Consider the following 41,608-nt stretch of genomic DNA (forward strand, 5'->3'; position numbering starts at 1 on the left):
ACGCTCGGCTGGGAAACCCCAGCCGAGCGCCTGCATAAACTGCTCGCGGCCTGATCAACACGACCACGTGTTGCGACGACCCCTAGAAACCGCCGTGGCGCAACCGGGCCCTGCTGCTCTTCGACCGGGTGTCGGTACCGGTCGCGGTGTGCGACGTGTACGGCCTGGTGGCACTGGCCAATCCCGCGATGGCGGCCGAGTGCGGTACGACTCCCGGGCGGCTGCGCGGCCGGGACGTGCTGGACCTGTTCCGCCCGCAGGAGGCCGGCCAGGTCGAGCGGATCGCCCAGGCGCTGCGGCTGCGGCACCGCTCGCGCTACCGGGTGTCGGTACGCTGGCGGGCTCCCGGCGGGACCGAGCGGTTCGGGGAGCTGACGGCGGACCCGGTCAGCGACAGTGTGGACGAGACACCGGCGCTGCTGGTGATGCTGCGGGTGCGGGGCGAGTGCGCGCCGCCCGAGCCCGGGCCGGCGCGGGTCACGGCGGTGGAGAGCCGGGTGCTGGCCCTGCTGGCCGGCGGCGCCACCACGGCAGGCGCCGCCCGCGAACTCGGCCTCAGCAAGGACGGCGTCACCTACCACCTGCGCCGTCTGTCGGCCCGCTGGAACGCCTCGAACCGCACCGAACTGGTCGCCCGCGCGTACGCCTTGGGAGTCCTGGTTCCCGGAGCGTGGCCACCGGAGCCGAGGACGGCGCAGGCGGGCTGAGCCGTACCGGCCGTCTCGCGGGCGGCCGGGCCGGCAGGAGCCGTACGCGCGCGGGAAGCACCGGACCGAGCCGCTGGGCCCGGTCCGCTCCGCGGGTTGCTCGGGCTGCGCCTTCGCCGGATCGTGGCGCAGGCGAATTCATCGGCCCGGGCTTCCTCCGGCCGTGTCGGCGGCGAAGGGACCGCCGGAGGAGACCCGGGGCGAGTACGCCGTCCCCGCGCACTCCGGGGGGCAGAAGCGGGCCAGGGTGTGCCGGACCGTCTTCAGATCCTGGAGCTCGTACCGGCCGGTGCGGACCGCGTCTGCGACCACGGGGGTGCCGGGCCCGCCGCCCTGCGGGCACGCGGCGGCCGCTTCTGCCGGAAATCCATTGGCCCACCCCTCCCCCGGCTACTTAGGCTAGTTGCGAACCTAGACCTATTAGGTTCACGGCAACGAATCCGGAAGGACTCCCCTCCCATGAGGTCGCTCACCGAGCAGGACATCCGCAACTCGTTCATCAACTGCTCCAAGGGGGAGGCCAAGCGGCTGACGGTGCCGCGGGACCTAGGTGAACGCCCGTGGGATGACCTGGACTTCCTCGGCTGGCGGGATCCGCGGGCGCCCGACCGCAGCTACCTGGTCGCCGAACGGGACGGCCGGCCCGTCGGCGTCGCCCTGCGCTTCCAGTCCGCGCAGCGCGGATTTCTGCACCGCAGCATGTGCTCGGTGTGTCTGACCACGCATCCCGGCGGCGGGGTGACCCTCATGGCGGCGCGGAAGGCGGGGGCGGCGGGCCGCGAGGGGAACTCGGTCGGCCTGTACATGTGCACCGACCTGGCGTGTTCGCTGTACGTGCGGGGCAGGAAGGTGCCGGAGTCCGGTGCCCGGTTCGAGGAGAGCCTGACGCTGGAGGAACAGATCGCCCGCACGACGGGCAATCTGTTCGCGTTCATCGCCAGCCTGTACGCCTGACGGCCCGTGTCCGGCCGGTGAGCCGGAAGCCGGGGATCGCGATGTTCGTGGGGCAGAGGCCGCGGGTTTCGGCGGTGCTCGGTTCCAGGGCCATGCCGGCGAGGGAGACGACCCGGCCACCGTGCGCGGTCTCGTGCACGCTCCGCGCGAGTGCCCGGCCGCCCTGGGTGTCGAGCACGACATCGGCGCCGCGCCCGCCGGTCAGTCGCAGCACTTGTCAGGGCACCGCCCCGGGCCCCGTCCGACGCGAGGGCGGACGCGAACGCGCCGTACACGCGCAGCCGCGGCACCAGCTGGTCGGCGGCCGGCCGCAGACCGCGGCCCCGCACCGGTGCGAATGGCCGATTCCGGCCGGTGGCGACCGCGACGTCCCAGGCGTGCACGCCGTGCACGCCGGCGTCCGGTGCGTCCATGCCGGAGGCGAGTGGCAGCTGCAGCGGCAACGGGCTCAACGGCGCCGGCCCGGACCCGGTCCGGGCGGCCGCCGCGCGCAGGCCCCGGCGACGGCCTGCAGACCTTCTCCAGCTCGGCGACCGGATCGTCGTGCAGGGCGTCGGCCGTACCGTCCACTCGGCGCAGGGCGGCGGCCTGCCCCAGGCCTCCTCGAGAACCGCTGCGACCACCTCGCGCACCCGGCGGCTTCTTCGGCCGGTGGCCCTCCCACCGCCGGGACGGACAGTACGGCCCCTCTCCGCCTTGCGGACAGCCACCGTCCGCGATCGGGTACGTTCGTCCTGCCCGAGGAACGGGAACAGGCCAAGGGATGCACGACGTACGAAAGTGGAACTCGGGACTGCTGGGCCTGGTGAAGCGCCGCCGGGAGCCAGTGGTCGTCCAGACGCTGCGGTCGGCGACGGCGGCCACGATCGCCTATGTCATCGCGCTCCGGCTGAGCCCCGAGCCGGCGCCACTCACCGCGCCGCTGACCGCGCTGCTCGTGGTCCAGGTGACCTTCTACGCCACCCTCACCAACGGTATCCGCCGGGTGAACTCGGTGGTGGCCGGTGTGCTGGTCGCCATCGCGTTCAGTGTGCTGGTGGGACTGACCTGGTGGAGCCTCGCGCTGCTGATCGTGGCCTCGCTGGCCGTCGGGCACCTGGTGCGGGTCGACGAGTACGTGGCCGAGGTGGCGATCAGCGCCATGCTGGTCCTCGGGGTCACCACCGTCGGATTCACGGCCTGGGCGCGCATCGTGGAGACGCTGATCGGCGCGGTCGTCGGGACGGCCTGCAATCTGCTGCTCCCGCCCCCGGTGTGGGTGGACGAGGCGGGCCGCTCTATCGAGGACCAGGCGCGCCGGGTGCGGCAGTTGATGCTGCGGATGGGTGAGGAGGCCGCCGGCCGGATCCCCTGGGAGCGGGCGGCCGAGCGGCTGCACGAGGCGCGTGGACTGGATCAGCACATCGCCCGGGTGGACGCGTCGCTGCGGCAGGCCGAGGACAGTCTGCGGCTCAATCCGCGGGTCAAGGAGGGGCTGCTGCACCGGGTGGTGCTGCGCTCCGGTCTGGACACGCTGGAGATCTGCACCGTGGTCCTGCGGGTGCTGGCCCGCACCTTCACGGATCTGGCGAAGGCCCGCGGGTCGGAGGACCTGTTCCCGCCCAGGGTCGGGGCGACCGTGGAGCAGCTGCTGTCGGAGATCGCCGACGCGGTGGTCAGCTTCGCAGTCCTGGTCACCACCCATCTGAGCGAGAACGCCGAGTCGGCGGAGGCCCGCCTGTCCGCCGAGCTGCACACGGCGGCCGGCACCCGCGACCGGCTGGCCGAGCTGCTCCAGGAGGAGATCGGCAAGGACTGGGCGAACTGGCAGCTGTTCGGTGCCGTGCTGACCGAGACCACCCGGATCATCGACGAGATGAACACCGAGCACCGCACGCGCCGGCTGCTGGAGGAGCTGGACCGCGTCTCCCGCGAGCAGCGGGCGAAGCTGCCCCGGACGACCCGGCTGAGGGAGCGGATCGGCGTCCAGGACGAGCTGTGGCGGAACCGTACGGGGTTCGGCGAGCGTTCTCGCTGAGGAAGACGCCGGGCGGGGCCCGGCGTGCAAGGCGTGCCGGTGGCCGGCACGAAGGGCGAGGGGGCGAGCGGATGACCGGTTCCGGGGTGCGGATCGACGGGAACACACTGCGGTTGCCGGGCGGGGTGGCGGTGCGGTTCGTCCGCACCCTGCGGCTGCCGGAGACGGGCACGCATCCGCTGCCGCCCGGGCTGGGCGAGTTCCCGGTGCGGCGGGTGGCGGACTACGCGGACACCGTGCCGGAGGCGTGGCGGGCGCGCGGTGGCGTGATGCTGCCGGTGTATCTGCGCGAGGCGATGTGGCTGAGCTTCTCCGGCTCGCGCGAGCCGGCGGCGCTCCAGGTCGGGGTCGGCAAGGTGTGCGCGGTGTCCGGCCGGCCCTGGAGCGACCGTCTCGACCGTGATCCGCAGAACTACGTGGTGCTCCCCCGCCAGCCCTGGCTGGACGGCATCAATTCCGGCAAGGGGACGGTCCGCCAGTTCGTCGCGGTACCGCTCGGCCTCGGCGCGACGGTGGAGGGGCAGGTCACCGGAGAGGAAGTGTGGGGCGGGGTGCAGCTGCAGTCGTTCCCGCTGCGGGAACCGCTCCTCACCGAGTGGCGGCGCCGAGAGCGGGAGCGCGAGGAGGCGCGGCGCAGGGCCCTGGCCGCCGGGCCGGCGGGCGGGTACGGCGCGCCGATGATGGCGTCCGCGCCGGGCGGTCCCCCGCCGGCGATGCCCGCCGCCCCCGGCGGTGCCGTGCCGCCGGGCGCCGGCGCCGTGCCGCGGCGTGCCGCGGCCATGGGGCTGGGCGTCGGCGGCTCGATGCGCCAGGAGGTGTACCGGGACGACCGGCCCCTGAGGGACTGGTCCGAGGAGCCCGCCGGGCGCGTGTTCGTGCACCTGGTCACGCCGCCGGAGTGGCGGCGCATCACGGGTGAGGCACCGCCGCCGTCGCCGGTGGACCGGGCGGCGTACACGCGCGCCGGTCTGCCCTGGTACGAGTACTACGACGCCGATGCCGAGGACGTGGCGCCCGCGGACGCGCTGGAGGCCGTGAAGCCGGTCGGCGAGTGGCTCGGGGAGGACCTGGATCCGTGGCAGGCCCCGTCCGCCGGCCAGGTCGGCCGGCTGAAGGACGCGCCGGGCAAGCCGGTGGAGGACGGGGACTGGTAGTGCCCGGAGTGTCCGGACAGCCGGTTGCACCTGGCGCAACGCCCGTTGCCGGGCTTGCCCTCGACGGCGGGTTCGGGCCAAGGTGGCTGCCACGACCGGGGCGACCGACGACCTGAGGTGTGGGATGGACAGGCAGGCACGGGCGGCAGGCGAGGACTCCGCCCCGCCGGACCGGGGGCCCCGGGGCGGGTGGAGCCGCCGCCGGCTCCTGGGGGCCGTGGCGGGCGCGGCGGCCGTGGTGGCGGTGCCGTCCCCGGCCGCCCCGCCGGCCGGTTCCCCGGCCACGGCGGCCGGGCCTCGCGCCGTCTCCGGGCCCGGCAGGTCCCCCGGCCCCCGTCCGCTGTACGTGGGGACCTACACCTCGGTGGACGGCGGTGGCACCGGTGTCGGGCTGGCCTCCTACGACCCGGTGACCGGCCGGATCACCGGCACCGGCACGATCACCGGCGTCCCCGACCCGTCGTACCTCGCCGTGCACCCAAACGGCCGCACCCTGTACGCGGTGGACGAGCGCCAGGACGGAGGTGTGACGGCGGTACGCCTCGCCGACCGGCGGGTCCTCGGCACCCGGGACGCGGGCGGCGCGGGCCCCTGTCATCTGTCGGTGCACCCCTCAGGACGCTGGCTGCTCAGCGCCGATTACGGGTCGGGCAGCGTCGCCGTGCATCGGATCGACGCCTCGGGGGCCCTCGGCGAGCGCACCGACCTGGTCACGCACAGCTCCCCGGCGCCGGGACCCGGTCAACAGGGGCCGCACGCGCATCAGTTCCTCACCGCTCCGGACGGCGGCCATGTCCTCGCGGTCGACCTCGGCACCGACACCGTCTACAGCTACCGCCTGGATCCGGTGAAGGGCGCCCTGACCGAGGTGGCGCAGGCGCACACCCGGCCCGGTGCGGGCCCGCGCCATCTGACCTTCCATCCGGGCGGCCGGTACGCCTATCTGGCCAACGAGGTGGACGACACCGTCGCCGTGTGCGGCTACGACCCGGCATCCGGCCGGCTCGCGATCGGGGAACCGCAGTCCACGGGCTCGGGCGGCGGCACCAACTACCCGGCGCAGTTCCTGGTGACGGCGGACGGCGGGTACGCGTTCCTGGCCAACCGGGGCGACAACAGCCTGGCGCGGTACGCCATCGAGGCCGGCGGCGCCCGGCTGCGGCTGCTCGGCACGGTGCCGGTGGGCGGGGACTTCCCCCGGCAGATCGCCTTCTCGCCGGACGGCGGGCTGCTGTTCGCGGCGAACCAGCGCTCGGGCACGGTCACCGTCTTCCATGTCTTTGCGGACAGCGGTGAACTCCGGTCGGCCGACGCGCCGTTCTCCTCACCCGTCGCCGTCTGTGTGCTGCCGCTGTAGCGCACGGGGGTAGGTGGCGGCACCGGCCTGGGCCAGCAGGGCGTGCATGCGCTCGGTGAGCTGGGCGAGGTCGTCGGCGGGCGCGTGGAAGGGCAGCCGTACGTCGCCGTGGGCGCGGGTGCGCTCGATGCGCAGGGTCAGTCCGTGCCGGTCGACGGCGAGGGGCACCACGCGGGTGGCGGCGTGCAGGCTCTCCGGCCGTACCAGGCGGGTCAGCCGCTCGACGGCGTCCGGGTGGGCGCGGGCGAGATGGGTGAGCAGCCGGGCCTCGGCCCCGGCGAGCGGGTCGGGTCGGGCGTCGGCGTAGTCGTCGAGGTCGACGGCCACGGGTCCGCAGGACTGCCGCAGCACCACGCGCGCGGGCCTCAGCAGCAGGGTGCCGCGGTCGGGGACGAGCGGGCCGGAGAGGTACAGCCGGGCCCGGATCCGGCCGCGTACGGGTACGGGGGCCACGTCGGCGAACTCCAGCACGGCGGAGGGCTCCTGACGGGGGGCGCGGACGGCCGCCGTCAGCAGGGCGCTGTCGTCGGGCACCGTGAGCCGTACGGCGCCGTCGCCGGTCATGGTGTGCGCGCCGACGTACTCCTCGCGGGCGCCGTCCGCGGTCACCGCACACGACCAGGCGGCAGCCGGCACCGACCGTGCCCGCTCCGCCGCGCCGGATGCGGCCGTCCAGTCCTGCGTGTCACCCATCCAAGCCCTCCTTAGGTAAGCCTTGCCTAACTTATCGGAGATCGAGGTGCGCGCCAACCGCACCCCACCGACCGGGAGGGACCGGACGAAGATCAGGCGATGACACCCAGCAGCGCCCGCGCGCACAGGTCACGCACCTGCTCGCGGGTCAACTCGCCGTCGCGCAGCCACTCCAGGCACACGGCCGTGGTGAACGCGAGCCAGCCGCGCACCGCGAGGCGGACGGCCGGGGGACTCTCGAAGGCGGGCCCGAACTCGGGATCGACGGCGAGCGCGGCGAGGATCTGCTCCTCCTGGGCCGCCAGGGCCCGCCGGTAGACCCGGCGCACGGCCTGGTCCCCGGCGGCGTCGGCGCGATGGAAGGCGCGGAAGCCGTGCGCGTGGGCCTGGACGTACCCGAGGTAGGTGTCGAGGCCGGCGGTGAGCTGCTCGCGCGCCGGCACACCGGGGACGGCCGCCGTCATGCGCAGCATCCGCTCGCTCTCGCGCTCGACGACCGCGGCGAAGAAGTCCCGTTTGGTCGGGAAGTAGTGGTACAGCAGCCCCCGGGAGACCCCGGCGATCTCGGCGACCTGCTCGATCCGCACGTCGTCGTAGGGGTTCTCCGAGAAGAGCTTCGCGCCGACGGACAGCAGTTGCTCACGGCGCTCCTCCGTGCTGAGTCTGCGTCGCGCGCGCTCCCCCTGGTTCGCGGACATGACGTCACTCTACTTGACGCGAGTTCAACAAGGGGACCACACTGGAACGCGCTATTGAACCCACGTACAACACGCGCGTCACGGATACACGTCACAGGGTCAGCGGTCCGCTGGATCAAGGGAGATCGGCGTCATGGCGGAGACGGCGCAACAGCTGCGGACGACGGGGACGGGGCTCCCGAAAGGCTTCCGGGGCGCCGAGCAGGGCTGGCCCGAGCTGCACCGCATCCCGCATCCGCCGCGCCGGCTGCCGCTGCTCGGGGACGTACTCGGCGTGGACCGGCGCAGGCCGCTGCAGGACTCCATGCGCTTCGGGCGCGACCTGGGACCGATCTTCCGGCGGCGGGCCTTCGGCAAGGAATTCGTGTTCGTGTGGGGCGCGCGGCTGGTCGCGGACCTGGCGGACGAGTCACGGTTCGCCAAGCACGTGGGGCTCGGGGTGGCCAATCTCCGCCCCGTCGCCGGGGACGGCCTGTTCACCGCCTACAACCACGAGCCCAACTGGCAGTTGGCCCACGACGTCCTCGCGCCCGGTTTCAGCCGGGAGGCCATGGAGGGCTACCACGGGATGATGCTGGCGGTGGCCGGCCGGCTGACCGATCACTGGGACCGTGAGGCGGCGGCCGGGCGCACGGTGGACGTGCCCGGGGACATGACCAAACTGACGCTGGAGACGATCGCACGGACCGGGTTCGGGCACGACTTCGGCTCGTTCGAGCGGGCGCGGCCGCACCCGTTCGTCACCGCCATGGTCGGCACGCTCACCTACGCCCAGCGCCTCAACAGCGTGCCGGCGCCGCTGGCCCCGCTGCTGCTGCGCGCCGCGTCCCGGCGCAACGCGGCCGACATGGCCCACCTGAACCGCACGGTCGACGGCCTGGTCGCGGACCGGCAGCGCTCGGGCCGCGGGGACGGTGACCTGCTGGACCGTATGCTGGAGACGGCGCATCCGGAGACCGGCGAGCGGCTGTCGGCGCGGAACGTCCGCAACCAGGTGATCACGTTCCTGGTCGCGGGCCACGAGACCACCTCGGGTGCGCTCTCCTTCGCCCTGTACTACCTCGCCCGGCATCCCGAGATCGCGGCCCGCGCCCGCGCCGAGGTGGACCGGGTCTGGGGCGCCACCGAGCGGCCCGCCTACGACCGGGTCGCCAAGCTGCGCTACGTCCGCCGGGTGCTGGACGAGTCCCTGCGCCTGTGGCCGACCGCCCCCGCCTTCGCCCGCGAGGCCCGGCAGGACACTGTGCTCGCCGACGACCACCCGATGCGCCGGGGCGCGTGGGCCCTGGTGCTCACCCCGATGCTGCACCGCGACCCGGAGGTGTGGGGCGAGGACGCCGAGCGCTTCGACCCGGACCGCTTCGACGCCCGGGCCGTACGGGGCAGGCCGCCGCACACCTTCCAGCCGTTCGGCACCGGGGCGCGGGCCTGCATCGGCCGCCAGTTCGCCCTGCACGAGGCGACCCTGGTCCTCGGCCTGCTGCTGCGCCGCTACGACCTGGTGACCGACCCGGCCTACCGGCTGAGCGTCACCGAGCGGCTGACGGTGATGCCGGAGGGGCTGCGGCTGGGGCTGGTGCCCCGAAGGGCCGCGGGGACCTCTGCGGCCGGCGACGACGGTACGGCGGCCGAACGGCTGCCCAGGGCGGCACTACCGACCGGATGTCCAGTGCACCGGTCGGGTGACTGACGCCGGCAGCCGCGTTCCGGTGCTCCCCCGCGCCGAGTTCACCTGCGGCTGGGTGAGGAAGAACGCGCCGGTGAGGTCGGCGTCGGACAGGTCGGCGTCGCGCAGATCCGCGCCGATCATGTCCGCGTCGCGAAGGTCGGCGCCGGTGAGGTCGGCGGCGATCAGACAGGCGCCGCGCAGGCTCGCGCCGCGCAGCTGGGCGCCCCGGAGCCGGGCCCCGACGAGGTCCGCGCCCCGGCGGTCCTTCCCCGCTGCCTTCTTGCCGCCCTTGCCGCCCTTGCCGCCGCCGGCCCCCGCCCGGGCCAGCTCGCTGGTCCGCAGCAGCAGCACATTGACCTGCTGCCGGTGCGCCGCCACGTCCAGCGCGGCCAGTTCCTCGGGGCTCTGCAGGGTGAGCCGCTCGGTCTCCTCCAGCGCACTGCGCAGCTGAGGGTGGACGGGCCGGGCGGCGGGCAGGCCGAGCGCCTCGGTCAGGTACCACAGCAGCTCGTGCAGCTGCCGTACGACCGGGAAGACGTCGGACATCCGGCGGGCGCGCTCCTTCGGCCCGGTGCGCCAGTCCTGTCCGCCGAAGGTGACCTGCGAGACCTTCTGCCCGGCGCCGAAGCAGTCGTAGACCGTACAGCCGGTGAAACCCTTCTGCCGCAGGTCGGCGTGGATGCCGCAGCGGTGGTCGCCCTGCAGGTTCGGGCACGGCTTCCCGGCCGGCTTGTTCAGCGCGAAGTCGGCGGAACGTGCGAAGGGCAAAGCGACGCAGCACAGCCCGAAACAGCGCGCGCAGTCCCCGCGCAGCTCCGGAAGGCCTGCTATCTCATCTGGCATGAGTAACAGCCTAATGGGGTCCCGCATCCTGATTCGCCCAGGTCAGCGGCTGAGGACCGCGAAGGCGACCGTCCTCGGTCACGGGCGGCACCCCGGGTGCTGCGGGGGAAGAGCCCGGCCCGGCGCCTCACACCTCGTCGCGCACCAGGGCCAGCAGGCGGTCCAGCACCCGCGGGGCGCCCGCTCGGAGGCCGTCGTGTTCGAACTCGTCGGTGACCCAGGTCCGCAGGCCCCGGATCGTGCGGGCGGTCTCCAGCGAGTGCGTGGTGTCCACGTACATGTCGTCGTGGTAGACGGCCGCCACGACCGGGACCTCGTTGGCCGCGAGGCGGGCGGGGTCGTACAGGGGCTGCCAGTCGGTACGGGCGGCCAGCAGGTCGGCCGTCTCGCGCAGCGGGCGCAGCGCCGGGTCGGTCTCGAACATCCAGGGGTGGACCGTCTCTCCGGTGAAGAGGACCGGGGTGTCCCCCGCGAGCGCCTTGGCCGCGTCGAACTGCGGGAACTCGGCGCGGATCCGCTCGGCGGCCCAGGCGGTGGGACGCACGTCCTGGCCGTAGATCGTCTCGTGGACGAGGGCGTAGAGGGGGTGGCCCGCGTACGACAGCAGGGACTGGGCCTGTTCCTGGAAGGCGTCGGACAGCTCGAGGCCGCCGGGCGTGCGGACGAAGGCGTCCTCCAGGAGGTGGTGCAGGCGGTGGCTGCCGTCGCTCGTGCCGAGCATCAGGCCAAGGGACTGGAACGCCTCGACCGTGAACCGGTAGCCGTTGGGCAGGACCACGTCGTGGGTCAGGAGGTGGTCGGCGATCCGGCGGGCCCGTTCCACGTCCTGCGGGTAGCGGGCGTAGTGGGCGGCGACCTTCCGTTCGATGCGCGGGTAGGCGGCCCGGTAGACGTCGTCGGCGTGGGCGGTGAGGGAGGGCAGGCCGCCGGTGATCAGGCCCGTGTCCAGCCCCTCGGGGGCGAGGGAGAGGTAAGACACCGCACAGAAGCCGCCGAAGCTCTGGCCGAGCAGGGTCCACGGGGCGCCGCCGGTCACCTCGGGGCGGATGGCCTCGCAGTCGCGGACGATGGAGTCGGCCCGGAAGTGGGTGAGGTAGCCGGCCTGTTCGGCGGGGCCGCCGCGCAGCGGGAGCGTCTGCCGGGTGGCGGGCGTGGAGCTGCCGGTGCCGCGCTGGTCCAGGAGCAGCACGCGGTAGTCCTTCAGGGCCCGGTCCAGCCAGGCCTGACGGCCGACGAAACGATTCGCCCCGAAGCCGGGACCGCCCTGGAGATACAGCAGCCAGGGCAGCTCCTGCCCGGCCCTGTCGCTCGCGACCACCTCACGGGCGTACAGCTCGATCGTCTCGCCGTCCGGGGCGGCGTGGTCGAGGGGCACGGTGAAGCGGCGGTCGGTGAGGATGACGCCGGGCTGGCGGTAGCTGAGGCTCAACGGGTCTCCCGGGACGGATGAGTCGGACGCGTCCCAGTTCAGCACATGACCAGGGGCGGGCCGACCCCCGGGATCATGGATTGTTACTGAACTTCCGGTCAGCGCGGGGCCGAGCACCCGCTGTACGGCGGTTCAGCGTGCGACGAGGCTGGAGCGGCGCACCACCAGCTCCGGCTGGAGCACCACCCGGCGGTGCTCGTGCGTCCGCCCGCCCTCGCCCTCCTCGGTCTCCTCCAGCAGCAGTTCGGCGGCGAGGGCACCCATCGTGACGGCCGGCTGCCGAACCGAGGTGAGGGGCACGGCGGCAGCGGCGGCGAACTCGATGTCGTCGTAGCCGACGATCGCGAGGTCGTCCGGGACCGCGACGCCGGCCGCGTACATGGCCTGCAGGAGGCCGAGGGCGAGCAGGTCGTTGGCGCAGAACACGGCGGTGGGGCGGCCGGCGAGGCCGAGCAGGCGGGCGCCGGCGTCGCGGCCCGCGGCCACGTCGAGGCGCTCGGTCGGCAGCTCGCGCAGCGCCTCGGGGCCGAGCCCGGCCTCGGCCAGGGCGTTCAGGGCGCCGGTGCGGCGGTCCCGGACCTGGTTGAGGCCGGGCGGTCCGCTGACGTAGGCGATGGACCGGTGCCCGGCCTCCACCAGATGACGCACCGCGAGCGCGCCGCCGGCGACGTCGTCGACGGAGACCGAGCACTCGGTGGTGCCCTCGGCGACCCGGTCGACCAGCACGAACGGAATGTTGTGCCGGCGGAAGGCGTCGATGTTGCGGCCGGTGGCGTCGGCCGGGGTCAGCAGCACGCCCCGCACCCGCTGCTCGGCGAAGAGCGCCAGGTAGTCGGCCTCCTCGGCGGCGTTCTGCGCGCTGTTGCACACCATCACGCCGAGCCCCGCCCCGCGGGCCGCCCGCTCGGCACCGCGCGCCACGTCGACGAAGAACGGGTTGCCCATGTCGAGTACCAGCAGGCCCATGATCCGGCTGCGACCCGCGCGCAGTTGCCGCGCGGACTCGCTGCGGACGTAGCCGAGCCGGTCGATCGCGGACAGCACCCGCGCCCGGGTCTCGCCGGCGACGGTGTCCGGGCGGTTGATGACGTTCGACACCGTGCCCACCGACACTCCGGCGGCACGGGCGACGTCCTTGATACCCACCGACTGGGCCATCGGGCGAAGACCTCCAGGGGACGAGGGGCGGCGGGACGACCTTCACATTACCGTCATGACGGCAGCGCGAAGTCGGCCGCTGATGGGCGAGGGCGCGGTGCGGTGAACTTCTCCTGGTACAGGTCGATCCGGGGCCCGCATCGAACAGGGCGCGGCCGAGCTGGGTGATCCGTGGGGCCACGCGCCCGCTTCCGGCGACGGTCATGGCAGGTGGAGCACCTCCGTGGCCGGTTCCATGGCCTCGTCGGGCCAGGTGCTGTCGAGCGACTCGGGGAACGGCGCCCTCTCCGCCTGCCGCGGGCGTTGACCTCGGTCACCTCCCTGGCGGCTGGGGCGGCGCCGAAGTCCTCGGCCGCCAGGTGACCGACGAGCGGGCCGTCCTCCCGCAGGAACAGCGAGCAGGCGTGCCGGCGGGCCGCCTTCAGGGCATCCAGCGTGTCCGGAAACGTCGTTTGCTCCCTAGAAGCTGAACTGGTCGATGTTGCTCGCGTCGAACACGGTCGGCTTGCCGAGGGTGATCACACCGTCCTTGCCGATCGTGTACGTCGTCCCGCCGGCCTTGAAGGTCTCGCCCTCCTTGCCGGTGATCTGCCCGGAGCCGAGGGCGACGGCGGTGCGGGCGGCCAGGTCGCCGAGCTTGGCCGGGTCCCACAGTTCGAAGGCCTTCACGGTGCCGTTCTTGACGTACTTGCGCATGTCGTTCGGCGTGCCCAGACCGGTCAGCCGGACCTCGCCCTTGTACTTGGAGCCGGACAGGTACTGGGCAGCCGCCTTGATGCCGACCGTGGTCGGGGAGATGATCCCCTTCAGGTCCGGATACTCCTGGAGCAGGCCCTGGGTCTGCTGGAAGGACTGCTGGGCGTCGTCGTTCCCGTAGGCGATCTTGACGAGCTTGATGTCCTTGTACCTGGGGTCCTTCAGCTCGTCCTTCATGTAGCCGATCCACGTGTTCTGGTTCGTCGCGGTCTGCGCGGCCGACAGGATCGCGATCTCGCCCTTGTACCCGACCTGCTGCGCGAGCAGCTGTACCTCGGTACGGCCCAGGTCCTCGGCGGACGCCTGCGAGACGAAGGCGTTGCGGCAGGCGGGGCTGGTGTCGGAGTCGTAGGTGACGACCTTGATGCCGTTGCTCATGGCCTGCTTGAGCGCGGTGCACAGGGCGCCGGGGTCCTGCGCGGAGACGGCGATGCCGTTCACCTGCTGCTGGGTGAGCGTGTTGACGTAGCTGACCTGGCCGCTGGTGTCGGTCGCGCTGGAGGGGCCCACCTCCTTGTACGCCGAGCCGAGTTCGGCGAGCGCCTTCCGGCCGCCCTTGTCCGCGGTGGTGAAGTAGGGGTTGTTCACCTGCTTCGGCAGGAAGCCGACGGTGAGCCCCTTCTTGGTGGCGGCGTTCGGATCGGCCTTGCCGGCGGTGGCGGCGGAGGCGTTGTCGGCCTTGACGTCGTTCTTGGTGGTGCCGCCGCAGGCGGTGGCGGCGAGGGCGAGGGCGGTGACGGCCGCCAGAGCGGCGCCGGTGCGCAGGAGGGGTGACTTAAGCATGGCGGAGGGTCCTTTACGAGGAGGGGACGGGCTTACGAGGTCGGAGTCGAGGCGGCTCGGCGGCCCACCCTCGCCACGGAGATCCGGCGCGCCACCCGGGGCCCGAGCACGGAGACGACGAGGAGCACACCGGTGACGACGATCTGCGACTGCGCGGAGACGTTCAGCAGACTCATCACGTTCTGCAGCGCGCCCAGCAGGAACACCCCGGCGACCGCGCCGCCGAGCGTGCCCTTGCCCCCGTCGAAGTCGATACCGCCCAGCAACACGGCCGCGATCACGGAGAGTTCGAGACCGGTCGCGTTGTCGTACCGGGCGCTGGCGTAGTGCAGTGCCCAGAACACACCGGTGAGCGCCGACATGAACCCGGTGGCGACGAAGAGCAGCAGCTTCGTCCGCTTCACCCGGATCCCGGCGAACCGTGCGGCCTCCTCGCTCGCGCCGACCGCGAAGAGGGACCGGCCGAACGGGGTGGCGTGCAGGACGACGACGGCGACGCCGAGCAGCACCAGGAAGGGCAGGAAGGCCTGCGGCAGGAAGGAGTCGCCGACGCGGCCGGCCGCGAAGTCCAGGTACGGGGAGGGGAAGTCGGTCACCGCGTCGGAGCCGAGGACGATCTGCGCGAGGCCCCGGTAGGCGGCGAGGGTTCCGATGGTGACGGCGAGGGACGGCAGCCCGAGCCGGGTGACGAGCAGACCGTTGACCAGCCCGCAGGCGAGGCCGAGCAGCAGGCACAGCGGGATGATCGTCTCGATGGCCATGCCCTCGTTCCAGAGCCTGCCCATCACCGCTCCGGACAGACCGGCCGTGGACGCCACCGACAGGTCGATCTCGCCGGCTACCACCAGCAAGGTCATCGGCAGGGCGATCAGTGCGACCGGCAGGGTGTTCCCGATCAGGAAGGACAGGTTCAGCGCGTTGCCGAAACCGTCGACGCACCCGAACGACAGCAGCACCAGCACGGCGAGCAGGGCGCCGACGACGGTGTCCCAGCGAATGGCGCGGGTCGACGACTCAGGCACCGGCGTTCTCCTTCGCCATGACGTTCTTCGTCCGGTCCGACTTCTTCTTCAGTGCGGCGGCCACCCGCAGGGCCACGATCCGGTCGACGGCGATGGCGAGCAGCAGCAGGACGCCGTTGATGGCGAGCACCCAGACGGAGCTGACGCCGAGCGCGGGCAGCACGCTGTTCACGGAGGTGAGCAGCAGCGCGCCGAGCGCGGCGCCGTACACGCTTCCCGAGCCGCCGGTGAAGGCGATGCCGCCCACCACGACCGCGCTGACGACGGTGAGTTCGTATCCGTTTCCGGTGCCGGAGTCGACGTTGCCGAAGCGCGCCAGGTACATCGCTCCGGCGAGTCCCGCGAGCGAGCCGCAGAAGGTGTAGGCGGCCAGGATCCGCTTGCGCACCGGGATGCCGGCGAGCCTCGCCGCCTCGGGGTTGGAGCCGAGGGCGTACAACTCCCGCCCGCTGCCGAAGTGTCGGAGGTGGTGGGCGGTGCCGGCGAGCACGACGAGCGCGATCAGGGCCGGCCAGGGGACCGCCGAGATGCCGCCGGAGCCGAAGTCGACGAAGCTGCCCGGCAGGTCCGCCGCGGTGATCTGCCGGGAGCCGACCCAGATGGAGTCGACGCCGCGGACGATGTAGAGGGTGCCGAGCGTGACGACGAGGGCGGGCACCTGGCCGAGGCTGACCAGCAGGCCGTTGAGCAGCCCGAAGCCGGTGCCCAGCAGCACGGCGAGGAGGATCGCGACGATCGCGTCGCCGCCTCCGTGCAGCCAGGTGCCGGCGGCGAAGGCGCTGATGCCGAGGGTGGAGCCGACGGACAGGTCGACGTTCCGGGTGAGGACGACCACGGACTGGCCGGTGGCGACCAGCACCAGGATGGCCGCGTTCAGCAGCAGGTCCTTGATGCCCTGTTCGGACAGGAACTGGCTGTTGCCCGCCTGGGTGACCGCGATCATCACCAGGAGGACGACCAGGATGGCCAGTTCGCGCATCTTGAGGACACGGTCCACCAGCCGGGTCCCGCCGGACCGGGGCGCCTCGGCGACGGGGGCGGGGTTCGGGTTGGTCACCGTCATGCGGCGGCCCTCCCGGTGGCTGCGGCCATCACGGTTGCCTCGGTGGCTTCGGAGCGGGGGATCTCGGCGGTGATCCGCCCCTCGTGCATGACGAGGACGCGGTCGGCCATCCCGAGGATCTCGGGGAGGTCGGAGGAGATCATGAGCACCGCCACCCCGTCGGCGGCGAGCTGGGACAGCAGCCGGTGCACCTCGGCCTTGGTGCCGACGTCGATGCCCCGGGTCGGCTCGTCCACGATGAGCACCTTCGGGCCGGTGGCCAGCCACTTGGCGAGCACGACCTTCTGCTGGTTGCCGCCGGACAGCGTGGAGACGGCGTCCGCGATCCGGGCGTACTTCACCTGGAGCCGGACCGCCCAGTCGAGCGAGCGGCTGCGTTCGGCACCCCGGTCCACCAGCCCGGCCCTGACGGTCGTACGCAGCCCGGTCAGGCCGATGTTCCGCTCGATGGACATGTCCATCACCAGGCCCTGGGCCCGCCGGTCCTCGGGGACGAGGGCCAGGCCGGCGGCCATCGCGGTGGACGGCGCGCCGTTGGTGAGCCCGTGCCCGTCGACCTCGACCTCTCCGGCGTCCCAGCGGTCGACCCCGAACACCGCGCGGGCCACCTCGGTGCGGCCGGCGCCGACCAGCCCCGCGAGGCCGACGATCTCACCGCGCCGCACCTCGAAGGACACGTCGGTGAACACGCCTTCCCGGGTCAGCCGGCGCACGCTGAGCGCGACCTCGCCGGCGGAGAGGTCCTGCTTCGGGTACAGCTCGTCGAGGTCCCGGCCCACCATCCGGCGGACGAGATCGTCCTCGGCCATGCCTGCCAACGGCTCGGTGGCGATCCACGCGCCGTCCCTCAGCGTGGTGACCCGCCGGCAGATCCGGAAGATCTCCTCCAGCCGGTGCGAGATGAACAGCACCGCGGCGCCCTGGGCGCTCAGGGTGCGCACGACCTCGAACAGCCGGGCGACTTCGCTGCCGGTCAGGGCGGCCGTGGGCTCGTCCATGACGAGGACCCGGGCGTCGAAGGACAGCGCCTTGGCGATCTCCACCATCTGCTGGTCCGCGATCGACAGTCCGCGGGCGGGCCGGTCCGGGTCCAGACCGACCCCGAGCCGCTCCATGAGCACGGCCGTGGCCGCGTGGGTGGCCTTGTGGTCGATCCGGCCGAGGGATCGCCTGGGCTGACGGCCCATGAAGATGTTCTCGGCGATGGACAGATCGGGAAAGAGGGTGGGCTCCTGGTGGATCACGGCGATCCCGGCGTCACGGGCGTCGCCGGGGCCGTGGAAGACGACGGGTTCGCCGTCGAGCAGCACCTGGCCGGCATCCGGCCGGTGCACTCCGGCGAGGGTCTTGATCAGTGTCGACTTGCCCGCGCCGTTCTCGCCGGCCAGGGCGTGCACCTCGCCGGGCAGCAGCTCCAGGGAGACGTCCCGGAGGGCGCGTACGGCACCGAAGGACTTGCAGACGCCCTTCAGCGCCAGCACCGGCGCCGGCCCCGTGTCAGGCGGGTGGGTCATGTCAGGCTCCTCGACGACGCCGGCGGGACGGCCCCTGGCCTCCCCCGCATTGTGAAAGGTTTCAAAGGATGCCGGGACCGTAGGCACCGCGACCTGGGCGCGTCAATGGGTCCGTGGGGAAAAGTTCCGCGAGCACAGCCTGCGCCGGAGCCAGTGACCCCAGCTCTGGTCGCAGCGCTTGACACACCTCCGGGGGGCGCCTAGCTTGCGCGTCTGAATCGTTTCATGCGCATCGTAGTGAAGACCGCCACCACCAGGAGTCCTGCCGTGACCGACCTCGCCGCGGTGAAGGCCGCGCTCAAGACCCAGGCCGTCGAGACGCCGTCGTGGGCGTACGGGAACTCCGGGACCCGTTTCAAGGTGTTCGCGCAGGCCGGCGTCCCCCGCGATCCGTGGGAGAAGCTCCAGGACGCGGCCAAGGTGCACGAGTTCACGGGCGTGGCCCCGACCGTCGCCCTGCACATCCCCTGGGACGAGGTCGACGACTACGCGGCGCTGGCGAAGTACGCCGAGGAGCGCGGGCTGCGGCTGGGCGCGATCAACTCCAACACCTTCCAGGACGACGACTACAGGCTGGGCAGCGTCTGCCATCCGGATGCGGCGGTGCGGCGCAAGGCGATCGGCCATCTGCTGGCGTGCGTCGACGTCATGGACGCCACCGGATCGCGGGATCTGAAGCTGTGGTTCGCCGACGGCACCAACTACCCCGGCCAGGACGACATCCGCGCCCGGCAGGAAAGGCTGGCGGACGGGCTGGCCCAGGTGTACGAGCGGCTCGGCGAGGGACAGCGGATGCTGCTGGAGTACAAGTTCTTCGAGCCGGCGTTCTACGCCACCGATGTGCCCGACTGGGGCACCGCCTACGCCCACTGCCTCATGCTCGGCGACAGGGCCCGGGTGGTCGTCGACACCGGGCACCACGCTCCGGGGACCAACATCGAGTTCATCGTGGCCACGCTGCTGCGGGAGGGGAAGCTCGGCGGGTTCGACTTCAACTCCCGGTTCTACGCCGACGACGACCTGATGGCCGGGGCCGCGGATCCGTTCCAGTTGTTCCGGATCATGTACGAGGTGGTGCGCGGGGGTGGGCTGGGGCCGGACGTCGCGTTCATGCTCGATCAGTGCCACAACATCGAGGCCAAGATCCCCGCGGTCATCCGCTCGGTGATGAACGTGCAGGAGGCCACGGCGAAAGCGCTGCTGGTCGACCGGGAGGCGTTGGCCTCGGCCCAGCGGGAAGGGGACGTGCTCGGCGCCAACGCCGTACTCATGGACGCCTACAACACCGACGTACGGCCCCTGCTGCGTGAAGTGCGGGAGGAGACGGGGCTGGACCCCGACCCCGTCGCCGCGTACGCCCGGTCCGGGTGGGCCCGGAAGATCGTCGCCGAGCGGGTCGGAGGGCAGCAGGCCGGGTGGGGGGCGTAGGCGCCTGCCTGGGCCGTTTCGTCGCGGAGCGCGGGTCCGTCGTGGTCGCCGGCGCCCACGCGGCGGCAGCCGCACATCGGCACAGTCCCGCGTCCCTTGGATGCGCGCTCCCCTTCTCGAAAGGAACCCTTCTCATGGCAACCCATCCTGGAGCCGCCGCCCTCCTCGAGCGCTCCCACCGGCTCGGCTCCGACCCCCGGAACACCAACTACGCCGGGGGGAACGCCTCGGCCAAAGGCGTCGCCACCGACCCCGTCACCGGGGGTGACGTGGAGCTCATGTGGGTCAAGGGGTCCGGCGGTGACCTCGGCACGCTCACCGAGGCAGGGCTCGCGGTGCTGCGGCTGGACCGGCTCCGGGCGCTCGTAGGCGTCTACCCGGGGGCCGAGCGCGAGGACGAGATGGTCGGCGCGTTCGACTACTGTCTGCACGGCCGCGGCGGGGCGGCGCCGTCCATCGACACCGCCATGCACGGCCTGGTGGACGCCCCGCACGTGGACCATCTGCATCCGGACTCCGGCATCGCCCTTGCCTGTGCCGCCGACGGGGAGAAGCTGACCGCCGAGTGTTTCGGCGACACGGTGGTGTGGGTGCCGTGGCGCCGGCCCGGCTTCCAGCTCGGACTGGACATCGCCACGATCAAGGACGCCCATCCGCGGGCGATCGGGTGCGTTCTCGGCGGCCATGGCATCACCGCCTGGGGCGACAGCTCCGAGGAGTGCGAGCGGAACTCGCTGCACATCATCCGCACCGCCGAGGCGTTCCTCGCCGAGCGGGGCCGGCCCGAGCCGTTCGGGCCCGTCGTCGACGGTTTCGCGGCCCTGCCCGAGGCCGAACGGCGGGAGCGCGCCGCCGCCCTCGCGCCGTACGTCCGCGCCCTCGCCTCCCAGGACGGGCCGCAGGTCGGGCACTTCGACGACTCCGGTGCCGTCCTGGACTTCCTCGCCCGCGCCGGGCACCCCCGGCTGGCGGCGCTGGGCACGTCCTGCCCGGACCACTTCCTGCGCACCAAGGTGCGGCCGCTGGTGCTCGACCTGCCGCCGGCCGTGCCGCTGGAGGAGGCCGTCGCCCGGCTGCAGGAGCTGCACGCCGCCTATCGAATGGAGTACGCCGCCTACTACGCCCGGCACGCCCGGCCCGACTCCCCCGCCATGCGCGGCGCCGACCCGGCGATCGTGCTCGTCCCCGGGGTCGGCATGTTCTCCTTCGGCAAGGACAAGCAGACCGCGCGCGTGGCGGGCGAGTTCTACGTCAACGCCGTCAACGTCATGCGTGGCGCGGAGGCGGTGTCGGCGTACGCGCCGATCGAGGAGGCCGAGAAGTTCCGCATCGAGTACTGGGCGCTGGAGGAGGCCAAGCTCCGGCGCATGCCGAGGCCCAAGCCGCTCGCCACGCGCGTCGCACTGGTCACCGGAGCCGGCAGCGGCATCGGAAGGGCCGTCGCCCGCCGGCTCGCCGCCGAGGGAGCCTGTGTCGTCGTCGCCGATCGGAACGCCGGGAGCGCCGCCGCCGTCGCCGAGGAACTGGGCGGGCCGGACAAGGCCGTCGCCGTCGCCGTGGACGTCACCGACGAGGAGCAGATCGCCGCCGCGTTCCGGGCCGCCGTGCTCGCCTTCGGCGGGGTCGACCTCGTCGTCAACAACGCCGGCATCTCCGTCTCCAGGCCACTGCTGGAGACCACCGCCGACGACTGGGACCTCCAGCACGACGTCATGGCCCGCGGCTCCTTCCTGGTCTCGCGGGAGGCGGCGCGGGCCATGATCGCGCAGGGGCTGGGCGGCGACATCGTCTACATCGCGTCCAAGAACGCCGTGTTCGCGGGCCCGAACAACATCGCCTACTCCGCGGCCAAGGCCGACCAGGCGCATCAAGTACGGCTGCTCGCGGCCGAGTTGGGTGAGCACGGGATCCGGGTCAACGGGGTCAACCCGGACGGCGTGGTGCGCGGTTCCGGGATCTTCGCCGGCGGCTGGGGCGCACAGCGGGCCGCGGTGTACGGGGTGCCGGAGGAGAAGCTCGGCGAGTTCTACGCGCAGCGGACCCTCCTGAAGCGGGAGGTGCTGCCCGAGCATGTGGCGAACGCGGTGTTCGCACTCACGGGCGGGGACCTGACGCACACCACCGGGCTGCACATCCCGGTCGACGCGGGTGTGGCGGCCGCGTTCCTGCGGTGAGCGCGGGCGTGAAGTCGTACGCCGCGGTCGACCTGGGGGCCTCGAACGGGCGGGTGATGGTCGGACGGGTGGGTCCCAACTCGCTGGAGCTCGCCGAGGCGCACCGCTTCCCCAACCGGCCGGTGCGCACGCCGGAGGGGCTGCGCTGGGATCTCCTCGCGCTGTACGCCGGTGTCCTGGACGGGCTGCGGGCGGCGGGGCGGGTGGATTCCGTCGGCGTCGACGGCTGGGCCGTCGACTACGGCCTGCTGGACGCCGACGGGGCCCTGCTGGGCAACCCGGTGCACTATCGCGACGCCCGCACGCAGGGCGTCGCCGAGAAGGTGTGGGCGACCGTGCCGGCCGGGGACCTGTACGCGGCCACCGGCATCCAGTACGCCCCGTTCAACACCCTCTACCAGCTCGTCGCCGCCCGCTCCTCCGTCCAGCTCGCGCAGGCCGAAAGGGTGTTGCTCATCCCGGACCTGGTGTCGTACTGGCTGACCGGCACCCAGGGCACCGAGCTGACCAACGCCTCCACCACCCAGCTCGTCGACCCCAGGACACGCACCTGGTCGTACGACGTCGCCGAGCGGCTCGGCATCGACCTCGGGCTGTTCGCGCCCCTGCGGCAGCCCGGTGATCCGGCCGGTCTGCTGCGGCCGGAGGTGCTGGCGGACACCGGGCTGGCCGGTCCGGTGCCGGTGACGGCCGTCGCCTCGCACGACACCGCCTCCGCGGTGGCCGCCGTCCCGGCCACCGGTGCGCGCTTCGCCTACATCTGCACCGGCACCTGGTCCCTGGCCGGCCTGGAACTGGAGGCGCCCGTCCTCACCGAGGAGAGCCGGGCCGCGAACTTCACCAACGAGCTGGGGCTCGACGGCACCGTCCGGTACCTGCGCAACATCATGGGGCTGTGGCTGCTCCAGGAGTGCCGACGGGCCTGGCACGAACCCGACCTGGGGCAGCTGCTCCGCGAGGCCGGCGGCGTGCCGGTGCTGCGTTCGGTGGTGGACGCCGGGGACGAGGCGTTCCTGGCACCCGGGCGGATGCCGGAGCGGATCGCCGCGGCGTGCCGGGCGTCCGGCCAGCCGGTCCCGTCGACGCGGGCCGAGGTCACCCGGTGCATCCTGGACTCGCTGGCCCTCGCCCACCGGCGGGCGGTCGAGGAGGCACAGCGGCTGGCCGGTCGTGCGGTGGACGTGGTGTACGTCGTCGGCGGGGGCAGCCGGAACGCGCCGCTGTGCCAGCTGACCGCCGACGCCTGCGGGCTGCCCGTGGTGGCCGGTGCGCCGGAGGCGGCGGCCCTCGGCAACGTCCTGGTCCAGGCCCGTGCGCACGGGCTGGTGGGCGATCCGGCCGCGATGCGCCGGCTGCTCACCCGTACCCAGCCGCTGACCCGGTACGCGCCGCGCGGCGACCGGGCGCGCTGGCGGGAGGCCGAGGCGCGGCTCGCCACGCGGTGAGCGGCGGTCTCCCGTCGGCGGTGTCCGCCCACTACCCTGCACTCGTCCGATGACCGAGCCCGAGGAGTCGCGATGCGTGTCGCTCTGTTCCTGACCTGCGTCAACGACACGCTCTATCCGGACACCGGACGCGCCGTGGTGAAGCTGATGACCAGACTGGGTGTCGACATCGACTTTCCGATGAGTCAGACCTGCTGCGGGCAGGCGCACTACAACACCGGCTACCGGCATGAGACCGAGCCGCTGGCCCGGCACTTCTCCGATGTCTTCCGCGAGTACGACGCGATCGTCACTCCCTCAGGGTCCTGCGGTGCGATGGTGCGGGAGCTGTACCCACGGATGGGTGAGCGGGCCCGTGCCGAGGGGCGCGGGGACTCACTGGCGCGGACGCTGGCACCGGTGGTGCCGAAGACGTACGAGCTGACGGAGTTCCTGGTGGACGTGCTCGGGGTGACGGACGTCGGCGCCTGCTACCCGCACAAGGTCACCTACCATCCCACCTGTCACGGCCTGCGCGGCCTCGGGCTCGGCGACCGGCCGCGCCGCCTTCTCCAGGCCGTGAAGGGCCTGGAGCTGGTCGAGCTGCCGGGTGCCGAGGAGTGCTGCGGGTTCGGCGGCACCTTCGCGTTGAAGAACGCCGACGTCTCCGCGGCGATGGGCGCGGACAAGGTGCGCAACGCGGAGTCGACGGGCGCGCAGGTGCTGTGCGCGGCCGACAACTCGTGCCTGATGCACATCGGCGGAACCATGAGCCGCCTGAAGGTGGGCATGCGGCCGGTGCACCTCGCGGAGATCCTGGCGAGCACGGAGGAGGAGTCCGCCGTATGAGCGGCACATTCGTCGGTATGCCGGCCTTTCCCGAGGCCGCGCGCGGCGCCGTCCGCAATGCCACCCTGCGCGGCAATCTGCGGCACGCCACGCACACCATCCGCGCCAAGCGGGCCCGTGCGGTGGCCGAGTTGTCCGACTGGGCGGCATTGCGCGAGGCGGGCCGCCGGATCAAGGACCACGCCCTGCGCCATCTCGACCGGTATCTGGAGCAGTTGGAGGAGTCGGTCACGGCGGCCGGCGGCACGGTCCACTGGGCGGCCGACGCGGACGAGGCCAACCGGATCGTCGCCCGGCTCGTCAGGGAGACCGGTGAGTCGGAGGCCGTCAAGGTCAAGTCGATGGCGACCCAGGAGACGGGGCTCAACGAGGCCCTCGCGGCCGAGGGCATCCGTGTCTACGAGACCGATCTCGCCGAGCTGATCGTGCAGCTGGGCAAGGACCGGCCCTCGCACATCCTGGTCCCCGCCATCCACCGCAACCGGGGCGAGATCCGGGACATCTTCCGCTCGGAGATGGGCGCGTGGGGCCGTCCGGCTCCCGAGGGCCTGACCGACACGCCCGCCGAACTCGCCGAGGCCGCGCGGCTGCACCTGCGGGAGAAGTTCCTGCGTGCCAAGGTGGGCATCTCCGGCGCCAACTTCATGGTCGCCGAGACCGGCACGCTCGTGGTCGTGGAGTCCGAGGGGAACGGCCGGATGTGCCTCACCCTGCCGGAGACGCTGATCTCGGTGGTCGGCATCGAGAAGATCGTGCCGACCTGGCGCGACCTGGAGGTCTTTCTCCAGACCCTCCCCCGCTCCTCCACCGCCGAGCGCATGAACCCGTACACGAGCATGTGGACCGGCACCACGGACGACGACGGGCCCCGCGCCTTCCACCTGGTCCTGCTCGACAACGGCCGCACCGACGCCCTCGCCGACCAGGTCGGCCGGCAGGCCCTGCGCTGCATCCGCTGCTCGGCCTGCCTCAACGTCTGCCCCGTCTACGAACGGGCCGGCGGGCACGCCTACGGCTCGGTCTACCCCGGTCCGATCGGCGCCATCCTCAGCCCCCAGCTCCGGGGCACGGCGAGCGAAATCGACGCCTCCCTGCCCTACGCGTCGAGCCTGTGCGGGGCCTGCTACGAGGTCTGCCCGGTCGCCATCGACATCCCGGAGGTGCTGGTGCACCTGCGGGAGCGGGTGGTGGAGGGCGGACCGGCGGTGCGGGAAGGCAACAAGGTCGTGCTGAAGCCGGCCAAGGGGCACGCGGCCGAGCGGGCGGCCGTGCGCGCGACGCGCTGGGCGCTCACCCACCCCGCCGCCCTGCGCAGCGGGCAGCGGCTCGCCTCGCGCACCCGCCGGCTGCACCCCCGTACCCTGCCCGGCCCGGGCAGCGCATGGACCGGCACCCGTGACCTGCCCGCCGTACCGGCGGAGCCCTTCCGGGACTGGTGGCAGCGTACTCACGGTGGCACCGGCCGGCGAGGGGCGGCCAAGTGAGCGGCAGGGACAGGATTCTGGGCCGGGTGCGGCGCGCGCTCGCGGACGTGCCGCCGGACGAGCGGCCGTACGGGGAGGCGGTGTCCCGCGGCTACCTGCGCGAGCACGGGGAGCGTACGACGGAGCGGACGGTGGAGCTGCTGGCCGAGAACCTGGCGGACTACCGGGCGATCGTGCACCGAAGCGACGCCCGGGCCCTGCCCGGCCTCGTGGCGCGGCTGCTGGCCGAGCACGGCTCCCGGGAGGTGCTGGTGCCGCCGGGGCTGCCGCCGGAGTGGCTGTCCGGCGCGGACACACCGCAGCTACAGGACCGGGCGGAGAGCACCCCGCACCGACTGGACCAGGTGGACAGCGTGGTGACGGGCTGTGCGGTGGCGATCGCCGAGACGGGCACGATCGTCCTGGACGGCTCCCCCGACCAGGGCCGGCGCCGTATCTCGCTCGTCCCGGACCACCACATCTGTGTCGTCCGGGTGCCCGGCCAGGTCGTCTCCTCCGTCCCGCAGGCCCTCGAACGCCTCACCCCGGCCCGCCCGTTGACCTGGATCTCCGGCCCGTCGGCGACCAGCGACATCGAGCTGGACCGGGTGGAGGGCGTGCACGGGCCGCGGAAGCTGGAAGTGATCCTGCTCGGCTGACGGACCCGCGCGGTTCGCCCGGTGACCCGTTTCGCCGCACCGGCGGGCATGCCGCGCACGGGGCCGCTAGCGTGAGGAAATGATCCGGTTCGAGCAGGTCACCAAGCGGTATCCGGACGGTACGACGGCCGTGGACGACCTCTCCTTCGAGGTGGCCGAGGGGGAGCTGGTCACGCTCGTCGGACCGTCGGGCTGCGGCAAGACGACGACCATGATGATGGTCAACCGGCTGATCGAGCCGACCTCCGGCCGGATCCTCGTCGACGGCCGGGACATCGCCTCCGTCGACCCGGTGCGGCTGCGCCGCCGTATCGGGTACGTCATCCAGCAGGTGGGCCTCTTCCCGCACCGCACCGTCCTGGACAACACCGCGACGGTGCCCGCGCTGCTCGGCTGGAAGCGGGCGGCGGCGCGGGCGCGGGCCGCCGAGCTGCTGGATCTGGTGGGGCTCGACCCGAAGACGTACGGGCCGCGCTATCCGGAGCAGTTGTCCGGCGGGCAGCGGCAGCGGGTCGGGGTGGCGCGGGCGCTCGCGGCGGATCCGCCGGTGCTGCTGATGGACGAGCCGTTCGGTGCGGTCGACCCGGTGGTGCGCGAGCAGTTGCAGGACGAGTTCCTGCGGATGCAGGCGTCCGTGCGCAAGACGGTGCTGCTGGTCACGCACGACATCGAGGAGGCCGTCCGGCTCGGCGACCGGATCGCCGTGTACGGCCAGGGGCGGATCGAGCAGTTCGACACGCCGGGCGCGGTGCTCGGGGCGCCCGCGACACCGTTCGTCGCCTCCTTCGTGGGAGCCGACCGGGGGCTGAAGCGGCTGTCGGTCACGGCGATCGAGCCCGACGATCTGGAGCAGCCGCCCGTGGCCCGCCCGGACGAGCCCGCCGGGCGGGCCGTCGAGCGGCTGCGGGCCGAGGGCGCGCGGTGGGCCGTCGTCCTGGACGCCCACGGCGATCTGCACGGCTGGGTCGGCATCGACGAGCTCGCGAAGGGCGGCGCCGTAGGGGATCTGGCCCACCGGATGACGGCGTGGGTGCCGGTGGGCGCGCCGCTGAAGCAGGCGTTCGGGGTGATGCTGCAGCACGACGCCGGATGGGTCGCGGTGCTGGACGGCGCCCGCTTCCTCGGTGTGCTCACCCCGGCGAAGCTGCACGAGGCGCTGCGCCGCTCGGTGGACGCGGACGCACGGGGCGTGGCGCGCGGGCAGGTGTCGTTCGACTCGGTGGCGGACGCCTGAACCGGGTCGCTCACTTCAGCAGGCCCTTGTCCTTCAGATAGGTGCGGGCGACATCGGCGGGCAGCCGGCGCCAGCTGTCCACCTGCCGGTCGAGCTGCGCCAGGTCCTCGGTCGTCAGAACGTCGTTGAGCTTGCCCAGCGCCTTGACCACGTGGTCGCTGCCCGCGCGGGAGCGGTTGACGACCGGGACCACGTAGTCGGCGTTCTGCAGATGCCTGTCGTCGGCGAGCAGGACCAGGCCGAAGGAGTCGAGCGTGGCGTCCGTGGTGGTGGTCAGCACCAGCTGGTCCCGGCCCTGCTGCACGGCCCGCTTGGCCTGCGTGGTGCCGACTCCCTTGGGATCGACGCCGGTGACGCGGATGCCGTACACCTTTTTCAACCCCGGCTCACAGTACGGCCGTTGCACGCACTCGTCGCCCGCCGCGATGCGTACGCCAAGCCGCGAGGCGCCGAGGTCGCTGAGGGTTCTGAGACCGTGCAGGCGGGCGTAGGAGCCGCTCACCGCGAAGGCGTTCTGGTCGACGGCCCGGCCGGGCGGGAGGACGCCGAGCCCGCGGGGCGCGGCGAGCGCGCGCAGGGCCTTCATCGTCGTGGCGAGGTCGGGCGAGCCGGCCGGTGCCGCGTCGGCGCCGTGCGTCTTGGCGTTCAGCCAGTCGGCGAAGGTGGCAGCGTACTCGGGCACGACGTCGATCTGGCCGGATTCCAGCGCCGGTTCGTACAGTTCGCGGTTGGCGACCGTGAGCATCGACGTCCGGTAGCCGGCCTGGTTCAGCAGCTGGGCGTACATCCGGGCGAGCAGGTCGCTCTCGGTGAAGCCGGCCGAGCCGATCGTCAGATGGTGGCTGTCGCCGGGCGGCGCCGTGACCTGGCCGCGGTTCTCCAGGGAGGGACCGGCGGAGCAGGCGGTGAGGGTGAGCAGGGTGGCCGCCGTGAGGACCCTCCTCATCGGCCGCTGCGCGCCCACACCGGCGCCAGCCTCTCGGCGATCTCGAAGAGGCCCTCGACGACGAGCGCCAGCCCGGCGACGAGCAGGGCGCCCGCGACCACCTGGGGCGTGCTGGCCAGGTTGAACCCGGCGGTGATGATCCGGCCGAGGCCGCCGCCGCCCGCGAGCGCGGCGATGGTGGCGGTGGCGACGAGCTGGACGGCGGCGATCCGGACCCCGTTCATGACCATCGGCAGCGCGAGGGGCAGCTCCACGCCCAGCAGCATCTGCCGCCCGGCCATGCCCATGCCCCTGGCCGCGCGGACGACGCCGCGGTCGACCTCGCGCATGCCGACGTAGGCGTTGGTGAGCAGCGGCGGGACGGCGAACAGCACCAGGGCTACCACCGTGGGTCCCTCGCCCCACCTCCCGACCGGGGTCAGGAGCAGCAGGACCAGGACGGCGAAGGTGGGCACGGCCCGGCCGACGTTGGAGATGTTGACGGCGAGTGCTCCGCCCCGGCCGAGGTGGCCGAGGACCAGCGCGACGGGCAGCGCGATCAGGCAGCTGAGGACCAGGCAGACGACGGTGAGCGCCAGGTGCTGCAGGAGCCGGTGCCGGACGCCGTCGTCGCCCGACCAGTGCGCGGGGTCGGTGAGCCAGTGCCACGTCGCGGTGAGCGTGCTCATGTGCGGCCCGCCCCCGCCCCGGCGACCCGCGTCCGCGCCCGCCCTCGTCCGGCCGGCACCCGCGCACGGGCCGCCCGCGTCCACGGCGTGATCAGCCACTGCACGCTCAGCAGGAGCAGGTCGGCGGCGACGGCGATGAGCACGCACAGCACGGACGCGGTGAGCACCTGGGCCTTGAAGTAGGTGTTCATCCCCGCGTAGATGAGGTTGCCCAGGCCGCCGAAGCCGACGATCGCGCCGACCGTGAGCAGGGAGACCGCCGAGACGGTGGCGATGCGCAGGCCGGCCATGGCGGCGGGCAGGGCGAGGGGCAGTTCCACGGTGAGCAGGAGGCGGACCGGGCCGTAGCCGAGGCCGCGCGCGGCCTGCCGGGTCTCCTCGGGCACCGCGCGCAGGCCCGCGAGGATGTTCCGGACGAGCAGGGTGAGCGAGTACAGCACGAGCCCGGTGACGACGAGGGCGGCCGAGAGGCCGTAGAGGGGCAGGAGCAGGGAGAACATGGCGAGCGAGGGGATGGTGTAGAGGATCGTCGTCACGCCGAGGACGGGGCCGGCGGCCCAGCGCCGGCGGCGGGCCAGGACCGCGAGCGGCAGGGCGACGGCCAGACCGATGAGGACCGACAGGAAGGTCAGCTGCACGTGCTGCGCGACCGCGTCGAGGAGGATCTGGCGGCGGCTGGTCAGGTAGGCGCCGCAGATCCATTCGTTGCGCGCGAGGCAGTCGTCCGGGGGTGCGGTCACGGTCTCATTGGACCGGGCGGGCCTGGCGGGCGACGCGTTGTGCTGGCCCGTACGGGTGGTGACCGGCCGCCCCGTCCGTGTCACCCGGTTGGGCGATGCCGCCGAGCCTTCGCTCGCCGATGCGTCGAAGCTCTTGTGCGTCGGCCCCGAGGGAAAGCGAGAACGGTATGACGGGCTCTGCGATATCCGGCTCTCCGCGCCGCGCCAAGCGCCTGAGCGTCGCCACGGCAGCGGCGCTGGCCACCGCCCTGTGCACGGGGGCCACGACTCCGTGCCCGGCGAGCGGGGCGGCGAGCGGCGAGAAGCCGACCATCGTCCTGGTGCACGGCGCGTTCGCCGACGGTTCCAGCTGGAACGGAGTGATCGAACGGCTGGAGCGCCGAGGGTACAAGGTCATGGCACCGGCCAACCCGCTGCGCGGGCTGTACAGCGACGCGGCGTACATCGCCTCGGTGCTGAAGTCGGTCGAAGGTCCCGTCGTCCTGGCCGGCCACTCCTACGGGGGTGCCGTCATCAGCACGGCCGCTGCGGGCAATCCGCAGGTGAGATCCCTGGTGTACGTATCCGCGCTGATGCCGGACGTCGGCGAAAGCGGCATGTCGCTGTCCGCCCGGTTCCCCAGCGCGCTCGGCACCGCCACCGACTCCGTGCCCTTCCGGACCGGCAGCACGAGCGGCACCGACCTCTACCTCAAGCCGGACAAGGTGCACTCCGTGTTCGCCGCCTGCCTGCCGGAGAGCCGGGCGAAGCTGCTGGCCGTCACCCAGCGTCCCGCCGCCACGACCGCGTTCTCCGAGAAGGCCAGGGCCGCCGCGTGGAAGGACATCCCGTCCTGGGCCCTCGTGGGCCGGCAGGACAGGACCATCAGCCCCGGGCAGGAACGCTTCGAGGCCCGACGGGCCCACTCCCACACCGTCGAGATCGACACCTGCCACGTCTCCCTCGTCGCCCGGCCCGATGCCGTCGCCGGTCTGATCCTCCAGGCAGCAGCAGCCGCCGGGCACGAGCCGCCGGCCACGAAGAGGGCAGAGGCCTCCGGGGCACGGCGGTAGCCGCGCACCGGTGGCGGCCCCGCGCGTTCGGGGGCGCTAGTCCATCCCCGCCGCGTCCAGCAGCGCGGTCACCGTCGCGGTCGCGAGTCCGTCGTCGAGGCGTTCCACGCCGGCGCCCGCCCGGGCGCCGGCGCCGTCGAAGACGAGCAGGAGCTGGCGGGCGAGCAGATCGGGGTCGCGGGCGCCGCCGCGCTCGGCCTCGGCACGGAAGGTCGCGGCCAGCCTCTCCTTGACGCTCCGGGCGACCAGGCTCGCCGGGTGCTCGGCGTTCTTCAGCTCCACCAGGACGGCCAGGTAGGGGCAGCCGCGGTATCCGGCGTCGGCGGAGGCCTGCTCCAGACGTTCGAAGACGTACAGGACGCGCTCGCGCGGGGTCGCCCTCTCCGGGTCGGGGTGGGCGAACTGGGACTCGTACCGGGGGATGCGCCGTTCCAGGCTCGCGGCGAGCATCCCGTCCTTGCCGTCGAAGAGCTGGTACATCGACCGCTTGGAGACGCCCGCCTCGCGGCACAGCGCCTCGATGCCGACGGAGACGCCGTCGCGGTAGGTGAGCCGGGCGGCCGCGTCCAGCAGCCGGTCGCGCGGTGACGCCTTGTCTGTGGAGGCCATGCAGGGAGGGTAACCGGACCCCGGGACGAAAGGAAACCGATCGGTGTATATCGGTGGCCCTGCAGGACATCTTCCGCCCCGGCCTGCCAGGGAGCGGTCGGACCCAGGTGACAGCAGCGCTGAACAAGCGCTTAGATAGGAGTCCTACGCCCGCTCCCGAACCGCCGGAGGCCCCGTTGTTCACGTCCGTCGACGACGTCTCCGCCCGCCTGGCCGAGACCGGATACCTCGCCTCGCCCGCCGTCGCCACCACCGTCTTCCTCGCCGCCCGGCTGGGCAAGCCGCTGCTGGTCGAGGGCCCCGCCGGGGTCGGCAAGACCGAGCTGGCCAAGGCCGTCGCCCAGGTGGCGGGAGCCCGGCTGGTCCGGCTCCAGTGCTACGAGGGGGTGGACGAGTCCCGGGCGCTGTACGAGTGGAACCACGCCAAGCAGCTGCTGCGGATCAGCGCCGGCCGCGACGAGAGCTGGGACGAGACCCGCACCGACGTCTTCAGCGAGGAGTTCCTGCTCCCCCGTCCGCTGCTGACGGCCATCCGCGGCGACGAGCCGACCGTGCTCCTCATCGACGAGACCGACAAGGCCGACGTCGAGATGGAGGGGCTGCTGCTGGAGGTGCTCAGCGACTTCCAGATCACGGTTCCGGAGCTGGGCACGGTCACCGCCACCCGCCGCCCGTTCGTCGTGCTCACCTCCAACGCCGGCCGGGAGCTGTCCGAGGCGCTGCGCCGCCGCTGCCTCTTCCTGCACATCGGCTTCCCCGAGGAGGAGCTGGAGCGGCGCATCGTACGGCTGAAGGTGCCGGGCCTCGACGTGGCGCTGGCCGAGTCGGTGGTCCGGGTGGTCGGGGCGCTGCGCGCGATGGACCTGCGCAAGGTGCCGTCCGTCGCCGAGACCATCGACTGGGCGCGCACCCTGCTGGCGCTGGGTGCCAAAACCCTCGACGAGACAGTCGTACGGGACAGCCTCGGCGTGATCCTCAAGCACCAGGACGACATCCAGAAGGCGGCGGCGAAGCTCGACCTGGACACGCTGTGACGGCCGTCGCCGAGCGGATCACCGGTCTGGTCGGGGCGCTGCGCGCGCACGGGGTGCGGATCGGCACCGGCGAGAGCGTGGACGCGGCCCGCGCGGTGGAGGCGCTGGGCCTCGCGGACCGGGAGCTGCTGCGCGAGGGGCTGGCCGCGACGCTGCTGCACGGCCCAGGACAGCGGGCGGTGTTCGACCCCGTCTTCGACCTGTACTTTCCGCGCGGTGTCGGTGCACCGGACGGCGACGCACCCGGGGACCGCGAGGCGCTGCGCGACCGGCTGGCGCAGGCTCTGGCGGCCGACGACCGTGCGCTGATGGCCCGGGTGGCGGCGGAGGCGGTCGACGGCCTCGGCGGGTACGGCAGTTCACCCGGTTCGGACGGCTGGTCGGCGTACCAGACGCTGGACCGGTTGCGCCCGCAGACCCTGCTGGCCCGGGTGCGGGCGGACGTCCGGGGCCGGGACGGCAGCGGTGCGGGCTTCGCCGAGCGGCTGCTCGACGACGAGATCCGGCGCCGTATCGAGGAGTTCCGGCGGATGGTCGGAGCGGAGGCGCGGCGCCGGGTCGCCGAGCGGCGCGGGCGCGACGAGATCGCCCGGCGCGGCGTCGTGGCGACCGCGGACCGGGTGGACTTCCTCTTCGCGAACCGGGACCAACTGGCCGAGCTGCGCAGGGCTGTTCAGCCGCTCGCGCGCAAGCTGGCCACCCGGCTGGCCGCGCGCCGCCGCCGGGCCGCGCGCGGCACGATCGACCTGCGCCGCACCCTGCGCTCCTCCCTCTCGACCGGCGGGGTGCCGATGCGGCCGGTGCTGCGCCGGCGCCGCCCGGTCCGCCCCGAACTGGTGCTGCTGTGCGACGTGTCCGGCTCGGTGTCCGGATTCTCCGACTTCACGATGCTGCTGGTGCAGGCGCTGCACGACCAGTTCAGCAAGGTGCGCGTGTTCGCCTTCGTCAACCGGCTGGACGAGGTGACCGGCCTGCTCGGCCACGGCCGCGCCGACCCCGACGGGCTCAGCGCCCGCATCCGCACCGAGGCCACGCTCACCGGCTGGCACGGCAGCAGTGACTACGGCGTGGCGCTGGGCGAGTTCGCCGAGCGGTACGGAGGCGCGGTGGGCCCGCGCACCACCGTGTTCGTCCTCGGCGACGCCCGGACGAACATGAGCGACCCGAACCTGGCCGCCGTACGGGAGGTCGCCGGACGGGCCCGCCGTGTGTACTGGCTGAACCCCGAACCGCGCGCCCAGTGGGGCACCGGCGACTCGGCGGCACCCGCTTACGCCGGACTCGTCGACATGCACGAGTGCCGTACGGCGCGTCAGCTCAGCGCTCTGATCGCCCGCCTGCTGCCGGTGTGATCGACTGGTCCGTGACGCCCGCGATCGGCACCGAAGGACGTACGCCATGAGCAACCCGCCCGTACCGCTCGGCACCTTCCCCACCCCCGTCGAGCCGGCGCCCCGGCTGGCCGCCGCGCTCGGGCTCGGACCCGAGGACCTGTGGATCAAGCGCGACGACCTGACCGGTCCGGGCGGCGGCGGAAACAAGATCCGCAAGCTGGAGTGGACGGTCGGCATGGCTCTCGCCGAGGGCGCGGACACGCTCGTGACCACGGGTGCCGCGCAGAGCAACCACGCCCGGCTCACCGCCGCCGCGGGCGCGCGGCTGGGCCTGGACGTGGTCCTCGTGCTGCGCGGCGCGCCGGGTGCCTCGCGGTCCGGGAACCTCGCGCTGGACGGGCTGTTCGGGGCGCGGCTGGCCTGGGCGGGTGACGTGGACCGGGCGGGGCTGGACACGGCGGCGTCCGAGGTGTGCGAGCGGCTGCGGACCGGCGGTGCCCGGCCCGCACTGATCCCGTTCGGCGGGTCGGGGGTGCTGGGCGCCCGGGGGTATGTGCGCTGCGGCCGGGAGCTGGCCGACCAGGTGCCGGGGCTGCGGACGACGGTGGTCGCGCTCGGATCGGGGGGCACCATGGCCGGCCTGGTGGCGGCCCTGGGGGCCGGCTCGGTGCTCGGCGTGGACGTGGGCGCTCTCGCCGATCCTGCGGCGGCCGTCGCCGAGTTCGCCGCACCGCTCACGACCGAGGAGGTTACGGCGGCGGCGCTGCGAGTGCGCCGGGATCAGGTCGGCGGCGGATACGCGACGCTGACCGAGCCGGCGGCCCGGGCGCTCCGGCTCGCCGCGCGCACCGAGGGCCTGGTCCTCGACCCCGTCTACACGGGCCGCGCCCTGGCCGGCCTCCGGGCGGCGGTCCGTGACGGTGACGTCCGGCCGGGCGAGAAGACCGTGTTCGTGCACACCGGCGGGCTGCCCGGACTGTTCGGGCACCCGGACGCGGTCGCCTTCGCGGAGGAGGGGGCGGCGGCCTTCGAAGGGTGAGGGCGGGGGCGGTGTCCGCAGGGGCTTCCGGCCGCCTCCTCATCTCATGCCCCGGCGACGACGGACGCCCTTCGCGCGGCACGCCGTACGGTGAACAGGGCGACGGCATAGGCGAGGTCGAGCAGGAAGCAGCCGACGTAGAGATAGTGCATCAGGGCGGTGTCGTGGCGCGGCACCGGGTCGGGGTCGGTGAGCATCGACAGGGAGGCACAGACCGTGCCGAGCAGCTTGGTCAGCGCGATGCCCGGGGACTGGCCGCGCGTGCCCCGGCGGGCGGCGAGCATCGCGAGGAACATGCCGGACATCGCCAGGTTGCTGCCGAACGCGGTGATGGCGCCGCCGCCCGCGTCGAACTGCTCGGAGGCGTAGTTCATGCCCGGGTACGCGAAGGCGAGCAGCACGGCGAGTGCGGGCAGGAACAACCGGCCGGGCAGGTACGGGAATTCGGACCGTCCGAAGCGTACGACCGTGTAGCCCACGGCGAGGTCGAAGCAGAACCAGACGACGTTGACGACGTGCATGACCCCGGACGGGGGCCGCACGAACGCGAACATGAACTCCCAGCTGATGTTGGTGGCGAAGGCGACGACCGGCATGCCGAAGGTGTGCTCCCGCAGACCCGTGCGTATCAGCAGCGCATAGGCCGCGGTCCAGAACACCCCGGTGCCGAGCAGGAACGCCGTGTGCATGGATACCCCCGTCGACCGACCGTCCGATGCAGCGCCGACGACTACTCTGGCACGGTGACGGCCGCCGGCTCAGTGCGGGAAGGCCCGAGGCGGTCGCTGCCGGGGGAGCTCCTCGCGGAAGCCGGAGATGGCCGAGCTGATCTGGCGCATCAGAACCGTGCCCTCGAGCCGGTCGAGGTAGAGGTTCGCACGTGCCAGGACCGGCAGGTCGAGGCAGAAGTACAGCGCCATCAGCGGGTTCACGAACAGCTCGCTGCCGCGGGTGCGCTCGGTGAACCTCACGTCGCCGAACTGCCCCTGCACGGCTGCGGCGACGGACCCGTGCACGATGCTCGGATGACTGGCGTGGCAGCTCTGGGCATGGGTCACCGCGTCGAGGTAGGCGGCTCCCTCGGGGCTCTCCCGAGGGAGCGAGAAGGCACCCAGATAGCCGCCGGCGCGGTCGAGGGACGCCAGGTTCTCCAGCACCAGGGAATGGTTCACACCGTGATAGGCGTCCACCCCGAAGCCCACGCAGGCCACGAGCCGGTGCGGGACCTCGTCCAGTCCGGCGACGGCGGCCAGGCTGGCCATGTCCTCCTCCGGAGTGCCGAGCCCGTGCTCGTCGCCCCGCATCAGGATGTCGGTCCCGCCGTCCACCAGCACGATCGCGTCCACCCCGCCCAGGTGTTCCAGCAGTGTCCGGTAGGCGGCGCGCAGGGGCTGTACACCGGTGCGGGGGAAGGCGTACACGGTGTCAGGCAGCTCCTGCGCGTGAAGCCAGCGGGCGAGGGAGCGCTCGGGGAAGTAGTCGCCGCGCAGCGGTGTGTCCGGGCGGACCGCGGCGACGTCCTCCCCGGCCCAGGCGTCCAGGTCCAGGCCGTAGAGGTCGGAGAAGGACAGGCTGGCAAGGTGGACCTCACTGCCGGCCGACCGCAGCGCGAGGGCCAGGGGCAGCCCGGCGTAGACGTCGAAGCCGCCGCCGGCACCGGCGACCAGGACCCGGCGCGCCTCACGCAGGCGGGCGAAGAACTGGGGCTCACGGAGGGAGAACACCGCCAGACCCTAACAAGATCGGCCCGCCGCTCGCCCGGGACGGCGATGAACGAGCAGGGGCGTCCGCGTGGTTCCGCTCGGTCCCCGGGGCTCCTGCGCGACGGCGTCACAGCTTGGCGCCGAAGTCCTGCGTCCACCAGGGGCCGCCGGCCCCCTTGTGCACGCCCACACCGATGTCTTTGAACGAGCAGTTGAGGATGTTCGCCCGGTGACCGGGACTGTTCATCCAGGACTGCATGACGGCTGCGGCACTCTGCTGGCCCTGGGCGATGTTCTCGCCGTACGTGGACCAGCGGTAGCCGGCGGCGGTGATGCGCTGTCCGGGGTCGGCGCCGTCCGGGTTGACATGGTCGAAGAAGTGGCGAGCGGCCATGTCGTCGGAGTGGCCCTGGGCCGCCTTCTGCAGCTGCGGGTCCTCGGTGAGGGGGCCACAGCCGGCGGCTGCCCGCTCCTTGTTCACCAGCGTGACCACCTGGCCGGCGACGTCGGTCGGATCCGTCGAGGCCTTCGTCGTGCTCGCCGGGGCCGGAGCGGGTCGGGTGGACTGCCGTGCGGTGGGGATGCTCCCGCGCTTCACCGGCTTCGCGGCCCGCGTCCTCTTCGGCTTCGACGGCGACGGGGAAGGGGAGGAGGAGGCCGACGGCGACGCGTCACCGGCACCGGGTGTGGCGAGGTCCAGGACGGGGACGGCCGCTCTTCGTCCGGCGGCCGCGCTGTCGGAGCCGGCTCCGGGGTCCGTGCCGAAGTACCACAGCCCGCCTCCGACGACGCAGGCCGCAACGACGGCGCCACCGGCGGCCCTTCGCCGTGTGCGCCGACGCCGACGCGACTGGCGGCGCGAGTCGGTCCGGCCCGGTGTGCCACGTCGTGCCGCACGCGGGCCCGCCGCCGTCCCGCCACCGGTGCCGCCGAGCGGTACGGCGGCACCTGCGGGGGCAAGACCTGCCGAGAGGGCGGACACTCTGGCCGGCAGGGCGGGAGACACGGCGACCAGGGCGAGACCGGCGAGCAGCCCCTCCGCGGGCATCAGTCCGCTCCACAGTCCGCTGCAGCGGCTGCAGCCGCGCGCGTGCCGGGCTATTCGCTTGCGCCACAGGGCCGAGGGCCTGGCGTCCCAGGAGGCCAGCATCGTGTGGAGGTCCGCGCAGCGCGGCCGTGAGTCGAGCGCCCGCACGACCACGCGGGCCGCTTCGAGCTGTGCCTTCATCCGCTGTACCCGCACCGCCGTGTGCTGGGGCGACAGGTCCAGGGCCTCCGCCACCTCGGCCCGGGTGAGCTCGCCCGCGCACTCCAGCCACCACAGTGACAGCAGTCCCCGGTCATCGGGCTCCAGCCAGCGGGTCGCCCGCGCCGTCTCCTGGCGCTGTCCGGCGAGCTGCAGCTGGACCACGGTCAGGTCGACGAAGTCGGCCCCCGGATCGGCCAGTTCCTCGGCCTCGTCCATCGTGCCCGGGGCGGAGTTCCGGTTCTGCCCGTGCGCCCGGACCTGGTTCATCGCGATCGCCACCAGCCAGGAGCGAAAGCTCTCGGGGCAGCGGAGTCCGCCGAGCCCGTCGAGGGCGCGCAGCATGGTCTCCTGTACGACGTCGTCGACGTCCACCGACCCGTTCAGGGCCCGGCCCACAATGTTGTAGACCAGCGGGAGGTAGGCGTTGACAAGCGCGTCCTGAGCTTGCGTATCGCCCTCTCGGGCGGCCGTGACCAGCGCCGCCGTCTCCACCGCGTCGTGCGTACTCATACCAGTGCTTCCCGTCATCGAGGCCGAACGATTGTGTCCGATACCTGGGAGACCGCTCGACGGGCCCCGGATAACAGTTCCTCGCACATGAGTTTCAGACGGGTCAGGCGGTGCCGGTGCGCGCCGCGGTGACGGCGACGGTGGCGTAGTGCATCGTGAAGCCGCCCCCTGCCGCGTCGATGGCGGCGCCGACGCCTGTCAGCACGCTCGCGAGCTCGTCTCGCGAGAGCCGGGTGAAGGCACCCTGGGTGGGCAGCTGATCCAGCCACTCGTCCCGTGTGCAGGACTGCTCCCAGTCGAATCGCGACTGCTCGGGGGCGGTGAACCCGGCCGCCTTCCGTATGCCGTCGGCCGCCGTGGCGCACAGCGCCGCGTACCCGTCCACGGCCGACACGGTCCCTTGGCGGGCGGCGAGCGAGTCGGGCAGCACCCGGCGGTAGACCTCGGCAAAGGCCTGCGCCACGTCGGGCCCGGGCTGGCCCGCGTTCCAGAAGAGGGCCAGCCGGCCGCCGGGACGCAACGCCTGTGCCGCCTTGGCGGCTCCGGCGACCGCGTCGACCCAGTGCCAGGTCTGTCCGGAGACGACGGCGTCGAACCGCCGGCCTGCCGGATCCCAGGCCTCGAACGACGCCACCTCCACGTCGGTTCCGCGCTGTCGCGCCAGGCCGGCCATCCGGGCGTCGACGTCGACGCCCAGCACCCGGCAGCCGGCCTCTTGGAACTGCCGGGCCACGATGCCGGTGCCGCAGCCGACGTCGAGGACGTCCGGCCCGGGGCTCGCGGCGACGATCCGGTCCACCAGGGCTCGAGGGTAGCGCGGCCGGGCCCGGTCGTAGCGCTCGGCGTCCGACCCGAACGACTCGGCCACCTGCCGGTGTTGATGAGATGCGGTCGCGGGGCGAGGACCTCGCTCCGGCGGTAAAGTGGGCATGCGCCCACTATGAGTGGGCACATGCCCACTCGTCAATCGGGCCGGGCCGGTCAAGACGGAGAAGGAGAAGTGAGGTGCCCACGGGAGTAGCCCTCCGCGACGTGCGCCACCAACTGTTCGACGCCGCCGAGCGCGTCCTGCTCCGGGACGGGCCGAGCGCCCTCACCAGCCGGGCGGTGACCACGGAGGCAGGCTGCGCCAAGGGCGTCCTGCACCGGCACTTCACCGACTTCGACGCCTTCCTCGCCGACCTCGTGCTGGACCGCATCGCCCGGATCGACGACCGGGCCGCCGCCCTGCGCGACTCCGCCGGAACCGGCACCGTCGCCGACAACCTCACCCAGGCGCTGATGGGACTGTTCGACACGGTCGCGGTGGCCGTCGTCAGCCTCGTCACCTCCCGGGACTGCCTGCGCGCCCGGCTGCGCGAGGTCAGACCCACCGGCGTCCCGGTCCTCACCGACGCCGCGACCGCGATCGCCGCCTACCTCGACGTCGAGCGCGAACTCGGCCGTATCGGCGCGGACGCCGATGTCGACACGCTCGCTCCCGCTCTCATCGGAGCGGTGCACATGCTGTTCGCCGACCGGCAAAGCGCCCCGCCACCGGCCGGAGGCGTCCGCAAGGTCGTGACCGCGGTCATGGCCGGCGCCGCTCAGCAGCCGCCACGGTGAGCGGCCCGGCGGCAGGCACCTGCCGGCGGATCGGGCACCGGCGACCCGCCGCCCGGCGGCAGGGCATGTCCCACCAGGCGGTGCTGCGCGAAAGCCGCTGAGCGGGCGGCCCGGGGTCGGCGCCCGTACCGCTACCAGCTGTGCGCATCCCGCAGCAGGAGCGTACGCACACGGGCCACGTCGGGGTTGTCGCTGACGCCGGGCCGCTGGACCAGGAAGCCGGTGTTGATCGGCGGGTCCTCCGGTTCCAGCAGCGCCACGAGCGCGCCCGAATCCAGCAGGCCCTGGCAGAGATAGCGGGGAAGCACCCCGAAACCCGCGCCGGCGGCCACCGCCGCGAGCACTCCGCGCAGGTCGGGCACGGTCACGGCGGCGGTGCGGGACAGCCGCCGGCCGAAGACGTGCCGCCAGTAGCGGCGGGCGATCGGCAGGTCCTCGGCGTAGGTCACGAGAGGCACCTCCTGCAGGGCGGCGGGTCCCTCGTCGGCGGGCCGGTCCGCCAGCCGCTCGGCCCACACCGGCGCGGCGACGAGCACGAACTCCTCGTCGGCGAGCGGGACCGCGTGCAGCGTACGGCCGCGCGGGCGGGTGGTGGCGATCACCAGGTCGTGACGTCCCGCACGCAGCTCCTCCAGCAGCGGATCGGTCAGTCCGGTCGAAACCCGCAGCCGTACGCCCTCGGCGGCGACCAGGGGTGCCAGGGCCGGCAGCACCGTGGTGCACAGCAGCTCCGCCGGTCCGGCCAGATGCACGGGCTCGCGGCGCGCACCGGACGGCGCCGTGGGTCCGGCGACGGCCGCCAGCTCGTCCAGGGGCGCCGCGATCCGGGCCGCGAGTTCGTCGGCGACCGGCGTCGGCGCGACGCCGCGCGGCAGGCGCTCGAACAGCTCCCGGCCGGTCTGCCGTTCCAGCGCGCGCATCTGCGTCGTCACCGTCGGCTGGGACAGACCCAGCAGGCGGGAGGCGCCGGTGAAGGAGCCGGAGCGGTACACCGCGAGGAAGGTGCGCAGCACGTTCAGATCGAGGGAAGCGGTCTCCACGCGTCGAGTATTCACCGGGCGGCGTTCCCTCGCATCCATAGGAGATCCGATACCAGGCATTCGTCGTTTCATTGGCTGCCTATGGGTTGTGTCGCCTACGTTCGACACCGGAAACCCCCTCCGGGAGAAGGAACCCATGTCGAAGATCCTGTTCGTGCTGACCGGCGCCGACCGCTGGACGCTCGCCGACGGCACCTCGCACCCGACCGGCTTCTGGGCCGACGAGGCCACCGTCCCCTACCGCGCCCTCAAGGCCGCCGGCCACGAGATCGTCGTCGCCACGCCGGGCGGTGTGCTGCCCCAGGTCGACCGGGCGAGCCTGGCCGCCGAGGTCAACGGCGGCCAGGAGAAGGCCGAGGAAGTGGCGCGCGCCGTGGAGGAGATGACCGAGCTGCGCACGCCGGTCGAGCTCGCGAAGGTGGACCTCGACGACTTCGCCGCGGTCTTCTACCCGGGCGGGCACGGCCCGATGGAGGACCTGGCCGTCGACGCCGACTCCGGCCGGCTGCTCGTGGCGGCCCTCGACTCGGGCAAGCCGCTGGGCGTGGTCTGCCATGGACCGGCCGCGCTGCTCGCCGCGGTCCGGGACGACGGCGCCAACGCCTTCGCCGGCTACCGGGCGACGGCCTTCACCAACGAGGAGGAGACACAGGCCGGCTTCGCCGAGCGGGCCCCGTGGCTGCTGCAGGACCGGCTGGCCGAGGCCGGGGTGGACGTCCGGGCGGGCGAGCCGTGGGCGCCGCACGTCGTGACCGACCGGAACCTGATCACCGGCCAGAACCCCGCCTCGGCGGGCCCGGTCGCCGATGAACTGCTGAAGAAGTTGGGCTGACGACGCCGAGCCGAAGGCGCGGAACTGAGGAAGCCGGGCGGAGGACGACGCCTGGCCGGGTGGGCCGGAGCGGACGGCACGGCAGGCGCGGAAGGCGGCGGGCGCGGCAGGCGCGGAAGGCGGCGGGCGCGGCAGGCGCGGAAGGCGGCGGGCGCGGCAGGCGCGGAAGGCGGCGGGCGCGGCAGGCGCGGAAGGCGGC

The 41,608-nt window shown here is 73.1% G+C and carries 38 protein-coding genes and 2 pseudogenes; 19 read left to right on the top strand and 21 right to left on the bottom strand.

Annotated features, from left to right (window positions below; genetic code table 11):
* Positions 1 to 128: 128 nt before the first annotated feature.
* Positions 129 to 707 carry a PAS domain-containing protein gene (locus ABZ919_RS37440; protein WP_361257420.1) on the top strand — a complete coding sequence of 193 codons (579 nt, stop codon included), beginning with the start codon at positions 129 to 131 and terminating at the stop codon, positions 705 to 707.
* 138 nt (positions 708 to 845) lie between these two features.
* On the opposite strand, the pseudogene ABZ919_RS37445 reads toward ABZ919_RS37440, so the two are convergent.
* Positions 846 to 1,019: pseudogene (locus ABZ919_RS37445) on the bottom strand (DUF3626 domain-containing protein); the annotation flags it as partial.
* Positions 1,020 to 1,166: 147 nt separating this feature from the next.
* On the opposite strand from ABZ919_RS37445, the gene ABZ919_RS37450 reads away from it, so the two are divergent.
* The gene (locus tag ABZ919_RS37450) at positions 1,167 to 1,661 is read left to right on the top strand and encodes an FBP domain-containing protein (protein ID WP_361257423.1); all 495 of its coding nucleotides are present in this window, start codon (positions 1,167 to 1,169) and stop codon (positions 1,659 to 1,661) included.
* Here ABZ919_RS37450 and ABZ919_RS37455 read toward each other — a convergent pair.
* Positions 1,639 to 1,875, bottom strand: coding sequence for a zinc-binding dehydrogenase (locus ABZ919_RS37455; protein ID WP_361257426.1), 237 nt, complete (start codon positions 1,873 to 1,875; stop codon positions 1,639 to 1,641). The two genes, ABZ919_RS37450 and ABZ919_RS37455, sit on opposite strands and share 23 nt — an antisense overlap.
* A gap of 549 nt (positions 1,876 to 2,424) precedes the next feature.
* Between ABZ919_RS37455 and ABZ919_RS37460 the strand changes: the two genes are divergently transcribed.
* From ABZ919_RS37460 to ABZ919_RS37470, 3 genes are all read left to right on the top strand, one after another.
* The gene (locus tag ABZ919_RS37460) at positions 2,425 to 3,678 is read left to right on the top strand and encodes an aromatic acid exporter family protein (protein ID WP_361257429.1); all 1,254 of its coding nucleotides are present in this window, start codon (positions 2,425 to 2,427) and stop codon (positions 3,676 to 3,678) included.
* A gap of 71 nt (positions 3,679 to 3,749) precedes the next feature.
* Complete coding sequence (locus ABZ919_RS37465; RefSeq protein ID WP_361257432.1) at positions 3,750 to 4,832, top strand: hypothetical protein; 1,083 nt, start codon at positions 3,750 to 3,752, stop codon at positions 4,830 to 4,832.
* 124 nt (positions 4,833 to 4,956) lie between these two features.
* Positions 4,957 to 6,189, top strand: a complete 1,233-nt coding sequence (locus ABZ919_RS37470; protein WP_361257435.1) for a lactonase family protein — start codon at positions 4,957 to 4,959, stop codon at positions 6,187 to 6,189.
* Here ABZ919_RS37470 and ABZ919_RS37475 read toward each other — a convergent pair.
* Positions 6,157 to 6,882 carry a DUF2470 domain-containing protein gene (locus ABZ919_RS37475; protein WP_361257439.1) on the bottom strand — a complete coding sequence of 242 codons (726 nt, stop codon included), beginning with the start codon at positions 6,880 to 6,882 and terminating at the stop codon, positions 6,157 to 6,159. The two genes, ABZ919_RS37470 and ABZ919_RS37475, sit on opposite strands and share 33 nt — an antisense overlap.
* A 92-nt stretch (positions 6,883 to 6,974) precedes the next feature.
* The gene (locus ABZ919_RS37480) at positions 6,975 to 7,580 is read right to left on the bottom strand and encodes a TetR/AcrR family transcriptional regulator (RefSeq protein ID WP_361257442.1); all 606 of its coding nucleotides are present in this window, start codon (positions 7,578 to 7,580) and stop codon (positions 6,975 to 6,977) included.
* Between the two features lie 133 nt (positions 7,581 to 7,713).
* Here ABZ919_RS37480 and ABZ919_RS37485 point away from each other — a divergent pair, with 133 nt between their 5' ends.
* A complete protein-coding gene (locus ABZ919_RS37485) occupies positions 7,714 to 9,270 on the top strand; it encodes a cytochrome P450 (RefSeq protein WP_361257445.1) in 1,557 nt (518 codons plus the stop codon).
* Here ABZ919_RS37485 and ABZ919_RS37490 read toward each other — a convergent pair.
* From ABZ919_RS37490 to ABZ919_RS37525, 8 genes and pseudogenes are all read right to left on the bottom strand, one after another.
* Positions 9,232 to 10,092 (bottom strand): pentapeptide repeat-containing protein, encoded by an 861-nt coding sequence (locus ABZ919_RS37490; RefSeq protein ID WP_361257448.1) that lies wholly within the window; start codon positions 10,090 to 10,092, stop codon positions 9,232 to 9,234. The two genes, ABZ919_RS37485 and ABZ919_RS37490, sit on opposite strands and share 39 nt — an antisense overlap.
* Positions 10,093 to 10,219: 127 nt before the next feature.
* Complete coding sequence (locus ABZ919_RS37495; RefSeq protein ID WP_361257451.1) at positions 10,220 to 11,521, bottom strand: alpha/beta fold hydrolase; 1,302 nt, start codon at positions 11,519 to 11,521, stop codon at positions 10,220 to 10,222.
* A gap of 132 nt (positions 11,522 to 11,653) precedes the next feature.
* Positions 11,654 to 12,679 (bottom strand): LacI family DNA-binding transcriptional regulator, encoded by a 1,026-nt coding sequence (locus ABZ919_RS37500; RefSeq protein WP_361257454.1) that lies wholly within the window; start codon positions 12,677 to 12,679, stop codon positions 11,654 to 11,656.
* Positions 12,680 to 12,880: 201 nt separating this feature from the next.
* Positions 12,881 to 13,077 (bottom strand): annotated as a pseudogene (locus ABZ919_RS37505) (L-rhamnose mutarotase); the annotation flags it as partial.
* A 61-nt stretch (positions 13,078 to 13,138) separates the two neighbouring features.
* Positions 13,139 to 14,218 carry a rhamnose ABC transporter substrate-binding protein gene (gene rhaS, locus ABZ919_RS37510; RefSeq protein WP_361257457.1) on the bottom strand — a complete coding sequence of 360 codons (1,080 nt, stop codon included), beginning with the start codon at positions 14,216 to 14,218 and terminating at the stop codon, positions 13,139 to 13,141.
* 32 nt (positions 14,219 to 14,250) lie between these two features.
* The gene (locus ABZ919_RS37515; protein ID WP_361257460.1) at positions 14,251 to 15,240 is read right to left on the bottom strand and encodes an ABC transporter permease; all 990 of its coding nucleotides are present in this window, start codon (positions 15,238 to 15,240) and stop codon (positions 14,251 to 14,253) included.
* Positions 15,233 to 16,303, bottom strand: a complete 1,071-nt coding sequence (locus ABZ919_RS37520; RefSeq protein WP_361257463.1) for an ABC transporter permease — start codon at positions 16,301 to 16,303, stop codon at positions 15,233 to 15,235. The genes ABZ919_RS37515 and ABZ919_RS37520 overlap by 8 nt, the downstream gene beginning before the upstream one ends.
* Complete coding sequence (locus ABZ919_RS37525; protein ID WP_361257467.1) at positions 16,300 to 17,817, bottom strand: sugar ABC transporter ATP-binding protein; 1,518 nt, start codon at positions 17,815 to 17,817, stop codon at positions 16,300 to 16,302. Before ABZ919_RS37525 ends, ABZ919_RS37520 begins: the two co-directional genes overlap by 4 nt.
* Before the next feature lie 267 nt (positions 17,818 to 18,084).
* Between ABZ919_RS37525 and rhaI the strand changes: the two genes are divergently transcribed.
* The 7 genes from rhaI (at position 18,085) to ABZ919_RS37560 (ending at position 27,048) form a co-directional block, all read left to right on the top strand.
* A complete protein-coding gene (gene rhaI, locus ABZ919_RS37530; RefSeq protein WP_361257608.1) occupies positions 18,085 to 19,245 on the top strand; it encodes an L-rhamnose isomerase in 1,161 nt (386 codons plus the stop codon).
* A 134-nt stretch (positions 19,246 to 19,379) separates the two neighbouring features.
* Positions 19,380 to 21,419: a bifunctional aldolase/short-chain dehydrogenase gene (locus tag ABZ919_RS37535; RefSeq protein ID WP_361257470.1), complete on the top strand. Its 2,040-nt coding sequence runs from the start codon at positions 19,380 to 19,382 to the stop codon at positions 21,417 to 21,419.
* 56 nt (positions 21,420 to 21,475) lie between these two features.
* The gene (locus ABZ919_RS37540) at positions 21,476 to 22,864 is read left to right on the top strand and encodes a rhamnulokinase family protein (protein WP_361257611.1); all 1,389 of its coding nucleotides are present in this window, start codon (positions 21,476 to 21,478) and stop codon (positions 22,862 to 22,864) included.
* Positions 22,865 to 22,936: 72 nt separating this feature from the next.
* A complete protein-coding gene (locus ABZ919_RS37545) occupies positions 22,937 to 23,692 on the top strand; it encodes a (Fe-S)-binding protein (RefSeq protein WP_361257473.1) in 756 nt (251 codons plus the stop codon).
* Entirely contained in the window at positions 23,689 to 25,176 is a 1,488-nt protein-coding gene (locus tag ABZ919_RS37550) for a LutB/LldF family L-lactate oxidation iron-sulfur protein (protein ID WP_361257476.1), read from the top strand. Before ABZ919_RS37545 ends, ABZ919_RS37550 begins: the two co-directional genes overlap by 4 nt.
* The gene (locus ABZ919_RS37555; protein WP_361257479.1) at positions 25,173 to 25,814 is read left to right on the top strand and encodes an LUD domain-containing protein; all 642 of its coding nucleotides are present in this window, start codon (positions 25,173 to 25,175) and stop codon (positions 25,812 to 25,814) included. The genes ABZ919_RS37550 and ABZ919_RS37555 overlap by 4 nt, the downstream gene beginning before the upstream one ends.
* A gap of 79 nt (positions 25,815 to 25,893) precedes the next feature.
* Positions 25,894 to 27,048, top strand: coding sequence for a betaine/proline/choline family ABC transporter ATP-binding protein (locus ABZ919_RS37560; RefSeq protein ID WP_361257482.1), 1,155 nt, complete (start codon positions 25,894 to 25,896; stop codon positions 27,046 to 27,048).
* Positions 27,049 to 27,058: 10 nt separating this feature from the next.
* Here the strand turns inward: ABZ919_RS37560 and ABZ919_RS37565 are convergent, their stop codons facing one another.
* Genes ABZ919_RS37565 through ABZ919_RS37575 form a run of 3 tightly spaced genes read right to left on the bottom strand, consistent with a single transcriptional unit; the run spans position 27,059 to position 29,402 of the window.
* Complete coding sequence (locus ABZ919_RS37565) at positions 27,059 to 27,994, bottom strand: ABC transporter substrate-binding protein (RefSeq protein WP_361257485.1); 936 nt, start codon at positions 27,992 to 27,994, stop codon at positions 27,059 to 27,061.
* Positions 27,991 to 28,662 carry an ABC transporter permease gene (locus ABZ919_RS37570; RefSeq protein WP_361257488.1) on the bottom strand — a complete coding sequence of 224 codons (672 nt, stop codon included), beginning with the start codon at positions 28,660 to 28,662 and terminating at the stop codon, positions 27,991 to 27,993. Before ABZ919_RS37570 ends, ABZ919_RS37565 begins: the two co-directional genes overlap by 4 nt.
* Positions 28,659 to 29,402, bottom strand: coding sequence for an ABC transporter permease (locus ABZ919_RS37575; protein WP_361257491.1), 744 nt, complete (start codon positions 29,400 to 29,402; stop codon positions 28,659 to 28,661). The genes ABZ919_RS37570 and ABZ919_RS37575 overlap by 4 nt, the downstream gene beginning before the upstream one ends.
* A 167-nt stretch (positions 29,403 to 29,569) precedes the next feature.
* On the opposite strand from ABZ919_RS37575, the gene ABZ919_RS37580 reads away from it, so the two are divergent.
* On the top strand, positions 29,570 to 30,454 hold the full coding sequence (locus ABZ919_RS37580) for an alpha/beta hydrolase (protein ID WP_361257494.1): 885 nt from the start codon (positions 29,570 to 29,572) through the stop codon (positions 30,452 to 30,454).
* Positions 30,455 to 30,490: 36 nt separating this feature from the next.
* Here the strand turns inward: ABZ919_RS37580 and ABZ919_RS37585 are convergent, their stop codons facing one another.
* Positions 30,491 to 31,063 carry a TetR/AcrR family transcriptional regulator gene (locus ABZ919_RS37585; protein WP_361257497.1) on the bottom strand — a complete coding sequence of 191 codons (573 nt, stop codon included), beginning with the start codon at positions 31,061 to 31,063 and terminating at the stop codon, positions 30,491 to 30,493.
* Between the two features lie 176 nt (positions 31,064 to 31,239).
* Between ABZ919_RS37585 and ABZ919_RS37590 the strand changes: the two genes are divergently transcribed.
* Genes ABZ919_RS37590 through ABZ919_RS37600 form a run of 3 tightly spaced genes read left to right on the top strand, consistent with a single transcriptional unit; the run spans position 31,240 to position 34,470 of the window.
* Complete coding sequence (locus ABZ919_RS37590) at positions 31,240 to 32,097, top strand: MoxR family ATPase (RefSeq protein WP_361257500.1); 858 nt, start codon at positions 31,240 to 31,242, stop codon at positions 32,095 to 32,097.
* A complete protein-coding gene (locus ABZ919_RS37595; RefSeq protein WP_361257503.1) occupies positions 32,094 to 33,449 on the top strand; it encodes a VWA domain-containing protein in 1,356 nt (451 codons plus the stop codon). The genes ABZ919_RS37590 and ABZ919_RS37595 overlap by 4 nt, the downstream gene beginning before the upstream one ends.
* Positions 33,450 to 33,495: 46 nt before the next feature.
* On the top strand, positions 33,496 to 34,470 hold the full coding sequence (locus tag ABZ919_RS37600) for a D-cysteine desulfhydrase family protein (RefSeq protein ID WP_361257506.1): 975 nt from the start codon (positions 33,496 to 33,498) through the stop codon (positions 34,468 to 34,470).
* Between the two features lie 44 nt (positions 34,471 to 34,514).
* On the opposite strand, the gene ABZ919_RS37605 is transcribed toward ABZ919_RS37600, so the two are convergent.
* From ABZ919_RS37605 to ABZ919_RS37620, 4 genes are all read right to left on the bottom strand, one after another.
* Positions 34,515 to 35,159 carry a hypothetical protein gene (locus ABZ919_RS37605; RefSeq protein WP_361257509.1) on the bottom strand — a complete coding sequence of 215 codons (645 nt, stop codon included), beginning with the start codon at positions 35,157 to 35,159 and terminating at the stop codon, positions 34,515 to 34,517.
* Between the two features lie 69 nt (positions 35,160 to 35,228).
* A complete protein-coding gene (locus tag ABZ919_RS37610; protein ID WP_361257512.1) occupies positions 35,229 to 36,194 on the bottom strand; it encodes a DUF1152 domain-containing protein in 966 nt (321 codons plus the stop codon).
* Between the two features lie 106 nt (positions 36,195 to 36,300).
* Complete coding sequence (locus tag ABZ919_RS37615) at positions 36,301 to 37,932, bottom strand: sigma-70 family RNA polymerase sigma factor (protein WP_361257515.1); 1,632 nt, start codon at positions 37,930 to 37,932, stop codon at positions 36,301 to 36,303.
* A 103-nt stretch (positions 37,933 to 38,035) separates the two neighbouring features.
* A complete protein-coding gene (locus ABZ919_RS37620) occupies positions 38,036 to 38,863 on the bottom strand; it encodes a class I SAM-dependent methyltransferase (RefSeq protein ID WP_361257518.1) in 828 nt (275 codons plus the stop codon).
* 74 nt (positions 38,864 to 38,937) lie between these two features.
* Here ABZ919_RS37620 and ABZ919_RS37625 point away from each other — a divergent pair, with 74 nt between their 5' ends.
* Positions 38,938 to 39,537 (top strand): TetR family transcriptional regulator, encoded by a 600-nt coding sequence (locus ABZ919_RS37625; RefSeq protein WP_361257521.1) that lies wholly within the window; start codon positions 38,938 to 38,940, stop codon positions 39,535 to 39,537.
* 131 nt (positions 39,538 to 39,668) lie between these two features.
* Here the strand turns inward: ABZ919_RS37625 and ABZ919_RS37630 are convergent, their stop codons facing one another.
* Entirely contained in the window at positions 39,669 to 40,616 is a 948-nt protein-coding gene (locus ABZ919_RS37630) for a LysR family transcriptional regulator (RefSeq protein ID WP_361257524.1), read from the bottom strand.
* A gap of 97 nt (positions 40,617 to 40,713) precedes the next feature.
* Between ABZ919_RS37630 and ABZ919_RS37635 the strand changes: the two genes are divergently transcribed.
* Entirely contained in the window at positions 40,714 to 41,409 is a 696-nt protein-coding gene (locus ABZ919_RS37635) for a type 1 glutamine amidotransferase domain-containing protein (protein ID WP_361257527.1), read from the top strand.
* The last annotated feature ends 199 nt before the right edge of the window (positions 41,410 to 41,608 follow it).

Origin of the sequence: Streptomyces sp. NPDC046759 (assembly GCF_040645475.1) — a bacterium.
Taxonomy (GTDB): domain Bacteria; phylum Actinomycetota; class Actinomycetes; order Streptomycetales; family Streptomycetaceae; genus Streptomyces.

Bases quoted from the DNA above. Each gene is read 5' to 3' on its own strand.
- ABZ919_RS37465 (WP_361257432.1), top strand. From the start codon at position 3,750: ATGACCGGTTCCGGGGTGCGGATCGACGGGAACACACTGCGGTTGCCG.
- ABZ919_RS37470 (WP_361257435.1), top strand. From the start codon at position 4,957: ATGGACAGGCAGGCACGGGCGGCAGGCGAGGACTCCGCCCCGCCGGAC.
- ABZ919_RS37545 (WP_361257473.1), top strand. From the start codon at position 22,937: ATGCGTGTCGCTCTGTTCCTGACCTGCGTCAACGACACGCTCTATCCG.
- ABZ919_RS37620 (WP_361257518.1), bottom strand. From the start codon at position 38,863: ATGCCCACTTTACCGCCGGAGCGAGGTCCTCGCCCCGCGACCGCATCT.
- ABZ919_RS37605 (WP_361257509.1), bottom strand. From the start codon at position 35,159: ATGCACACGGCGTTCCTGCTCGGCACCGGGGTGTTCTGGACCGCGGCC.
- ABZ919_RS37570 (WP_361257488.1), bottom strand. From the start codon at position 28,662: ATGAGCACGCTCACCGCGACGTGGCACTGGCTCACCGACCCCGCGCAC.
- ABZ919_RS37460 (WP_361257429.1), top strand. From the start codon at position 2,425: ATGCACGACGTACGAAAGTGGAACTCGGGACTGCTGGGCCTGGTGAAG.
- ABZ919_RS37490 (WP_361257448.1), bottom strand. From the start codon at position 10,092: ATGCCAGATGAGATAGCAGGCCTTCCGGAGCTGCGCGGGGACTGCGCG.
- ABZ919_RS37600 (WP_361257506.1), top strand. From the start codon at position 33,496: ATGAGCAACCCGCCCGTACCGCTCGGCACCTTCCCCACCCCCGTCGAG.
- ABZ919_RS37560 (WP_361257482.1), top strand. From the start codon at position 25,894: ATGATCCGGTTCGAGCAGGTCACCAAGCGGTATCCGGACGGTACGACG.
- ABZ919_RS37550 (WP_361257476.1), top strand. From the start codon at position 23,689: ATGAGCGGCACATTCGTCGGTATGCCGGCCTTTCCCGAGGCCGCGCGC.
- ABZ919_RS37500 (WP_361257454.1), bottom strand. From the start codon at position 12,679: ATGGCCCAGTCGGTGGGTATCAAGGACGTCGCCCGTGCCGCCGGAGTG.
- ABZ919_RS37520 (WP_361257463.1), bottom strand. From the start codon at position 16,303: ATGACGGTGACCAACCCGAACCCCGCCCCCGTCGCCGAGGCGCCCCGG.
- ABZ919_RS37565 (WP_361257485.1), bottom strand. From the start codon at position 27,994: ATGAGGAGGGTCCTCACGGCGGCCACCCTGCTCACCCTCACCGCCTGC.
- ABZ919_RS37480 (WP_361257442.1), bottom strand. From the start codon at position 7,580: ATGTCCGCGAACCAGGGGGAGCGCGCGCGACGCAGACTCAGCACGGAG.
- ABZ919_RS37540 (WP_361257611.1), top strand. From the start codon at position 21,476: ATGGTCGGACGGGTGGGTCCCAACTCGCTGGAGCTCGCCGAGGCGCAC.
- ABZ919_RS37630 (WP_361257524.1), bottom strand. From the start codon at position 40,616: ATGGATGCGAGGGAACGCCGCCCGGTGAATACTCGACGCGTGGAGACC.
- rhaS (WP_361257457.1), bottom strand. From the start codon at position 14,218: ATGCTTAAGTCACCCCTCCTGCGCACCGGCGCCGCTCTGGCGGCCGTC.
- ABZ919_RS37485 (WP_361257445.1), top strand. From the start codon at position 7,714: ATGGCGGAGACGGCGCAACAGCTGCGGACGACGGGGACGGGGCTCCCG.
- ABZ919_RS37635 (WP_361257527.1), top strand. From the start codon at position 40,714: ATGTCGAAGATCCTGTTCGTGCTGACCGGCGCCGACCGCTGGACGCTC.
- ABZ919_RS37450 (WP_361257423.1), top strand. From the start codon at position 1,167: ATGAGGTCGCTCACCGAGCAGGACATCCGCAACTCGTTCATCAACTGC.
- ABZ919_RS37525 (WP_361257467.1), bottom strand. From the start codon at position 17,817: ATGACCCACCCGCCTGACACGGGGCCGGCGCCGGTGCTGGCGCTGAAG.
- ABZ919_RS37615 (WP_361257515.1), bottom strand. From the start codon at position 37,932: ATGAGTACGCACGACGCGGTGGAGACGGCGGCGCTGGTCACGGCCGCC.
- ABZ919_RS37535 (WP_361257470.1), top strand. From the start codon at position 19,380: ATGGCAACCCATCCTGGAGCCGCCGCCCTCCTCGAGCGCTCCCACCGG.
- ABZ919_RS37475 (WP_361257439.1), bottom strand. From the start codon at position 6,882: ATGGGTGACACGCAGGACTGGACGGCCGCATCCGGCGCGGCGGAGCGG.
- ABZ919_RS37580 (WP_361257494.1), top strand. From the start codon at position 29,570: ATGACGGGCTCTGCGATATCCGGCTCTCCGCGCCGCGCCAAGCGCCTG.
- ABZ919_RS37585 (WP_361257497.1), bottom strand. From the start codon at position 31,063: ATGGCCTCCACAGACAAGGCGTCACCGCGCGACCGGCTGCTGGACGCG.